The 57671-nt window shown below is 66.9% G+C and carries 52 protein-coding genes, 1 pseudogene and 1 riboswitch (1 of these 54 running past the window's edge); of the genes and pseudogenes, 19 read left to right on the forward strand and 34 right to left on the reverse strand.

The window, feature by feature from the left end:
* The 5 genes from OXH60_06100 to OXH60_06120 form a co-directional block, all read right to left on the reverse strand.
* Window positions 1-585 (reverse strand): (d)CMP kinase (locus OXH60_06100; protein ID MDE0711689.1); only part of this gene is annotated, 585 nt, incomplete at its 3' end.
* Complete coding sequence (gene aroA, locus OXH60_06105; protein ID MDE0711690.1) at window positions 582-1946, reverse strand: 3-phosphoshikimate 1-carboxyvinyltransferase; 1365 nt, start codon at window positions 1944-1946, stop codon at window positions 582-584. The genes aroA and OXH60_06100, both read right to left, overlap by 4 nt.
* Before the next feature lie 226 nt (window positions 1947-2172).
* Window positions 2173-3396, reverse strand: a complete 1224-nt coding sequence (locus OXH60_06110; protein MDE0711691.1) for an ATP-binding protein — start codon at window positions 3394-3396, stop codon at window positions 2173-2175.
* A 199-nt stretch (window positions 3397-3595) separates the two neighbouring features.
* Entirely contained in the window at window positions 3596-4873 is a 1278-nt protein-coding gene (locus tag OXH60_06115; GenBank protein ID MDE0711692.1) for a hypothetical protein, read from the reverse strand.
* Window positions 4870-6051, reverse strand: coding sequence for a hypothetical protein (locus OXH60_06120; GenBank protein MDE0711693.1), 1182 nt, complete (start codon window positions 6049-6051; stop codon window positions 4870-4872). The genes OXH60_06115 and OXH60_06120 overlap by 4 nt, the downstream gene beginning before the upstream one ends.
* Window positions 6052-6135: 84 nt before the next feature.
* Here OXH60_06120 and OXH60_06125 point away from each other — a divergent pair, with 84 nt between their 5' ends.
* From OXH60_06125 to guaD, 6 genes are all read left to right on the forward strand, one after another.
* Window positions 6136-6975, forward strand: a complete 840-nt coding sequence (locus OXH60_06125) for a phytanoyl-CoA dioxygenase family protein (GenBank protein MDE0711694.1) — start codon at window positions 6136-6138, stop codon at window positions 6973-6975.
* Between the two features lie 8 nt (window positions 6976-6983).
* Window positions 6984-8075, forward strand: a complete 1092-nt coding sequence (locus OXH60_06130; protein MDE0711695.1) for a TRAP transporter substrate-binding protein — start codon at window positions 6984-6986, stop codon at window positions 8073-8075.
* Window positions 8072-9106, forward strand: a complete 1035-nt coding sequence (locus OXH60_06135; protein MDE0711696.1) for a TRAP transporter substrate-binding protein — start codon at window positions 8072-8074, stop codon at window positions 9104-9106. Before OXH60_06130 ends, OXH60_06135 begins: the two co-directional genes overlap by 4 nt.
* A 20-nt stretch (window positions 9107-9126) precedes the next feature.
* The gene (locus OXH60_06140) at window positions 9127-9615 is read left to right on the forward strand and encodes a TRAP transporter small permease (GenBank protein ID MDE0711697.1); all 489 of its coding nucleotides are present in this window, start codon (window positions 9127-9129) and stop codon (window positions 9613-9615) included.
* 12 nt (window positions 9616-9627) lie between these two features.
* Window positions 9628-10947 carry a TRAP transporter large permease subunit gene (locus OXH60_06145; protein ID MDE0711698.1) on the forward strand — a complete coding sequence of 440 codons (1320 nt, stop codon included), beginning with the start codon at window positions 9628-9630 and terminating at the stop codon, window positions 10945-10947.
* Between the two features lie 117 nt (window positions 10948-11064).
* Window positions 11065-12429, forward strand: a complete 1365-nt coding sequence (gene guaD / locus OXH60_06150) for a guanine deaminase (protein MDE0711699.1) — start codon at window positions 11065-11067, stop codon at window positions 12427-12429.
* A gap of 177 nt (window positions 12430-12606) precedes the next feature.
* On the opposite strand, the gene OXH60_06155 is transcribed toward guaD, so the two are convergent.
* Window positions 12607-13263: a peroxiredoxin gene (locus tag OXH60_06155; protein MDE0711700.1), complete on the reverse strand. Its 657-nt coding sequence runs from the start codon at window positions 13261-13263 to the stop codon at window positions 12607-12609.
* A 403-nt stretch (window positions 13264-13666) separates the two neighbouring features.
* Here OXH60_06155 and cobU point away from each other — a divergent pair, with 403 nt between their 5' ends.
* On the forward strand, window positions 13667-14176 hold the full coding sequence (cobU, locus tag OXH60_06160) for a bifunctional adenosylcobinamide kinase/adenosylcobinamide-phosphate guanylyltransferase (GenBank protein MDE0711701.1): 510 nt from the start codon (window positions 13667-13669) through the stop codon (window positions 14174-14176).
* Here cobU and OXH60_06165 read toward each other — a convergent pair.
* From OXH60_06165 to OXH60_06220, 12 genes are all read right to left on the reverse strand, one after another.
* Window positions 14166-15158 (reverse strand): pyridoxal phosphate-dependent class II aminotransferase, encoded by a 993-nt coding sequence (locus OXH60_06165; protein ID MDE0711702.1) that lies wholly within the window; start codon window positions 15156-15158, stop codon window positions 14166-14168. The two genes, cobU and OXH60_06165, sit on opposite strands and share 11 nt — an antisense overlap.
* A complete protein-coding gene (gene cbiB, locus OXH60_06170) occupies window positions 15155-16105 on the reverse strand; it encodes an adenosylcobinamide-phosphate synthase CbiB (GenBank protein MDE0711703.1) in 951 nt (316 codons plus the stop codon). Before cbiB ends, OXH60_06165 begins: the two co-directional genes overlap by 4 nt.
* A gap of 4 nt (window positions 16106-16109) precedes the next feature.
* Window positions 16110-17570, reverse strand: coding sequence for a cobyric acid synthase (locus tag OXH60_06175; GenBank protein ID MDE0711704.1), 1461 nt, complete (start codon window positions 17568-17570; stop codon window positions 16110-16112).
* A gap of 14 nt (window positions 17571-17584) precedes the next feature.
* Window positions 17585-18346 carry an ABC transporter ATP-binding protein gene (locus tag OXH60_06180; GenBank protein MDE0711705.1) on the reverse strand — a complete coding sequence of 254 codons (762 nt, stop codon included), beginning with the start codon at window positions 18344-18346 and terminating at the stop codon, window positions 17585-17587.
* Window positions 18339-19328 (reverse strand): iron ABC transporter permease, encoded by a 990-nt coding sequence (locus OXH60_06185; GenBank protein MDE0711706.1) that lies wholly within the window; start codon window positions 19326-19328, stop codon window positions 18339-18341. Before OXH60_06185 ends, OXH60_06180 begins: the two co-directional genes overlap by 8 nt.
* Complete coding sequence (locus tag OXH60_06190) at window positions 19325-20155, reverse strand: ABC transporter substrate-binding protein (GenBank protein MDE0711707.1); 831 nt, start codon at window positions 20153-20155, stop codon at window positions 19325-19327. The genes OXH60_06185 and OXH60_06190 overlap by 4 nt, the downstream gene beginning before the upstream one ends.
* Window positions 20156-20164: 9 nt before the next feature.
* A complete protein-coding gene (locus tag OXH60_06195) occupies window positions 20165-22039 on the reverse strand; it encodes a TonB-dependent receptor (protein ID MDE0711708.1) in 1875 nt (624 codons plus the stop codon).
* A gap of 159 nt (window positions 22040-22198) precedes the next feature.
* A riboswitch (cobalamin riboswitch) is annotated at window positions 22199-22389 on the reverse strand.
* 40 nt (window positions 22390-22429) lie between these two features.
* On the reverse strand, window positions 22430-23032 hold the full coding sequence (gene cobO / locus OXH60_06200; GenBank protein MDE0711709.1) for a cob(I)yrinic acid a,c-diamide adenosyltransferase: 603 nt from the start codon (window positions 23030-23032) through the stop codon (window positions 22430-22432).
* Window positions 23033-23044: 12 nt separating this feature from the next.
* Window positions 23045-23560, reverse strand: a complete 516-nt coding sequence (locus OXH60_06205) for an alpha-ribazole phosphatase family protein (GenBank protein ID MDE0711710.1) — start codon at window positions 23558-23560, stop codon at window positions 23045-23047.
* Window positions 23560-24312 carry an adenosylcobinamide-GDP ribazoletransferase gene (gene cobS / locus OXH60_06210; protein ID MDE0711711.1) on the reverse strand — a complete coding sequence of 251 codons (753 nt, stop codon included), beginning with the start codon at window positions 24310-24312 and terminating at the stop codon, window positions 23560-23562. Before cobS ends, OXH60_06205 begins: the two co-directional genes overlap by 1 nt.
* Window positions 24302-25420 carry a nicotinate-nucleotide--dimethylbenzimidazole phosphoribosyltransferase gene (gene cobT / locus OXH60_06215; protein ID MDE0711712.1) on the reverse strand — a complete coding sequence of 373 codons (1119 nt, stop codon included), beginning with the start codon at window positions 25418-25420 and terminating at the stop codon, window positions 24302-24304. Before cobT ends, cobS begins: the two co-directional genes overlap by 11 nt.
* Before the next feature lie 349 nt (window positions 25421-25769).
* The gene (locus tag OXH60_06220) at window positions 25770-26666 is read right to left on the reverse strand and encodes a TauD/TfdA family dioxygenase (protein MDE0711713.1); all 897 of its coding nucleotides are present in this window, start codon (window positions 26664-26666) and stop codon (window positions 25770-25772) included.
* A gap of 168 nt (window positions 26667-26834) precedes the next feature.
* On the opposite strand from OXH60_06220, the gene OXH60_06225 reads away from it, so the two are divergent.
* The gene (locus OXH60_06225) at window positions 26835-30323 is read left to right on the forward strand and encodes an AAA family ATPase (GenBank protein ID MDE0711714.1); all 3489 of its coding nucleotides are present in this window, start codon (window positions 26835-26837) and stop codon (window positions 30321-30323) included.
* Between the two features lie 156 nt (window positions 30324-30479).
* Here OXH60_06225 and OXH60_06230 read toward each other — a convergent pair whose 3' ends face one another.
* Window positions 30480-30776 carry a hypothetical protein gene (locus OXH60_06230; protein ID MDE0711715.1) on the reverse strand — a complete coding sequence of 99 codons (297 nt, stop codon included), beginning with the start codon at window positions 30774-30776 and terminating at the stop codon, window positions 30480-30482.
* Between the two features lie 268 nt (window positions 30777-31044).
* Window positions 31045-32487 (reverse strand): 1-acyl-sn-glycerol-3-phosphate acyltransferase, encoded by a 1443-nt coding sequence (locus tag OXH60_06235; GenBank protein ID MDE0711716.1) that lies wholly within the window; start codon window positions 32485-32487, stop codon window positions 31045-31047.
* A gap of 320 nt (window positions 32488-32807) precedes the next feature.
* Between OXH60_06235 and OXH60_06240 the strand changes: the two genes are divergently transcribed.
* Both OXH60_06240 and OXH60_06245 read left to right on the forward strand, forming a co-directional pair.
* Window positions 32808-33269 carry a GNAT family N-acetyltransferase gene (locus OXH60_06240; protein ID MDE0711717.1) on the forward strand — a complete coding sequence of 154 codons (462 nt, stop codon included), beginning with the start codon at window positions 32808-32810 and terminating at the stop codon, window positions 33267-33269.
* A 223-nt stretch (window positions 33270-33492) separates the two neighbouring features.
* On the forward strand, window positions 33493-35169 hold the full coding sequence (locus OXH60_06245; protein MDE0711718.1) for a long-chain fatty acid--CoA ligase: 1677 nt from the start codon (window positions 33493-33495) through the stop codon (window positions 35167-35169).
* Between the two features lie 82 nt (window positions 35170-35251).
* Here the strand turns inward: OXH60_06245 and OXH60_06250 are convergent, their stop codons facing one another.
* The 3 genes from OXH60_06250 to OXH60_06260 are packed head-to-tail and all read right to left on the reverse strand — an operon-like array spanning window position 35252 to window position 38099.
* Window positions 35252-36466 carry a CoA transferase gene (locus tag OXH60_06250; protein ID MDE0711719.1) on the reverse strand — a complete coding sequence of 405 codons (1215 nt, stop codon included), beginning with the start codon at window positions 36464-36466 and terminating at the stop codon, window positions 35252-35254.
* Entirely contained in the window at window positions 36463-37122 is a 660-nt protein-coding gene (locus tag OXH60_06255) for a glutathione S-transferase family protein (GenBank protein ID MDE0711720.1), read from the reverse strand. The genes OXH60_06250 and OXH60_06255 overlap by 4 nt, the downstream gene beginning before the upstream one ends.
* A complete protein-coding gene (locus OXH60_06260) occupies window positions 37119-38099 on the reverse strand; it encodes a 2-dehydropantoate 2-reductase (protein MDE0711721.1) in 981 nt (326 codons plus the stop codon). Before OXH60_06260 ends, OXH60_06255 begins: the two co-directional genes overlap by 4 nt.
* Before the next feature lie 97 nt (window positions 38100-38196).
* Here OXH60_06260 and OXH60_06265 point away from each other — a divergent pair, with 97 nt between their 5' ends.
* From OXH60_06265 to lexA, 4 genes are all read left to right on the forward strand, one after another.
* Complete coding sequence (locus OXH60_06265; protein ID MDE0711722.1) at window positions 38197-39021, forward strand: glutathione S-transferase family protein; 825 nt, start codon at window positions 38197-38199, stop codon at window positions 39019-39021.
* Window positions 39018-39728: an SDR family NAD(P)-dependent oxidoreductase gene (locus OXH60_06270; GenBank protein MDE0711723.1), complete on the forward strand. Its 711-nt coding sequence runs from the start codon at window positions 39018-39020 to the stop codon at window positions 39726-39728. The genes OXH60_06265 and OXH60_06270 overlap by 4 nt, the downstream gene beginning before the upstream one ends.
* A gap of 74 nt (window positions 39729-39802) precedes the next feature.
* Window positions 39803-40435 carry an endonuclease III gene (nth, locus tag OXH60_06275; GenBank protein ID MDE0711724.1) on the forward strand — a complete coding sequence of 211 codons (633 nt, stop codon included), beginning with the start codon at window positions 39803-39805 and terminating at the stop codon, window positions 40433-40435.
* Between the two features lie 235 nt (window positions 40436-40670).
* Window positions 40671-41285 (forward strand): transcriptional repressor LexA, encoded by a 615-nt coding sequence (lexA, locus tag OXH60_06280; GenBank protein ID MDE0711725.1) that lies wholly within the window; start codon window positions 40671-40673, stop codon window positions 41283-41285.
* Window positions 41286-41478: 193 nt separating this feature from the next.
* Here the strand turns inward: lexA and OXH60_06285 are convergent, their stop codons facing one another.
* From OXH60_06285 to OXH60_06295, 3 genes are all read right to left on the reverse strand, one after another.
* Complete coding sequence (locus tag OXH60_06285) at window positions 41479-42177, reverse strand: metallophosphoesterase (protein MDE0711726.1); 699 nt, start codon at window positions 42175-42177, stop codon at window positions 41479-41481.
* A gap of 160 nt (window positions 42178-42337) precedes the next feature.
* Complete coding sequence (locus OXH60_06290; protein ID MDE0711727.1) at window positions 42338-43033, reverse strand: EI24 domain-containing protein; 696 nt, start codon at window positions 43031-43033, stop codon at window positions 42338-42340.
* On the reverse strand, window positions 43030-44475 hold the full coding sequence (locus OXH60_06295) for an amidase family protein (GenBank protein ID MDE0711728.1): 1446 nt from the start codon (window positions 44473-44475) through the stop codon (window positions 43030-43032). Before OXH60_06295 ends, OXH60_06290 begins: the two co-directional genes overlap by 4 nt.
* 167 nt (window positions 44476-44642) lie before the next feature.
* On the opposite strand from OXH60_06295, the gene OXH60_06300 reads away from it, so the two are divergent.
* Window positions 44643-45065: a hypothetical protein gene (locus OXH60_06300; protein MDE0711729.1), complete on the forward strand. Its 423-nt coding sequence runs from the start codon at window positions 44643-44645 to the stop codon at window positions 45063-45065.
* A gap of 29 nt (window positions 45066-45094) precedes the next feature.
* Entirely contained in the window at window positions 45095-46099 is a 1005-nt protein-coding gene (locus tag OXH60_06305; GenBank protein ID MDE0711730.1) for an adenosine kinase, read from the forward strand.
* 202 nt (window positions 46100-46301) lie between these two features.
* Here OXH60_06305 and OXH60_06310 read toward each other — a convergent pair whose 3' ends face one another.
* Together OXH60_06310 and OXH60_06315 are read right to left on the reverse strand one after the other, a co-directional pair.
* Window positions 46302-46541 (reverse strand): hypothetical protein, encoded by a 240-nt coding sequence (locus OXH60_06310; protein ID MDE0711731.1) that lies wholly within the window; start codon window positions 46539-46541, stop codon window positions 46302-46304.
* A gap of 58 nt (window positions 46542-46599) precedes the next feature.
* Window positions 46600-47463 carry an MBL fold metallo-hydrolase gene (locus OXH60_06315; protein ID MDE0711732.1) on the reverse strand — a complete coding sequence of 288 codons (864 nt, stop codon included), beginning with the start codon at window positions 47461-47463 and terminating at the stop codon, window positions 46600-46602.
* Between the two features lie 154 nt (window positions 47464-47617).
* On the opposite strand from OXH60_06315, the gene OXH60_06320 reads away from it, so the two are divergent.
* The 3 genes and pseudogenes from OXH60_06320 to OXH60_06330 all read left to right on the forward strand — a co-directional run bounded on the left by OXH60_06320 (window position 47618) and on the right by OXH60_06330 (window position 52210).
* Complete coding sequence (locus tag OXH60_06320) at window positions 47618-50503, forward strand: molybdopterin oxidoreductase family protein (GenBank protein MDE0711733.1); 2886 nt, start codon at window positions 47618-47620, stop codon at window positions 50501-50503.
* Window positions 50500-51141 (forward strand): annotated as a pseudogene (locus OXH60_06325) (4Fe-4S dicluster domain-containing protein). The gene OXH60_06320 and the pseudogene OXH60_06325 overlap by 4 nt, the downstream one beginning before the upstream one ends.
* Before the next feature lie 121 nt (window positions 51142-51262).
* Window positions 51263-52210, forward strand: a complete 948-nt coding sequence (locus OXH60_06330) for a dimethyl sulfoxide reductase anchor subunit (GenBank protein ID MDE0711734.1) — start codon at window positions 51263-51265, stop codon at window positions 52208-52210.
* 110 nt (window positions 52211-52320) lie between these two features.
* Here OXH60_06330 and OXH60_06335 read toward each other — a convergent pair whose 3' ends face one another.
* The 6 genes from OXH60_06335 to OXH60_06360 form a co-directional block, all read right to left on the reverse strand.
* Window positions 52321-53205 (reverse strand): DUF1989 domain-containing protein, encoded by an 885-nt coding sequence (locus tag OXH60_06335; protein MDE0711735.1) that lies wholly within the window; start codon window positions 53203-53205, stop codon window positions 52321-52323.
* A gap of 228 nt (window positions 53206-53433) precedes the next feature.
* Window positions 53434-54222: an ABC transporter ATP-binding protein gene (locus OXH60_06340; protein ID MDE0711736.1), complete on the reverse strand. Its 789-nt coding sequence runs from the start codon at window positions 54220-54222 to the stop codon at window positions 53434-53436.
* The gene (locus tag OXH60_06345) at window positions 54219-55064 is read right to left on the reverse strand and encodes an ABC transporter ATP-binding protein (GenBank protein ID MDE0711737.1); all 846 of its coding nucleotides are present in this window, start codon (window positions 55062-55064) and stop codon (window positions 54219-54221) included. The genes OXH60_06340 and OXH60_06345 overlap by 4 nt, the downstream gene beginning before the upstream one ends.
* Window positions 55065-55067: 3 nt before the next feature.
* Window positions 55068-55967, reverse strand: coding sequence for an ABC transporter permease (locus OXH60_06350; GenBank protein MDE0711738.1), 900 nt, complete (start codon window positions 55965-55967; stop codon window positions 55068-55070).
* Window positions 55964-57016 carry an ABC transporter permease gene (locus OXH60_06355; GenBank protein MDE0711739.1) on the reverse strand — a complete coding sequence of 351 codons (1053 nt, stop codon included), beginning with the start codon at window positions 57014-57016 and terminating at the stop codon, window positions 55964-55966. Before OXH60_06355 ends, OXH60_06350 begins: the two co-directional genes overlap by 4 nt.
* Before the next feature lie 29 nt (window positions 57017-57045).
* Window positions 57046-57671, reverse strand: partial view of an ABC transporter substrate-binding protein gene (locus OXH60_06360; protein MDE0711740.1) — the final stretch only. It continues 964 nt past the right edge of the window; only the last 626 of its 1590 coding nucleotides appear in the window; the start codon falls outside the window, past its right edge; the stop codon is at window positions 57046-57048.

Genomic DNA, 57671 nt, shown 5'->3' on the forward strand with positions numbered 1-57671 from the left:
GGCGTCAAGTTCTGTGGTATCGATCACATGCGCGTCGGTAGCGGCCGCAAGCGGTGCTGCCGCGCGAGACCGGTCGCGCTGGTCACGCTCTCGCATGTCCTGCTCAACACGGGCTTGTATAAACGGCTCTCCACGGGCCCGCAACTCCTTGACGCGCCGAGCTAACCGGACTTCGGCCGATCCGGCCAGAAAAATCTTCACGTCGGCGTCGGGCAGTACCACGGTTCCGATGTCCCGTCCGTCGAGCACGGCACCGTCCGCCCCGCCGGGCGGACGACGCGCAAAGTTCCGCTGGCGCTCCAGCAGCGAGCCCCGCACGCCCGGGTGCACGGCCACCATCGAGGCGACCCGGCCCACGCGTTCACTCCGCAGATCAGGCTCGGTCAGGTCCTGCATCGTGACGGCCTGCGCCGCCTCCTCGGCGCCGACCGGATCGGAGCCGTCGCCGCCAGTTGCGATCAGGCGGGCGGCGACGGCCCGGTACAGGAGCCCGCTGTCGAGATGGGCCAGGTTGAACCGTTCCGCCAGTCCCCGGGCCAGCGTGCCGGTGCCGACTGCCGCCGGCCCGTCAACCGCGATGATCACGGTGCAGCCGTCCCGGTGTCGATCGCGGCGCCAAGGCGACGCATGGCCGCGCTGAAACCCGGCCAGCTGGTACGGATCGTGCCCGCCCCACCCACTTCGATGGGTTCTGCGCAGGCCGTTCCCAGGATCAGGAACGCCATGGCAATCCGGTGATCCAGCGCAGACTCGATCCGCACGCCGCCGCGGGGACGCGGCGTGCCCTCGATCAGCAGGTCGTCATCCTCGACCCGCGCGGCAACCCCTGCAGCAACAAGGCCGGAACGAAGCGCCTCGAGCCGGTCGCTTTCCTTGACCCGGAGCTCGCCGACACCGCGGAACCGGCTTACGCCGTCAGCACAGGCGGCGGCCATCGCCAGCGCGGGGTACTCGTCAATGGTTCGAGGCGCGTATTCGGGCCCGAGATCCACTGCCCGCAAACCACCGGCGCGGCCGCGCACGCGGAGGTTGGCCATCGGTTCGGCTCCAGCGCCGGCAACGGGCTCCTCGTCGATGTCGGCCCCCATCGCACGGAGCGCATCCAGAACGCCGGTCCGGGTCGGATTGGTGCCGACTCTCTCGAGTTCCACCTCCGAGCCGTCGGCAAGCAGCGCGGCCACAATCGGAAAGGCCGCCGACGACACGTCTCCGGGCACGGCGATCGCCGTCGGGCGCAGCGGCGCGTTGCCCTCCACCGACACGGCCAGGCCGCCATCAACCGCGGCCGTAGACACGGCGGCGCCGAACCCGCGCAGCATGCGCTCGCCGTGATCCCGGCTTGGGCGGGGTTCCACCACAGTGGTGGTACCGCTCGCATGCAACCCGGCGAGCAGCACGCACGTCTTCACCTGCGCGGACGGCACCGCGCTGCTCCAATCGAGCGGCAGCAGTTCGTCGGTCCCGGTGATGGTCATCGGCAGCCTGCCGTCCCGGGAAGTGACGAACTCGGCACCCATGGCCACGAGCGGGCCGATCACCCGCTGCATGGGCCGGCTCCGCAGCGAGGCATCGCCGGAAAGCACAGCGGGGAAGGTGTGCCCGGCAAGGACACCAGCCAGTAGGCGGGCGGCCGTGCCGCTGTTGCCGCAATCGAGAACGCCGTCGGGCGGCGCCAGTCCGTGGATCCCACGTCCGTGAATCCGGTAGGCACCCGGAGCGGTTCGCCGGATCTCCACACCCAGGGCGCGGAGGCACGCCTGCGTGGCCAGCACATCGTCCGATTCGAGGCAGCCGTCGGCGTGCGACTCGCCGACCGCAAGGGCCGAGATCAGGAAGGCGCGGTGGGAAATGGACTTGTCGCCGGGTACACGCAAGCGACCGGACAGGACGCCGCCGGGGCGACCGACGGCGGTCTCGGCCGAAGGTGAGTCAGAAACGGGCTGCATCATTCCGAGTCACCGGCCGCGCAGGCCTGGACCACACGAGCGGGCGGCCCGGCGCCGCGCAGAGGACCTGCACTCGACGACGCCGGCCTTCGCGAAGCCTCCAGGCAGTCAGGCCCTGGGGATCGCGAGACGACGTCGCGACCGCATCCGGACGGGCCTGCGGTCGGTCGACGCGGGCATCGTTCCAATTGGCGTCGCCCGCTCTCGCGGGAACGGGCCACGGTCATCATAGGTCTGCGAACGGGTGGGCGGTCACGCCCGGCCCCAACGGCAACTGCACGTCGCCCGGATGAACCACGTAGCCGGCCATGGCCTGATCGCCAAAATCCCCTCGCATCGTCCGTATCGAGGCCGCCATGCCGGGCCGCGGGGTGGCGGAGAGCTTGACCTCGATGGGCACCAGCTTCCCCGCACCTAACACGACGAAATCGACCTCGGTTCCCGCCGAGGTTCGCCAAAAGAATACTTGCGGTGCCATCCCCCTGTGAGTCAACGCCTTCACGATCTCCGACAGTACCGCTGTCTCCATGATCGCGCCCCCCATTGGACCGGACGCGGCGTGTCCAGCATCCCGGAGGCCCGCAAGATGGCAGAGCGTTCCGGTGTCCATGAAATAGACCTTCGCTGTCTTGACGAGTCGTTTCCCGACATTGGCATGGTACGGGCGAAGCACAAACACCTGGTAGGTCGCCTCCAGCACGGAAATCCAAGCCTTGATCGTGTTGACGGCCAGACCCAGATCGCGCGCGATGCCGGTGAGATTCAGCAATTGACCGCTTCGGGCCGCCAGGACTTGCAGGAAGCTACGGAATCCCGTGAGGTCGCCAATCTGCCGAAGCGCACGAACGTCCCGCTCCAGATAAGTCTGGATGTAGCTCCCGTGCCACAGCGCGACATCGCGCTCCGGCTGGGCGCAGAGCTCGGGAAACCCTCCTCTCAGGAACGCCCTCCAGAGCTCGTCGTAAGCAAAACGTCTAGCCGGAGTCGGCGGATGCTGTGCTTCCCACGGCAGAAGGAGGTTCGGTCGTCCTTCCGCCTCGCGTCGGGAAAGCGGCAGCAAGCACAGCATGGCGATGCGGCCTGCCAGCGACTCATTGATGTCCTCCGCCAATGACAGGTTCTGCGAGCCCGTCAGCAGGTACCGCCCGGCATGCTGTCGATCCGCATCGATCTTCTCCTTTATGTAGGGGAACAGACTTGGCGCGTATTGCGCCTCGTCGAAGATGACAGGGGGTCTGAACATTTCCAGAAACGCACGGGGATCGGCTGTGGCCGCTGCGCGAACGTCTGGCGGCTCCAAGGAGACGTACCGGTGCGACTCGCCGAACAGCCGTTGCAAGAGCGTTGTCTTGCCAGACTGCCGCGGACCAGTGACGGCGACAGCAGGAAACTCGGCAGCGGCTCTCTTCAGGACCGGCTCGATAGTACGGGTGATATATGATTCGGCCACAATGAAGTCGACATCATGCAATTTGAATGCACGATATCGATCTTATAGGCCTCCTATCGGCCTCGCAACACGGTCGCGCTCCTTCGGCACGGAATTTCGGCCGCCACCGACGCGTGCGGGTCAGTCCACGTTGGGTTCGAGGAGTCCACCCGCATAGATGGCTGGCACCGACTCGATCGTGCCCGCTCCGGATAGCGCCCTACAGCGAAGCCAGGAACGCCAGCAGTGCCGCCCGGTCGGCAGCCTCGAGCCCGCGGAACCGGTCGCGGGCGGGAGCCGCCTCCCCCCCATGCCAGAGGATGGCTTCAACGAACCCGCGTGCCCGCCCGTCATGCAGGAGCCGCCGATGGCCGTTGACCGCGAATATCCGACCGGCTCCCCACAAGGGCGCGGTGCGCCACTCGCGATTGCCCAGACTGCCGTCGACCCTTCGGTCTGCCAGCCCGGGCCCAAGATCGTGCAGGAGCAAATCCGTATAGGGACGAATGATGCGGACGGGCGTCCCCTCGAGTTCCCATTCAGCAGCGTGACAGGCTGTACACCCGATGGCATCGAAGACCTTGCTGCCGGCGTCTGCAGCAGGTGAGACACGCGGTGCCGGCGGCGCCAGATTCCTGACATACGACACGAGGGCCCGGAACGCCTTGTCTGCGATCTCGATCCCGCCGCCGGACCGAGCGAAACACGCGGTGTGTCCGTTGGCACAGTTCGCCGATGGCCGGAGCGCATTGGTCACCCCCATGTCCTCGTGCAGGGCCCGCGCGACCTGCGCCTCGATACCGGGCAGTTCCGCCCGCCAGCCGAGTCGCCCGTTGCCGTCTCCACCGCGTCGCCCGGAAATGCCGTCGCCATCCCGATCGTCGGGATCGGCCAACGCCGCCAGCGCCGCGTCCGGGATGCGTTCAAGCAGACCGGTGCCCGCGACGTGCGGGGCCACCCTCGGCGAGAGTTCCACATGCGGCGCGGGCGGGCCGAGCGCCGGCTTCCGGATGGCGACACGGGCCGAGGGCAGAGGCCACGCCACGCCGTCGAGCTCGACGTGAACCACCGGATTCGGCAGGAACACCGCCCGCCCTTCGGGCTCCACGCCCGGCACGGCCTTGTCGTTGAGCTGCCTACCGTACTGCGATCCGGGACCGAGGCGGATCACCATGGTGGTCAATGGCCCCGCGTCGCTCTCCGGCGGGCGCCCCCGGCCGTTCCGGACATGGCAGCCCGAGCAAGACGTGCGATTGAACACGGGCCCGAGCCCGCCGCTCCCATCCGCGCGCGCGCCCGAGAGCCGGATGGTCCGAAACTGCGCCCGGCCAAGCGCAAAACGGGCCAGTTCCTCGCCCTCGAGGCCAGGCAGCGGCCTCGAGAAGCTGTCCAGCGACGTGTCAGGTTCGGCAGCCGCAACGGCGCCGGCCAGGAGACCGGCGCCAGCAATCGAGAGGGCGAGTCGCGCCGCGGAGCCCGCGGCACGCGATCCGATCACGGCCAGACGAGGAGGTCCGTGCGGTTGCGCTCAATGAAGTCCCAGTCGTACTCCACGCCGAGGCCGGGGCCCTTGGGAACCGGCACACAGCCATCCGCCGGCAGGTCCTCCTGCTGGTCCGAGTACCCGGCGTCGTAGACGGGCGGCACGCAGTTCGCCATTCCCGGGCCGATCAGCGCCATCTCGTAGAAATGCGTGTTGCGTGCCGTGGCGGATACCGCCCGGTGGGCCGGCCCGCAGGCGTGCACTTGGACGTCAAGCCCGAAGGCCTCGGCGACGTGCACGATCTTCATTGCCCCGGTAATGCCGAGATCGTACTCGGGGTCCACGTGGATCATGTCGCACCCGCCCCCGATCAGGAACTCGGCCTTCTCCTCGACGCTCCGGATGTGCTCGCTCACCAGCACCGGCGTCTGCAGGCGCTCCCGCAGCCTGCGATGGCCAGTGATCGAGACCCCGCTGTCGCGGTAGGGATCCTCGTACCAGAAGCACCCGACCTCATCGCACACGCGTCCCACCGCCAGGGCATCCATCCACGTGCGGAGTTCGCACGCCGCGTCCAGCATGAGCGGCATGTCATCGCCGATCCGTGCCCGTACCTGCCTGAGGTTCTCTGATTCACGCGCGACGTCGCCGTCGTTCCAGCCGTGAATCTTGAAGCCGTGGAAGCCGCGTTCCTGACAGGCGGCGGCGTAGTCGGCAAACGCGGCCGGCGTGTCCAGACCGCCGGGCGTCGACTGCCCGTGATAGGTGCTCGCATACGTCGGCAGCCGCTCGCGAAACGCACCCAGCATCGCTGCCACCGACATGCCGTGCTGCCGCCCGGCCAGATCCCAGAGGGCAATGTCGAGCGGGCCCTGTCCCATGTGGTCATAAGCGCGCAACTCGCGCTTCATATCGTCGTGCAGGGCTTCCCGGTGGGCGGGATCGCGCCCGATCAGCATCGGCGCCAGCATCTCCGCCTGCCCCAGCGCAGCGCGGGTGCCCACCCAGTGCGTCACGTACGATCCGACGGCACCGTCATCAGTGCAGATGCGGACGGCAAAGCGGGTTGGCGTCAGCGTGGCGCCCTGCTCAAAGACGACGTTGCCGACACCGGGGCCGCGGGCCTTCCCGACGCCCAGGTTGGGAAGCGAGAAGTTAAAGACGTGGACTTCAACACGATCGATGGTGCTCATGCAGGTAGTTTATCCCTTCTTGATCCAGGTCCGGTGACCGACCGTGGTAGTCTGCACCGCGAATCTTTCGGAGGAAACACGATCATGGCCGAGACGCTCGGACCAGAAGCCGTCGAGACCTACCAAAGGGATGGCGCGCTCCATCCGGTTCGTGCGATGCCGGCCGATGAGGCGGCGGAGCTCCGGCAGAGGCTGGAAGCGGCCGAGGCAGCGGCTGGCGGGAAGCTGGAGGGCGGACTCAAGTTCAAGCCGCACCTGTTGTACCCGTGGCTGTACGACCTGGTCTGCGACCCCCGCATCACCGGCCCGGTGTCGGAAGTTCTCGGCGATGACGTCCTGTGCTGGGCTTCCAATTTCTTCACCAAGGAGGCGAACGACCCGGCCTACGTCTCCTGGCACCAGGACTCGACCTACTGGGGCCTGTCGGGGCCGGATGTCTGCACGGCGTGGATCGCGCTTAGCCCGAGCACCGTCGCAAGCGGCTGCATGCGCGTGGTGCCGGGCACGCATGCGGAGCAGATCGGCCATACCGACACCCACGCGGAGGGCAACATGCTTTCGCGCGGGCAGGTGGTCCAGGCGGAAGTCGACGACGACGCTGCCGTCGATGTCCTGCTGGAACCGGGCGAAATGTCGCTGCATCACGTCCGGCTGATCCACGGGTCACGGGCCAACACTTCCAACGACCGGCGGATCGGCTACGCGATCCGCTATGCCGCGCCCCACCTCCACCAGCTCTACAGCGACGAGGACTCGGCGACGCTGGTACGCGGACAGGACCGCTACCAGCACTTTGCCCCGGAGCCTCGTCCGGCAAGCGACTTGGATCCGGCGGCGCTCGACCGGCATCGCCACCTGCTCGAGGTGCACACGAAGATCCTCTACCGGGGTACCCACGGCAGCCTCGGGACCATCCCGGGCTGAACGCCGTCATGGACCGTTCCCGCCGTTATCTCATTGCCGGCGCAGTGGCGGTCGGCGCCGGCATCCTGATCGGCGCCCTGCTCCTCCGGAGCCCGCCATCTGAAGAAGAACTGGCCCAGGCACCCGAGCCGGAACCGTCGCAAGCCGATATCGCCATCCGGTGGAAGGTGCAGTCGATCTGGCAGGCCGGGACCATCAACCAGGAGGTGTTCGTCCGCTTCTGTGATCGCGTCACCGCCATGAGCGGCGGTCGCCTGATCATCGAACCCTTGTCGGTCGGGGCGGTGGTTGCCTACCACGAGACCCTGGACGCCGTCAGTGCGGGAATTCTCGACGGACAGAACGGCGGCACCGGGTACTTCTCCGGCAAGGATGCAGCGTTCGCGCTGCTCGCCGACCTGAACGGCGCCTACGAAAGCCCGCGCCAGATCCTCATGTGGCTCGAGTACGGCGGTGGCATGGAACTCGCCCGCGAACTGTTTGCTCAATACGGCCTCTACTACGTCGGGGGCGTGCCGTGGGCGGCGGAGTCGATCCCGGCCAAGGCACCGATCCGCACCATCGAGGACTTCCAAGGCGTCAAGATCCGGGCTCCGGAAGGCATGAGCCAGGAGATCTTCGCCTCCATCGGGGCCGCGCCGGTCAACCTGCCCGGGGCCGAGGTCTACACGGCGCTGGAACGCGGCGTTGTGGATGCCGCCGATTGGGGATCGATCGGCATGAACGACGAACTCGGATTCCACCAGATCGCCCCGTACCCCTTGTATCCGGGGTTCCATTCGCTGCCGATAACTGACGTGGCGGTGCGGCAGGATCGCTGGGACGAACTACCGGACGACCTGCAGCGGATCGTCACGCTGGCCGTGCGGACGTTCGCGCTCGACATGGTCGAAACGATCGCCATGCAGGATGCGGAAGTCATTCGGGACGCCGAGGCCAAGGGGATCGAGCTGATCCGCTGGTCCGACGCCGATCGCCGGACGTTCCGGGAAGCGGCCCGGAAGGTCTGGGCGGAGTACGGAGCCCGCAGCGAGATGGCCGGTCGGATCTACGAATCCCACCTCGCCTTCCTCAGGCAGATTGGACTGCTGGACCAATGATGCGTGCCCGCCACCGAGTCGCCTCCCTGCTGCTGGCGGGCGTTCTCGCCCTCGGCGCGGGTGCCGCGCCCGCCCATGCGCAGACCGAGCGGTGGAAAATGCAGGCGGCCACCCAGGCCGGCGAGATCGCATTCCAGATCATGAAGGAGTTCACCGACAGCATCGGTCCGCTTACCGGCGGCCGGCTGCAGGTTGAACTGCTGCCGGTCGGCTCGGTGGTGCAGTACAGCGAGACGCTCGATGCCGTCGGCACCGGCATCCTCGACGGTCAGGTCACGGCGCCCGTCTACTTTTCCGGGAAGAACCCGGCCTTCGCGCTGCTCGGCGACCTGATTGCCGCCTACAACCACACGGAGGAGATGTTCCTGTTCCTGCGGCGCGGCGGTGGCGACGGCCTCCTGCGCGACCTCTACGCCGAGTACGGCGTGCACTATATCGGCGGCGCCGCGACGGGCAAGGAAGCCCTCGTTTCCACGATCCCGCTCCGTGGCGTGGACGACCTGGATGGCATCAAGATCCGGGCTCCGGAAGGCATGGCCCAGGACATCTTCAGCGTGGTGGGTGCGGCCCCGGTCAACCTACCCGCGGCCGAAGTGTTCACGGCGATCGAACGCGGCGTCGTGGACGCCGCCGACTGGGCGACGTTCTCGATGAACCACCAGCTCGGCTTTCACCGGATCGCGCAGTACCCCGTATACCCGGGCATCCATTCCCTGCCGGTGATCGACGTTGCCGTGAATCAGGAACGCTGGGATGCGCTGGCGCCCGACGTCCAGGCCATCCTGGAAGCGGCCGTCTGGGATTTCAGCCGCGACATCACGTACCGGCTTGAGCTCCGCGACCTGGCAGACGTGGCTGCGGCCAAGGCGGACGGCGTCGAGATCATCGACTGGCCAATGGAGGAACGGTCCCGCCTGCGTGAAATCGCGACCGGGATCTGGGCGGACTGGAGCACCCGCAGCCCCGAAGCCGAAGCCGCCTACACCGCCCAGATCGCGTTCCTGCGGGAACTCGGTCTGCTCGCCAAGTAGCCGCCGGGCACCACCCCGAGATGAAGTCTGGTAACACGGCCGTGGAGAGAACCTGCCGCCGGGCAGGAGAAATCTTCAGCTACCTCTTCTTCGCGTGCATGGTGATCATCGCGTTTGAGGTGGTTGCCCGGTACGGCTTCGGGGCTCCGACCGTGTGGGCACACGACGTCATCACGATTCTGGCGGCGGTCGGTTTCGTGATGAGCGGCTTCTACACGATGGAGCGCCGGGCCCACATCCGGGTCACGCTGATCTACGACCGTCTCCCGCCGGCCGTCCGCCGGGGAATCGACATCCTCAACGGGGTCATCGTGCTGACCTTCGTCGGGCTGCTCGGTGCACAGACCGCCGTCGATGCGTGGGGCTCGATCCTGATCATGGAGACGGCGGGAACAGCCTCGCGCCTGCCGCTGCCGCCGATCGTGAAGTCGTCGCTAGCAATCGCGTGCGCCGCCATGTTCGTGCTGGGCGCCGTGCATCTCGCCCGCGCCATCCGCGCGCGCGACTGACCTCCCTACTCTATGGAAATTGAACTCGCCACCATCGTCCTCGTCGGGTCGATGGCGGTGCTGCTGGTACTGGGGCTGCCGCTGGCCTTTGTCACGGGCTTCGTGGCACTGGCTTTCGCCTTGGGCTATTTCGGGCTGCCCGGCCTCTATCTTATCGAGAGCCGGATTTTCAGCTTCGTCCGCGAATTCGTCCTCGTCGCCGTTCCGATGTTCATCCTGATGGCATCCGTGCTGGAGCGATCCGGCGTCGCCCGGGACCTGTATAGGGCCATGCATATCTGGGCCGGCGGACTTCGCGGCGGCCTTGCCATCCAGACCATGGCGGTCGCCATCTTGATGGCCGCCATGACCGGCATCATCGGCGGCGAGATCATCCTCCTTGGGCTCGTCGCGCTGCCGCAGATGCTGCGCCTGCACTACGACCGCAGCCTCGCGATCGGGACCATCTGCGCCGGCGGTTCGCTCGGCACCATGATCCCGCCGAGCATCGTCCTGATCATCTACGGACTCACCGCGGGCGTGGACATCGGTGAGTTGTTCATCGCGACGATCGTCCCCGGCCTCCTGCTGGCGACCCTCTACGTGTCGTACATCATGGTCCGCTGCCACCTGAACCCGGCCCTGGGACCGCCAGCGCCGATCGAAGAGCGGGACTTGCCGCGCGAGGAGAAGCTGCGGCTGCTGCGCGGGCTCGTGCTCCCGATCGGCGTGGGCGCCGGGGTGCTGGGCTCGATTTATCTCGGCATCGCCTCCGTGAGCGAAGCCGCGGGGATGGGCGCCCTTGGCGCCATCGCTTCGGCATGGGTGCGGCGCGAGCTCTCCTGGGCAATGCTTCGCGACGCGCTCTACCAGACCATGAACACGTGCGGCACGCTGCTCTGGATCACCTTCGGGGCCACCGCGCTCATCGGGACCTACAACCTGATCGGCGGCAACACGTTCGTCGAAGACCTGATCACCGGCCTCCCGCTTCCGCCGCTCGGCATCGTCGTCGTGATGATGGGCATCCTGCTGGTGCTCGGCCTGTTCATGGACTGGATCGGGATTTGCCTGCTGACCATGCCGATCTTCGTGCCGGTCGTCTCCTCGCTGGGCTACAGCCCGGTCTGGTTCGGGATCCTCTTCTGCATGAACATGCAGACGAGCTACCTGACACCGCCGTTCGGACCGGCCGCCTTCTATCTCAAGAGCGTGGCGCCCGAAAACATCAAGCTCGGACACATCTATCAGGCGATGTGGCCGTTCATCGCCTTGCAGGTCGTTGGCTTGGCCATCGTGTTGTTCTGGCCAGAACTGGCGCTCTGGCTGCCCCGAACCATTCGGGGAGAATGACCGTTCCGGATGTTGCGGGATCCATGATGTGCACCCAACCGAGAATTTCGCCGGCACCCTGATCCATCCGTTTTCGACACGGATGAGTCAAGCCCGGGTGTCGTCCCAAGACCGCTGATGGAAGGTAATTCGGGCGTTTCTCCCGGGGCACGGGTGATCCTCGGGAGCGTGGTCAGTTTTCGCGACGATCCTTCCCGCGCAGGAAACCGGCGGGCCGTCAGGTACTACCGGCGCGGCGCGGTCGCTATCGGCGAGTGCGGGCGTGTCGCCTGGCGCGGCCACGCCGCGCGGCTGCCGCGCGCGTACCTGGGCCTGCCGGTGGACGACTACGAAGGCGCGCTGGTGTTACCGGGGTTCATCGACGCCCACATCCATTTTCCCCAGCACCGGATGCTGGCCGCACCGGGCGGCGACCTGCTGGACTGGCTGGAGCGCTTCACCTTCCCGGAAGAATCCCGATACGCATCGAAGGCACACGCCCGGGCCGCCGCCGACGCATTCCTTGACCGGCTGGCCCAGCACGGGACGACGGCGGCGGTCGTGTTCTCCAGCGTGCACCGGACTGCCACCGAAGCGCTTTTCGCCGCAGGCGATCGCCGCCGGCATTTCATCGTCTGCGGCAAGTCCATGATGGACCGCAACGCGCCCGCCAGCCTGCGCGACGACCCGGCGTCGGGTGCCCGTGACACCGAGGCGCTGATCGAGCGCTGGCACGGCAGAGCCCGGTCCCGATACGCCATCACCGTGCGGTTTGCCGTCACTTCGACCGAAGAGCAGCTCCGGGTGGCCGGTGCCCTCGCCGCCAAGTATCCCGACTGCTACGTGCAGGGCCACCTCGCCGAGAGCAGCGAAGAGACGACGCTCGTCAAGCAGCTGTTCCCCTGGGCCAGCGACCACACCGACATCTACGACCGCTTCGGCCTGCTCGGGCCTCGCAGCCTGTACGCGCACGGCATCCACCTCTCGGAGCGCGAATGTTCGCGGCTTGCCGCCACCGGAACCACGATCGTGCACTGTCCGACGTCGAACACCTTTCTCGGCTCGGGGCTCTTCGACGCGGCACGCCTCGGCCGCCGGGACCGTCCCGTCCCCATCGCCATCGCCACCGACGTCGCTGGCGGCACCAGTTATTCGATGCTCCAAACGCTTGCAGAGGCCTACAAGATCGCCAAGCTGCGCGGCCACGTGTTCACCGCCCACGAACTCTTCCATCTGGCGACGCGCGGGAACGCGGAGCGCCTCGGGCTGGCGGACGAGATCGGGACGCTCGATCCGGGATGCTGGGCGGACATCGTCGTCCTGAACCCCTCGGCAACCCCCGTCCTGGAAGCGCGGCGGGTGCTGTCCAGGAATCTCGAGGACACGCTGTTCACCCTGATGCTGTTAGGCGATGACCGGGCCGTACGAGCGACGTATCTCGCTGGGCGCCAGGTATGGGGAACGGTGCCGGCGACCCGGCACGGGCCCCGCTTGGGTCGGTGATTCAGCGCGATCAGACTGTCAGTGCGCTCGGGATTGCGGTATCGAGCCGGTAGGTGGAACTCTGCCCAGCCGCTGCTTGAACCAACGCCCGCGCATCCCTCAACAAAATCAGGTCGAAGAGGCACATCCGAACGCGGTACGCGAGCCCGGATGTGCCTCTCCTTCAACCTCGAAGGATCAGTTCGGCTGCGGCACGATCCGCAGGTACGGCTTCGGTGCCTTCCATTCAGGGAACTGCTTGCGTGCCTCGTCGTCCGGGACGGCCGGCACGATGATGACGTCCTCTCCATTCTGCCAATTGACCGGAGTGGCGACCTTGTAGTTGGCCGTCAGCTGCAGCGAATCGATGACCCGAAGGATCTCGTCGAAATTGCGACCGGTGCTCATCGGGTAGGACAGCATCAGCTTGATCAGCTTGTCGGGGCCAACCACGAAAACCGTTCGCACGGTCGCGTTGTCCATCGGGGTCCGCCCCTCGGAACCACCGGCGGTGTCAGCCGGAAGCATCCCGTACAGCTTCGAAACCGCGAGGTCCGTATCCCCGATCATCGGGTAGTTCGGAGCGTGGCCGGTCACGTCGGCAATGTCCTTGGACCATTCCTGGTGACGGTCAGACGGGTCCACGCTGAGACCGATGATCTTGCAGTTCCGTTTTTCGAATTCCGGCTGCAGGCCCGCCATGTATCCGAGTTCCGTGGTACAGACCGGGGTGAAGTCCTTGGGGTGCGAAAACAGGACGCACCATGAATCGCCTATCCAGTCGTGGAAGCTGATTTTTCCGACCGTCGTCTCCGCGACAAAGTCGGGAGCCACGTCACCGATACGAAGAGACATGCAAGAACTCCGGATCTAAAGGGTTACAGCCCGACGCGCCTTAAGTAGGGCTCAACCGCGTTGGGATGATCAGGTGAAGATGGTGGTGGGGCGTCAGGCACCAGAATGCAGACTGAACCGGATGACCCACCCCTCTGTGCAAATTATAGGAACGCGACATTCGAGCGCAACTAAACCAGAATTCCAATAGCACCCAATTCTGTCCCCCAACTCTACAACAAAGAAAATCTGCTACATTGACTACAAGTTGTATCAATCTACTTTCGCAAGTAAAACCGACGTTACGTTGGCTCCAGGGCGTTTAACTGGATTCTATCAAATATACTTCGGCCCAATAGTATTGACGGTCGGATTGTACCCGACGGCAGATCCGACCTCACATGGACTGCTATAGGGGAGGATGATGGGCAGGACCCTTGTCATCGGCGGCGCACGGTCAGGCAAGAGCGCGTACGCAAAGGCTCTTGCCGAGAGTGTCGCCAAACATCGGGTGTTCATCGCCACAGCTGAACCCATCGATCTGGAAATGGAAGAGCGGATCGCCCGTCACCGGGCGGATCGCGACCGAACCTGGTCGACCGTGGAAGAGCCCGTGGAACTCATCGACGCCATCGCCGCCCACGCATCGTCTGATCGATCCGTGCTGGTTGACTGTCTGACGCTCTGGCTGTCGAACCTCCTGCACCGCGGGCGCGATGCCGAAAGGGCAGCCGGAGGCCTGGTCGCGGGGCTGGCATCGCTGCAGGGGCACGTGATCCTGGTATCCAACGAGGTCGGGCTCGGACTTGTGCCGGACAATCCGGCAGGACGGGCCTTTCGCGATGCCCAGGGCCGGTTGAACCAGGACGTGGCAGCGGTTTGTGACCGCGTGTACTTGGTGACGGCAGGCCTACCCCTTCTGCTCAAAGGGTGAAGGCGCGCACGAGGCGATCTTCGGCCTCAGGGTCGGGCGGCAGCCCGATCCGAAGGTGATGCTCCGTCCAGGGAAAGCGGCGGACGTAGATCCCGCGGCGCGCGAGCCGCGACCAAGTCTTCGTCGCTGACGGTGTTTCAATGACGCGATAGAGAGACGTTCCGCACGCGCTCGCGAAACCCGCGTCCGCGAGAATCCGGTCGAGGCGCCGGCAGGCTCCGCCAAGGAGTTGACGGGTATCCGTCTGCCAGCCCAGATCACCGTAGGCCAGCCTCCCGATGCGTAGCGCCAGGCTGGAGACCGGCCAGGCACCCAGGCGTTCGACCATTGCCGTCAGGATCTGTGACGGAGCGATTAGGGCGCCGAGGCGGGCACCGGGCAGGCCGAAGAACTTGCCGGCGGAGCGGAAGACGATAAGCCCGTCGCTTCCCCCCCGGGAGGCCAAACTCGCCTGTGGGTTGAGGTCAGCGTACGCCTCATCCACGATTAGCCAGCCCTTGCGCGTGGCGAGCCGAGAGCGGAGGCGTTCCAGTGTTTCCGGCGTGTATAGCTTGCCGTCAGCGTAGCCCGGATTGCAAAGCACCAGTACGTCGACTTCGCTCGAAACGTCCAGAGGACTATCGACCGCCGTCACCTGGCAGCCGGCGGCCTTCCAGACATCCGCATGGGCGCCATAGGCCGGCGACAGCATCGCCACGTGTCTCGGTGCGATTACCGTGGGCAGCAGGCGGATCAGCAGCTCGCTGCCGGGTCCGACCAGGACGGCCTCCTCCGGGGCGCCGAACGTCAGTGCCATCGCGGATCGGCAGGCGGCGTAGGCAGCGGCCGTCGGCAACCGGCGAAGATCCGAAACGTCCAGATCAACGGTCGGGTAGGCCCAAGGATTGACGCCGGTCGACAGGTCGATCCACGGCTCCGGCGCGGAAGGAAAAACCTTCCGCATCAGGTCGACCGCGCCTCCGTGCAGGAATTCTTGGATCACCAGGCGGCCCCTGCGACAACCGCCGCGAGCAACAGCACCGCGCCAAAGGCCAAGGTCCTTCGATAGATGGTCAGCCCGCGCCGAACGTCCTGCGTGGACGGATCCGGAGCCCCCGGGTTGAGCCACGGTTCGTCGCTCAACCGGCCAGCATAGGTGCGGGGCCCGGACAGGCGAACGCCCAGCGCTCCCGCCAAAGCCGCTTCGGGCCAGCCGGCGTTCGGCGACCGGTGCCGTCGAGCATCCCGGATCATCACCCTCCAGGCCTCGGGGCTTGCTGCCGCCAACACGATCAATGTCCCCGTCAACCTCGCCGGAACCAGATTGACAACGTCGTCGACCCGAGCAGCGAAGCCGCCGTAGGCCGCAAACCGCTCGTTCCGGTGGCCGATCATTGAATCCAGCGTGTTGATCGCCTTGTAGCCAATGAGGCCCGGAAGTCCGAACAGCGCTCCCCAGAAGATCGGCGCAACCACTCCATCGGATGTGTTTTCCGCGAGGCTTTCCAACGTTGCCCGTGCGATCTCGGGCTGGTCCATGATTGTCGATTCCCGTCCGACGAGCATGGAAACCTCGGCCCTAGCGGCGGTCAGGTTGCCGACGCCGAGTGGTCGTGCAACCGCCACCGCGTGATCGTGCAGACTTCGGGAAGCAATGAACGCGGAACCGACCAGCGCCTCGAGCGCAAAGCCGATCCCATTGTCGGGCAGCGCCCGCGAGATCACGATGGCAATGCCTGCCGCGGCCGTAGTCACGCCCAAGGTGGAGAAGCAACCCAGCATGCAGCGCACAGCGTCCGGGAGGCCGGGCCTGTTGAGCCGCGCCTCCATCACATCGATCAACGCACCGATCCACACCACGGGATGACGAAACAATCGAAACAGCGGGCCTGGCCAGCCAAGCATCAACTCGATAGCCCAGGCGACCAGCATGAGCGTGCCCGCGGTCACGGCTTCACGGTGACCAGCCGGGTGGCGCCGCGCACCCGAGCAGGGCATCGCAATCCACTGCGGCCTCGACCTGATCCGCGAGCCTGTCGATCGCCTGCTCCACGATCACGTGGTGCCGAAGCGCAGCGCCGGCCATGCCTCCGGCGCGCCTTATCCAGGCCCGCCGAAATCGGTCACTGGCGAAGACACCATGGAGGTACGTGCCCTCGATACGCTCGTCCGGGCTCCGGGCTCCGTCGGTCCGATCACCCAGCCTGAAGAGCGGTCTCTCTGTGTCGGGACCAACGGTTCTGCCGAGGTGAATTTCGTAGCCGGCCACCTCTTCGCCGCTGATCGCGCATTCACCAACCACGGGAACGACGCGTTTCTTCGAGGTCATCACCGTGTCGACGTTCAGCAGCCCCAGTCCCGCCGCCTCGCCGGGCACGCCATCGGCACCGCCCGCATCCACGACCCGCCGACCCAGCATCTGGTAGCCGCCACAGAACCCGAACACTCGCCCGCCGGCGCGCGCGTGCGCAAGGATGTCGTGATCCCAGCCCTGACTCCGCAGGAACGCCAGGTCGCTCAAGGTCGCCTTGGTGCCAAACAGGATCACGACGTCCGCGTCTTGTGGAATCGGGCGCGCGGGCGGTATCCAGTCAAGGGACACCCCGGGTTCGATTTCAAGCGGCCCAGCGTCGTCGAAGTTGGCCAGCCGCGGCAGGATCGGGGCTGCAGCCTTCAGGCCTCCCCGGTCCACCCGTCGCGGGCGCTCCAGTACCACCGCATCCTCGGCCGGCAATTGTGCCGTCTCCGGGATCCAGGGAATGACGCCAAAGCAAGGCCAGCCGGTGTGCCCTGTCACGACCGCGATCCCTGCATCGAACAGGCGCGGATCGCCGCGGAACTTGTTCACGAGGAAACCGCTGATCACCGCAGCATCCGTGGGATCCAGCACTGCCCGCGTGCCCACCAGGCTGGCGATCACCCCGCCTTTGTCGACATCGCCGACGAGACAGACCGGCACTCCGGCGCGCCGGGCGAACCCCATGTTGGCGATATCGCGATCCCGCAGATTGACCTCGGCCGGACTGCCCGCGCCTTCGATCAGCACCAGGTCGTGCGCAGCGACCAGCCGCTCGAAGCTCTCCATGACCGGCCCCAGCCAGTGATCGCTCCGGGCCAGGTAGTTGACCGCACCCAAGGAGCCCGCGACCTCGCCATGGACGATGACCTGCGCCTCGGTGTCGGCCTGCGGTTTGAGGAGCACCGGATTGAGATCCACATGGGCCGCGAGGCCAGCCGCCTGTGCCTGCATCGCTTGGGCCCGGCCGATCTCGCCGCCCCCCGCGCAGGCCGCTGCATTGTTTGACATGTTTTGCGGCTTGAATGGGGCCACGCTCAGCCCGCGGCGTCTGGCAATGCGGCACAGCGCGGCGGTTACGACGGATTTCCCGACATCCGACCCCGTGCCCTGCAGCATCAGGGCGCGCGCCGTCACGCTGCCCCCTCGAGGGCAACACTGAGCCCGTCGACGCACGCACGCACGCCGTAGATCGCCGCCAGGCGCTCCGCCGAAAGGGTTTCTTGGGGCGTGCCGCGCGCGACGATGCGCCCGTCCTTCATCCACAGCAGGCGGTTTGCGTACCGCACGGCCAGTGCGACATCGTGCAGCACGATCAGCGCCCCGCCCCCGCGGTCCACAAAGGCCTTGGTGATGTCCATCACCCGGAACTGGTGGAACGGGTCGAGACCGCCTACGGGCTCGTCGGCGACCAGCAGCGGGGCTTCGGCAGCAAAGGCGCGCGCGCAATGAAGCCGGGCAAGTTCACCGCCCGACAACGTATCGCTGCGCCGGTTCGCGAGGTGCGCGAGATCGCAGGCCTCGAGGGCTCGTTCCACCGCCTCGCGGTCAGCCGCCCGAAGGGCTCCGATCGAGGCCCCATGCGAAAATCGCCCCAATGCCACGATATCGCGAACCACGTTGGGCCACGCGATCGAGCGTGCCTGCGGGAGGTACGATACGAGGCGTGCGCGGGTCGCGGGACTCAGCTGTTCGCTGTCCTGGCCGCCAAGGGTCGCCTCGCCGCCACTCCGCTTCTGGATCCCGAGACTGGCCCGCAGGAGGCTTGTCTTGCCGGCACCGTTGGGGCCGAGCAGCGCAACCAGCTCCCGTTGCCGCAAGCGAAAACTCGCCCCGTCGACCAGTGTCGCCGTGCCCGCCGTCAGCGTCAGGCCAGCCGCAACGAGTTCACTCACGGACGCCTCTGCGGACCACGATCCAGACAAAGACCGGGGCGCCGACCAGCGCCGCCACGACGCCCAGCCGCAGTTCCTGCTCCGACGGAATGAGCCGGACCCCGATGTCGGCCAGCACCAGCAGCAGACCGGCCAGCAGCGCCGACGGGGCCAGCGAGCGCGCCGGATCGTGTGCCACCAGCGGCCGCACGATGTGTGGCGCCACGATTCCCACGAATCCGATCACCCCGGCCAGCGCAACCGACGCGCCGGTGCTGAGCCCCGCTCCCAGGACCGTCGCCGCTCTCTGCCGGAGAAGGTTCAGGCCGATACCTGCCGCTGCTTCCTCGCCCAGCGTGAGCGCCGCGAGGCCGCGGCGCGAGCCGTACAGAATGATCAGACCGAGTAAGAGGAACGGCGCGGCCAGCGCGATGTCGTCCACGCTGCGGTTGGCGACCGAGCCCAGCATCCAGTTGATCATGTCGGACAGCGCGTACGGGTGCGGCGCGAGGTTCATCAGGAGGCTCATGGCAGCGCCGGTAAAGCTCGCGATGCCGATGCCGATCAGGATGAGCGTGACGATGGACCGGGTAAACACGGCCGCGACCGCGATCAGGGCGGTGGCCGCCAATGCGCCGGCGATGGCGGCCACCGGAAGCGCCCAGGCGGACAGCGACGCAAGGCCGTAGTAGAGGAAGAACGTCGCCGTCAGGGATGCCGTCGCCGAGACCCCCAGCACTCCCGGTTCGGCGAGAGGGTTCCTGAACAGGCCCTGCAGGGCGGCCCCGCTGGCGCCCAGTGCCGCACCCGCGAGAAAGGCGGCCAGCGCTCTCGGGAGGCGGATCTCCCACACCACCAATCGATCACCGGCATCCCCGCCGCCGAGCAAGGCGACAAGCACCCGCTCGGCCGACATCGGGGTCGAGCCGAGCCCGCAGGCGGCAGCCAAGGCCAGCAACGTTGCGACCGCGAAACCGACGAGGGGCAAGGCGGGCGGAGTCATCGCGGCCCGGGCCGTGCAAGCGCTTCAACGGCATCCAGCACGAACCAACCACCGCACGCTATCCATGCGCCTTCAAGGAACACGACGTCTTGACCGCCGAGCTGCCGCCGTGCGACCGGGTGGCGTGCCGAACTCCATGCACCGGTGAAACCGGTCATCGCGTCGAAGAAGCCCGCCGCCACCAGATCGGGCTGCGCGTAGGCCAGCCGTTCGAGCGGAATCGGATGCCAGCCCCACGCCTGCTGAAAGTTCCTGAGCCCCGCCGCGGCGAGGATGTCGTGGATGAGCGTCCCCGGCCCTGCCGTAACCCCGGCGGGCGTCATGTAAAGCGCCCGGGCGCCGCCCGGGGCTGCCGCAATTGCCGCCAGCCGGGCCTCCATGTCTGCCGCCAGCTCTGCGCCCCGGCCGGGAACGCCCAGGCCTTCAGCAACTCGCTCGATGTTGCCCACGACGTCGTTCAGATCCGATGCCCATTCCACCTGCAGGACGGGCACGCCGGCACGCGCAAAAAACGCGGCTGCCGATGGCCCTCCCCCGTAGCTGCGCACGACCAGGTCCGGCTTCAGGACCAGCACGTCCTCCGCCACCGGCCGGGCGACCGGAAGCCCGGCCGCGGCATCACGCATATACGAGAAGGCCCGCCTGGCGTCGGGGGACACGGCGAGGATGCGGTCCCTGTCTGCCAACTTGAGAACGAACTGGTCAGCACAGTAGTCGAGGCTGACAACGCGGGCCGGAGCACCCGCCGGCTCGGAATTCCGTGTCGCCGGACATGCATCGCCAGCGGCGAGGCAGAAAGCCGCGAAAACGGTGAGCCGCCCCAGCATCGGTCGAACTCAGTACTGCAGCCGCATCCCCAGCCAGCCGGAAAGGCCCGGCGTCCCGTATCCGGCAATCTGCTGGTAGTCCGCGTCGAACAGGTTCTCGGCGCGACCGAACAGCTGCACGCGTTCGCTCAGCTGATAGCTGCCGACCACGTCGACCCGAGTCCAGGCCTTAAGGCCTGGACCATCACTGAGGTTGTCGCGTTCCCGGCCGTTGTACCGCACGAGTACCGTGCCCGTGAATCTGCCCGCAGGCCGGATCCGAAAGGTCAGGTCGCCGGAGTGCCGGGGGAGGCGCTGCAATCTCTCCCCGGTGCCGCTCCTCGCGTCGATGTAGGCGTAGTTCACCGTTACCGCCAGCCAGTTGCTGGCGCGGTAGCTGCCGAAGACCTCAATCCCCTTGGATCGCACGTCGGCCAGGTTCTCGAACAGGCAGTTACCCAAGTTGTAGTCGATCAGTCCCTTGGTCCGCTGATCGAAATAGGCGGCGCCGGCATCCATGCGGCCGTTCGGCGCCTGCCATTCGGCGCCAATGTCAAATGCTTCCGAGGTAGACGCCCGCAGGGCGGGCGCGGGCTGGGACCCGGCGTCTTCGTCTCCCCCACAGAAATGACGGTACGGCTGCGCGATCTGGTCGAGCGTCGGCGCCTTGAAGCCTTCACCCCAACTGGCTCTCAGCCGGACTGAATCCGCAAGGCGCCATGAACCAGCCAACCGGGCGGTGGTTTCCGAACCGAACTGCGCGTGATCGTCCTTGCGCACCCCCCCGGTCAGCAGCCCGGTCCCACCCAGCCGGGCTTCATACAACACGAAGTAACCGTCGAGAGACCCTTGCTCGCCGTCGGCCATGGTCTCCTCGCGTTCGGCACCGAACGCAAGCACGTTCTCGGCATCGAATGCATACGTACCCTGATACCGGTAGCTTCTGCGATCGCCGTCGGCCGTGAAGCTGCTGGCACCGTCGGAGAAGTTTTCTCTCTCGATCTCGGAGTAGCCGGCAAAGAACATGTTCTCCAGCCGCTCGCCGACCGTGGGCATTCTGAGTCGAACATTGGCGGCCAACTCGGTCGTCTTGCTGAGCAGATCCGCATCCCCGAAGACCCACTCGCCGTGCTCGTTCCTCGCGCGACCGTCGAATTCGGCCTCCGCGTCGGTCCGGAACACGCTCGCGTCCAGGCGCATGTCGGCCGGGAGCATGACTCCGCCACGGCCCGAAAACACCAGCGACCGGTAGCCGTCGTCCTCGACGTTGCCGTCGGCAGCGTCAGCCTTGGAAATCCCCGCGGAACGGGTCCGGGTCATGCCGATCCGGAAGTCACCCCGTTCGTGCACGTGCCCGAAGGACGCGCCGCCACGGAACGTGTCGAACGACCCGTAGCCAGCGAAGGCGCTCCCGCCCGATGGCCGCCGTTGGCGCTTCGTAATCACCGATACCACGCCGCCCACCGCGTCGGTGCCCCAAAACGTTGATTGCGGGCCTTTCAGGATTTCGATGCGCTCGATGTTCGCCGTGTCCAGGCGCCCAAAATTGAAGCCGCCCCCGGGGGAGGACGGATCGTTCACCGGCGTTCCGTCGATCAGGACGAGCGTCTGATCGCTCTCGGCTCCCCGGATCCGCACGCTGGCTTCGCCGCCAAAACCGCCATTGGAATTGATCGTGACGCCGGGCGCCGCCGCAATGGCGTCAAGCGCAAAGTCGAAACCGAGTTCCTCGATGTCCCTTCTCGTGATGACCGTGAGGCTGGAGCCGACTTCTGCGGCCGTTTGGCCCAGCTTCGACCCCTCGACCACGATACGGTCGAGCCGAGTCTCCTCAGCATCCGCCAGCGCCAGCACGGGCGCGAGGATGGTGGCAACCGCCACTGCGAAAATTTTTGGGTTGCACATGTGCCTGATCCCGTCACACCTCTCCGTCCGGAGAAGAGGTATGCCTCGTAACGACGTGCGGCCCGCCAGCAGCGGCGCGGACGGCCGCGCAACTGAATGCCGTTACAGGGGAAAGGCGACTACCTGCGCTTTCCCGCCCGCTGAGGCTGATCCCGGCCCCCGGACGAACGACGCGATGGCAGGTCTCCTGGCTTGCCGATCCTCGCTCCTGGCCGCCTTCCCAGGGATTGCTCCCCAGTGGCACGATTGGCCGTCAGCTCCCGGCTCACAGTTACGGGCACAGCGCCGGATTTGCACCGGCTTCCCTCTTAGGCCCCGCTGAGCGAAGCACCATCTGCGACCGTTATCGTTGTGCGGGCATTGTCTTGTCAACCCGGACGCGGCCGGATTTCAGAAATCGATGCCCCGCTGCGCCTTGATTCCAGCGGCAAACGGATGCTTGACTTCCCGCATTTCGCTGACGAGGTCGGCGTACTCACAAATCTCCGAACTGGCGTCCCGCCCGGTCAGGATGACGCTGGTCCGGTCAGAGCGGGCGACCAGCCCGTCCAACACCGTGCGGCTGCTTAGGTACTCGTAGCGCAATGCGATGTTGATCTCGTCCAGGACGACCAGGTCGTAGCCGCCGCCCGTCAACATGGCGAGAGCGCGGGCAAACGCCGCTTCGGCTGCGGCCACGTCACGGTCGCGGTCCTGGGTGTCCCACGTGAAGCCTTCGCCCATGGTGTACCAGTCGACCTGATCCGGGAACTTCGCGAAAAACCTCCGCTCCCCGGTCGTCCAATTGCCCTTGATGAACTGGACGACGCCGACCTTCCTTTCCCAGCCCAGCGCGCGAGCGATCACACCGAACGCTGAGCTCGACTTGCCCTTGCCCTTGCCTGTAAAGACCAAGACCAGCCCACGGCCGGGGTTCCGCGCCGCGGCAGACTTGCGCCGCTGCTTCGCCTGCAACGCTTTCATTCGCGCGACATGGGCCTCGTTGGTTTCCATGGCTCCCGCTCGCTATCCGTACTCGGGGACGGCGATCAGTTCTCCGAAGGCGACCGGTGTCCGGAAGCTCTCCATCGTGTCGCCGTCGGCGAGCGCGACCTTGATCACGCCGGAATGCGTGACGATCAGGGTCTGCGTCCCGGAGCCGGCATAGCTGGACAGCGCCTCCCGGGTCCGATCGCGCAGCTCCGCCACACTCTCGCCGCCATGGGGGCGCGCATGGAGGAAATCGAGCATCCAAGCACGAACTTCCCGACGGGGGATGTCGCTCCATCGCAGGCCTTCCCAACGGCCGAAGTCCATTTCCTGGAACCGGGCGTCGACGGTGAGCTGCAGTCCACGCGCTGCAGCGATATGCGAGGCGAGACGGCGGCACCGTCGCAGCGGACTCGTCACGATCTGCTCGATCGGCGGCAGCGAAACCAATATCGCGGTGGCCTCAGCGCAGAAACTGGCCGCAACGTCGAGATCGGTGCGGCCGTAGCAGACACCGTCAGCCACCTCCGGTCGCGTGTGTCGAACGAGCATCAGGCCCAAGCGACCAACCCCAGGTAGACGCCGACCTCGCTGACCTGCTGCACGGCGCCCAGCGTATCCCCCGTGTGCCCTCCCAGCGTCGGCCGAACCAGCGCCAGTACGAACAGATGGCCGATGGCCAGGCCGGCCACGGCCCCAAGCGCCGCGCCGATCGCAAGCCAGCCGCCGAGTCCCGCAACTACGACGAGTCCCGTGCCGCCGGCAACCAGAAGTCCCGGTGCCGACACCCTTTGCGCCGCAGGTCCCGGGGTATTCCCGACATACCGGCTCGTGGCAATGACGAGCACCGCGGACAGCCGCGACAATCCATGGGCTGCCACCAGCGCGACACAGGCCGTCTCGACGTCAAGCTGCGAGAGAGCCGAAAGCTTCAGGGCCAAGACGAGGATCAGGGCCAGCACACCGTAGGCCCCCAGCCGACTGTCCTTCATGATCGCCAGGGCTTGCTCGCGCGGGTGGGTCCGTCCGATCCCGTCAAAGGTGTCGGCGAGGCCGTCTTCATGGAGCCCTCCCGTCACCAGCAGGCCCGCGACGACGGCCAATAGGACGCTCGGCACACCCGGCCACACCAACGCGGCAACCCAGTACACGGCTGCCGACAGGCCGCCGATCAGGACTCCGACCAACGGGTAGTAGCGAACTGCAGCCGCTTCGCGCTGCGGCGAGTAGCTGTCGCCGACAGGTACTGGCAGTCGTGTCAGGAACTGGACGGCAAGTCCGAAGGTCGCGAGCTCAGCGCGCATGCGGGCCGCTCACGCCGGCGTCACCAAAACTGGCCATTTCCCGCATCATGGTTGCGGCTGCCCTGACTATGGGCCAGGCCAGCAGCGCACCCGTGCCCTCGCCGAGACGCATGCCCAGATCCAGCAGGGGCTCGCCGTCGAGCGCATCCAGCACAACCTGGTGGCCCCCTTCTGCTGACCGGTGAGCGTAGATGAAGGCTCCCTCGGAACCCGGTTCAAGCTCTCGAGCGCAGAGTGCCGCCACGGTTGCGATGAAGCCGTCGACAATCACCAGCTTGCCGGATCGAGCCGCGCCAAGCATCGCGCCGGTCATCATGGCAATTTCGAAGCCGCCGTACTCGGTCAGCGCGCGCTCTGCACCCAGGTGAGTCTCGGTCCGCTCCGCGGCAGTCGCCAATGCTTGCCGCTTGCGCATGACGCCAGCCTCGTCCAGTCCCGTGCCGGGGCCCACGAGATCGTCGACGGCGATTCCCAGCGTCTTGGCCGCCACCAGACTCGCGGACGAGGTATTGCCGATTCCCATCTCGCCGAAACAGGCGACCTCGTGGGTGCCTTCCGCCCCGAGAGCTCGCCCGGTCTCCAGCCCGGAGCCGAGGCTCTCGGCGGACATGGCCGCTTCCTCCAAGGCGTTCGCCGTCCCGCACCCCAGACGCCTGGAGACCAGGGCTGGATGCCTGATCGGAACCCCGGCCACGCCGGCATCGACGATCACGAGTTCAGCACCCAGCGCGGTTGCGAATGCATTGGCAGCCGCTCCGCCAGCCAGAAAATTGAGGACCATCTGGCGGGTCACGGCTTGGGGGTAGGCGGAGACGCCAGCCTTCGCCAGGCCGTGGTCTGCGGCAAAGAGCGTAAGCCTGCAATGCTCCGCGCGCGGTTTCAGCGAATGCTGGAATCGGGCGATTCGTTCAGCCAGCGCCTCGATCTTCCCAAGGGCGCCCAAGGGCTTCGTCTTGGCATCGATCGCGGCTTGAACGGCTTCCCTGAAGCGATCTTGCTCGCTGTTCGGCCGGTCATCGCTTAGCTCTGCACGATTGCCGGGCTCGTATCCCGGCACGTCATGCGCCATGTCAGCCCGCTCTGTCGCTTCCTCCGGAAACCGGAGCATAGCTTCATGCCGCGCCGTTCAGGTTGCGCCGCCGGGTCATCCGCCTCTACGACACCAGTTGGCATCCGATCCGCCGGGCGCGGTCCTGCGCGGCGAATCGCCGGTCGAGGAAGGTGGCGCCTGCACGCGGCACGGAAGCACCCCCGGCAGCCCGGCGGGTGAGAAAGCGACCACAGTCACCGGACCTTGGCGAGGAGGCCCGCTCTGGGCGCTCCGAGAACCTGCTGTAGCCGGTTTCGGCACTCGATCGGAGGCCCGTGGGGATCAGAGCCCAGACCCCGTCGATGGCATTCAGCTCGCCTGATACCGCGCCCGCATGGCCGGACGATCCCGGCGCATCGCGGTCGGATCAGTTGGGCTCGTCGATCGAGGCGGCGTCGCCCGCCACGGTACTCCTGTGCATGACCCGGATGTACTCGCCTTCCGGCCATTCCTTGCCGCGGTGCATGACCCGGCGGTTGTCCCAGAGGACCACGTCGCCCTCGGTCCAGGTGTGCGAGTAGACCCGCTCGGGCAGGACGCACCAGTCGATCAGCTCGTCGAGCAACTCCCGACTGCGCTCCTCTTCCCAGCCTTCGATGTACGCCGCATGCGACCCCACGTAGAAATTGCGGCGCCCCGTCGCCGGATGGCGGCGAATGAGGCGCTGCCGCGACCCCGGCAGCGTCGACTTCTCGGACTCGTTGAAGATGTCGCCGGTGTTCCGCATGCGCGAGTAGATGATGCTGTGCGCGCAGATCTCGTCCACGAGATCTTCCTTGTCGATGCCGTGTTTGCCGCCCGTCCAGGTGTCATACCCGGCCCGGGAGTCCGCAAACTCCGTACCGCCGCCTTCTCCAGGAAGAATGCGCGCGGACAGGATGGAAAACTTGGCCGGCACGGTCTTGAAGGAACTGTCGGAATGCCATGACCGGTTGCCGCGGTCGTAGACGACTTTCCTGCTGTCGGCCGCGTGGCACTGCCCGCTGGCGTCCATGTTCCCGAGATGGGCAATCTCGGGCGAGAAACCGTGCGCAACACTGTCTTCCAGAATCGTGGTCTCGAGCGGGCCGAGGCGACGGCTGAACGCCAGCTGCGTGGAATCGTCCATGATCTGGTCGGGAACCACCAGCACCGCATACCGGTTCGCGGCAGCCTCGAACTCCGCAAAGGTGTCGTCATCCATGGAGCCGAGATCGACGCCGGTAACCCGCGCGCCAAACTCGATCGAAGAAAGAAGGGGCTGAACCTGCATGGCGCGGAGCATCGTCCAACGCCGTGAGCGGGTCAACTGACGCCTGCCGGTGACATTTCCGCCAATCTGGCGCGGCAACGCTGACCCGCCATATGGTCAAAATACGGCCCAGGACCACAAGATGATGTGTTGATGCGGCCGCAGTGGTATATTTGCGGCAGTCTCCACGGAGTGCCTCCGGTGCGATTGACGCGCGTCGCCCTGACCGGGTTCAAGTCCTTCGTCGAAGAGACGACGTTCGAAATCGGCCCCGGCATGACCGGTGTCGTGGGCCCGAACGGCTGCGGCAAGTCCAACCTGGTCGAGGCCCTTCGCTGGGCGATGGGGGAACATGCCCCCCGCAGCGTGCGCGCGGCCGAAATGGACGACGTCATCTTCGACGGCACCGCGGCCCGTCCCGCCCGGAACCTCGCCGAAATCCGGATCGTCATTGACAACGAGGACCGGAGCGCCCCACCCGCCTTCAACGACTCGGACACGATCGAGATCTGCCGCCGCATTCGGCGGGGCCAGGGCTCCTCCTTTTTCGTCAACCAGCGCGAAGTACGCGCCCGGGACGTTCAACTGCTGTTTGCCGACAGCGCGCTCGGCGCCCGCTCGCATGCAATCGTGGCGCAGGGGCATGTCGACGCGATCATTCACGCCAAGCCGGCGGAGCGCCGGCGGCTGCTGGAAGAGGCCGCGGGAATCGTGGGCGTGCATTCCCGGCGGCATGAGGCCGAACTGCGACTCCGCTCCACCGAGGAAAACCTCACCCGTGTGGACGACCTGCTGGGCGCCCAGCAGGGGCGGCTCGCCGTGCTTCGGCGACAGGCCCGCCAGGCCGCGCGGTACCGCTCGGTTTCCGATCGGTTGCGAACCGCTGACGCCAGACTCTCCCTCCATCGCTGGCGGGCAGCGCAGGAAGAGGGCGAGGCGGCGCGTTCGGAGCTCGATGGCGCCAGACGGGACGTCACGGCGGCCGCAGCCGCGGCCGCCGAGGAGAGTTCGCGGCAAGCTTCCCTGCAGGACGAATTGCCGCAGCTGCGGGAGGCGGAATCGAAGGCAGGCGCCGCTGTCCAGCGAATTGCGCACGAGCGGGCTCTCCTCAACCGCGAACTCGACGACGTTGCCGGTCGTCGCCGGCAACTCGAGACGGAGCGCGGCCAAACGCGAAACGACCTGACACGCGAACAGGAGAACCTGAACGACATTGCCCGCGAACAGGCGACGCTTAGGGATGAGCAGGAAACGATCGAGGCCGAGCACCGGGGCCAGGCCGAGACCCGCGCGGATCTTGAAGCGAGCCTGGCCGCGGCCAGGACGGTCCTGGAGACCGCGCAAGCGGCGCAGGCCGAGGCGGACCGGGCCCTAACGCGGGCCGAAGCGCAGGCGGCAGCCTTGGCCCAGGACGTCGACGAAAAGGCTGGCGCACTCGACCGGTTGGACAGCCGAATCGCTGCGACCGACGCGGCGCTCCAGGATCTGGCGGCAAGGGACCAGACGCCACTTGGCGACCCGGATGCGCTCGAGGCCGATGTTCGTGCCGTCGACGCGCGGGCAGACGCCGCGGAGGCCGCGGAAGCCACGGCGCGAAGCCGTCTTGCCGAAACCGAGAAGGCGGGCGAGACCGCTGCCGAATCCCTGGCGGCGGCAAGGGCCGAGCTGGTCGCAGCCGATCGCCGCCTCGATCCGCTCCGTGCCGAACGTGACACCCTCGCCATCCAGCTCGAAGCGAGCGGCAAGCGCACGCTGGCCCGGTTGGTGAAGATTCAGCCCGGTTTCGAACGTGCCGCCGCCGCCGCACTCGGTGATGACCTGGAGGCCGACCCCGCTGGGGGCCCGGTGACCTGGCATGATCTGGGGGAACTCGCCGCCAGCGCCCTGCCGGCCGGAAGCGTGCCGCTATCCGAATACGTCAGCGGCCCGGCGGCGCTGCAGCGACGGCTCGCCTTCACCGGTGTCGTGGACGACGACGCGGGCAATGCCCTTCAAGGGGAACTCGTTCCCGGTCAGCGGCTGGTTGACCGCACCGGCGCCCTCTGGCGGTGGGACGGGTACACGCACTCCTCCGGCGAGACGACTCCGGTGTCCCGCCGGTTCCAGCAGAAGAACCGGTTCGACCAGCTGGCCCGCGCCATCGACGCCGCCGAGCAGCAACGCGCGGAGGCGCAGGCCCGCGCGAGCGCCGCCGAAGAGCATGCCCGGGTCGCCGATGCCGGGACGGCCGAGGCCCGGGCGGCCCTGAACCACGCCGTCGAGACCCGGCAGGCGGCGGAACTGGAACGCAAGGCCGCGCGCGACCGCCATGCCGCCGCACTCGCCGCCAGCGTCGAGGTCCGAGCCAAGCATGCGTCGCTCGGCGAAGCGCGCGATCGCCTGACCGAAGAACGCGCCCTGCACCAGCAATCGCTCGACGACGCCCGCGCGGCAGCCGGCGGCTACTCCGAGGCAGCGCCTCTGGCTCGGGCCGCGGCAGAACGACAACAGGAAACTGAGACCGCACTCACGGATTTCAATCGGGCCCTGGAGTCGCACACACGCATGCAGGAGGCGGAAACCCATCGGCACCAGCGCCTCGAGACCGTGCGCCAGCAGTGGCAGAACTGGGAGCGCAGGAGGACGGCGACCGAGCAGCACTTGGTGGAGCTTCGTCGACGTCTCGACGAACTTGATGGACAGCTCGCAGCGCTGGAGCGGAAACCGCAGGAACTCGAGCAGCAGCTGGAAGGGCTTGTCGATCACCTCGCGGAGGCAGAGAGCCGGCAACAGGCCGCGGCGGATGCGCGCGTCTCACGCGAATCGGCTCTCCGAGAGGCCAACCAGGCCGTTGCGGACGCCAACGACCGACAGGCCGAGGCCCGGGAGACGATGGCCCGGGCGGAGGGCGCCTGCAAGCAGGTAGAGGAACGCCTGACCGGCGAACGCGAACGGATCCGAGAGCGCCTGGGCGCCTCGCCCGATCAGCTTTCCGAACTCGCCGGTCTAAAGGAAGGTGAAACGCTTGCGCCCCGCGATCAGCTCGAACGCACGCTGGAGCGGCTCCACCGCGAGCGCGACAACGTGGGTTCGGTCAATCTGCGCGCCGAGGCGGAGGCCGACGAGGCTGCGGCAGAAATCGACAAGCTTTCCGAGAGCCGCTCAGAGCTGGTCCAGGCCGTGGAGAAGCTGCGAAGCGCGATCAACCGCCTGAACCGCGAAGCCAGGCAGCGTTTGCGAAACACGTTCGGCACGGTTGACCAGCACTTTCAATCCGTGTTCAAGACCCTGTTCCAGGGCGGCGAGGCGCGTCTCGAACTCGTCGATTCGGAAGATCCGCTGGAGGCGGGGCTGGAGATCGTGGCCAGCCCGCCCGGCAAGCAGCTCCAGAAGATCTCCCTGCTGTCGGGCGGGGAGAAGGCGTTGGCTGCCCTTTCCCTGATCTTCGCCATGTTCCTGACACGGCCCGCTCCTCTCTGCGTCCTGGACGAAGTCGACGCCGCGCTGGACGACAGCAACGTCGAGCGATTCTGCGCGTTGCTCACCGAGATCGCGAAGGCTTCGAACACCCGGCTGCTGGTGGTCACGCACCACCCGTTCACCATGACCCAGATGGATCGCCTGTACGGGGTGACCATGCAGGAGCCCGGCGTCTCGACGATGGTGTCAGTGGATCTCGCGCATGCGGAAGGACTGCGCGAGGCCAGCTGAGTTCGACGACCCCACCGGCGTCGGCCGGCCACACGTCGCATCGGATCTGCTTGCAGGACAAGGGCGCTGCGCCCTTGCGCCCGGCCCCAGGTGGAATTTCCGGGGACGATTCCCGGCGGCAGCGCCGCCCGCGGGCTGCCTGGTCGTCCTGGCAGCTCAGTCGCCGGACGGGAGCAGGACCTTGGCAATGGCCGCCCACTCTTCGTCCAGCGGCGCCGAGCAGACGGGCTTGTCGGCGCGGCGGTACCAGTAAGCCGCATTGGAAAGATCGCCCTCGATCCGATGCAGATGGGCGTGAATCCACGCCCCGTCGCCGCCCAGCCCCGACTGCACCAATCGGTGCGCTGCGTCCCATTCGTCGTTGGCAATCCACCACAGTGCCTCGAGAGATCGTGACAGACTGGCGGGAGGCGCCGCCTCGCGGAGCGTTTCGCGGAATTCGTCCAAGGTCATCTGCCATCTCCCCATGGGGCCAGCATAGGTTTGCGAGCAGCGCGCCACCGCTAGGGCGAACGCTTGTGCCGACAACCGGGGAACTCCGGCGACGGGCGGTCTCGAACGAATGGCCCACCGCCCTTGTCGCACCTCCGACCGGAACCGGGCGCCGGCATCCGGGGCAGCCGGTGACTGCAGCGGCAACCGACCACCGCCCGTGCACGGGTGTACACCCGACAACCGGTTCCGACGCTCTGCCCTTGCCGGCGACGGGCAGAGCGCGCGGTCAGGTGCCGACCGCCTCCCCCCGACTGCCGGAAGAAAAATGCTCGATGGAATTGGCGTAGAAGGCAAGCACATCCAGGGCGTCGTCGCTCGCCCGGTAGAGCCCGTCCGACGTCGTCACCAGATGCCGGAGCGTGAGCATGCGCAGGCCGACCGTGACCGCATAGTCGCGGTCGGCGCGCGGGATGTGAACGTACGCCTCACGATGCTCCAGATCCTCGATCAGGCGATGCGCATGCGCCTTGATTTCCAGTTCGCTCATCGCCTTGGCCGGATTCCGCACAAACACCGTCGCCACGGCGGCAACCGGTGTCACGGGAATGCAACGAGCGACAGCTTCCAGCAATCGCGCTCCCAGCACCTGGAGCGCCGCCTCCCTGGCGTCCGCATCGCCGGATCGAAAGTCGACTCCGTGATCGCGGACATAGGAACGCATGGACAGCGGCTGCCCGAAGCTCAGGCACGCGTAGCCAAATCGATACCAACGCCCGCTCAGCATGAGCCAGACATTGTGCGCGATCCACGTCACGACCGTGCTGAAGATGAATCCCCGGCTCCGTCGGACAGCGTTGGGATCAAGCGTGCGGACCAACGAACGATCCTCGAGGACGCGGTCGTAGTTGATACCGACAGGCACGAAGACCAGGTCGCGGTCGCCATCCGGGTCGAACTCCGACACCATGTATTTGATCAGCCCGAGCTTCGGCGTACGGAGGCGCCCGTCGCGGGTCAGTCCTCCTTCCGGAAATACCGCCTGCGCCATCCCGCCGGCGGTTGCGAACTGAACGTACCGGGCGAGAACCTTCCGGTAGAGACTGTTCCCCGAGCCCCGCCGGACGAAGTACGCCCCCAGCGTCCGAATCAGCGTCTGTAGCGGCCAGATCCGCGCCCATTCGCCAACGGCGTAGCTCAGCGCCGACCGGTTGACCACCATGTAGGCGAGGATCAGGTAATCCATGTTGCTGCGGTGGTTGATGACGAACACGATGCTGGAATTGTGATCGATCGTGGCCAGCGCCCGTTCGTTGGTGGACCCGAGCCGCACCCGGTACAGCAGCCGAATGAGCCGCCGGGCCAGGTAGTGGCCGATGCGGAAGTACGCATAGGCATTGAACGACGGCACGATTTCCCGGGCGTACCGGGCCGCCTCTGCCATCAGCACGTCTCTCGGGGTTCCTGTGGCGGACGACTGCCGGTCGACGGCTTCCAGCACTTCGGGGTCGTAGGTCAGGCGATCGATGAGGACCTGGCGCTTGGTTCTCGCGAAGCGGGGAATCTCAAACTGCAGCCGCTCATTGAGGTCTTCGATCACGCGATTGAGGCGACGGCGTACAAACCAGCGAACGCTTGGTACCAGCATGCGGTCAATGATCGACCAGACCGCGAGTGCTGCCCCCGCGACGACCAGCCAAAGCGGGAGCGTCACGGCGTCATCGGCAATCATTCGGCGCCCGGGATCCGGCGGGCCTGTTCGAACGCATCCGGTTCTCCGGCGGGTTCCTCCGGCCAGCATGCCATAACGAATTGGCGAAGACCTGATCCTGTCCGCCCGGCCAGCCGCGCTCACACGGCGCGAGTTTCCTCACGCCTACCGCGCTCCCGTTGCACCTCCGGCTCCCCGACAAGGCCGCAGGTCGGATGTCGCGAGTGCCTGGTGTGGGTGCGGTCGGCACATGGAAACGTCCGTCCACCCCTCCGGTGTATGGCCGGGTCATGGCCGGTACAGTCGTCGGATCACGGCCGCCACGCGAGGTGCTTTCGGTGATGGAAATTCGTCGCGGCGGGCTGGAGGATCCGCTGGTACAGGACCTCCTTCGGACCCACCTTCGTCAGGCTCGCTCCGAAACCGCGCCCGGCAGCGCCCACGCGCTGGATCTTCGGGACCTGCATGCGCCGGACATCGACTTCTGGTCGGTGTGGCGTGAGGACGAGCTGCTTGCGATCGGCGCGATGAAGCGGTTGTCCGGCGACCACTTCGAGATCAAGTCGATGCACACGGCGATCGCCAGCCGGCGCACCGGCGTCGGCAGCGCCATGCTGCTGCATATCATCGAGGCCGCACGTCAACGCGGCGCGCGGCGGCTCAGCCTCGAAACCGGCTCGTGGTCATACTTTGAGCCTGCGCGCGCGCTCTACCGGAAACACGGGTTCGTCGAGTGCGAGCCCTTCGCCGCATACGTTCCCGACCGGAACAGCGTCTTCATGACTCTCGCGTTGGAATCCTGATACGGGACCTCCGCACCCCGACCGACGACGACGCCGGACGGTGCCCCCGGATCGCGATTGCACGGCTGGCCGCCGGCTTGCTGGTGGCCAACTCCTCAGACCTGGCCTGAACGCCCGCGGGGCATGCGGCGTCGCAACCGCGCAGCGCGGGCTCCCGCACTCGCTACTCCCGGCATATTGCGGGTAGTCTCTGCTCCACCGCGCTCACGTTGGAATTCCGCCCGTGACAGACCTACACCCTTGGCTCAACGCCTACCCTGATCACGTGTCCTGGGAAGCAGATTTGTCAGGACGCCCCGTCTCCGCGCTGCTCGACGATTCCGTGGCCAGATTTCCCACCCACGAATGCATGGATTTCCTGGGCAAGACCTACACGTATGCCGAACTCGGTGAACTGGTCGAACGGGCCGCCGCCGGGTTCCGGGCGCTGGGCGTGGAGAAGGGCGTGAAGGTCGGCCTGTTCCTTCCGAACTGCCCACAGTTCGTCATCGCCTATTTCGGCGTCCTACGCACGGGCGGAACCGTTGTGAACTACAGCCCCCTGTATGCCGAGGAGGACCTGGTTCGGCAGATCGAGGACTCCGGGACCACCATCATGGTGACGCTGAGCCTCAAGGCCCTGTACCCGAAGATGGCGGCGGCGATGAAGAAGAGCGGCGTCCGGAAGCTCGTCGTCGGTGACCTGCAGGATGTCCTGCCGTTCCCGAAGAATCTCCTGTTCCCCCTGTTCAAACGCTCCGAGATCGCCGACGTCGCCGATGACGACACGCATGTCACCTTCCGCGAGCTGGTTGCGCCGCGGGCTCCGTGCCCACCCGTCGACATTCAGCCCGATCAGGACATCGCCGTCCTCCAGTACACCGGCGGCACCACCGGCGTCTCGAAAGGCGCCATGCTGACGCACGCAAACATCTACACCAACATCCAGCAGGCCCTGCTCTGGAACCAGGAGGTCCAGCCCGGCCAGGAGCGTATGATGGGCGTGCTCCCCTTCTTCCATGTGTTCGCCATGACGGTCGTCATGGGGCTGACACTGGCCGTGGGCGGCTCGATCGTCATGCACCCACGGTTCGAACTCGAGGCCGTCCTCAAGGACATCGTGAAGAAGAAGCCGACCCTGTTCCCCGGCGTGCCGACGATGTACATGGCCATCATCAACCATCCGAAAATCGGGCGCTTCGATCTCACCTCCATCAAGACCTGCATGGCAGGCGGCGCGCCGTTGCCGATGGAAGTCAAGCAGCGCTTCGAGAAACTCTCCGGCTGCTCGCTGGTCGAGGGCTACGGCCTCACGGAATGCTCGCCGATGGCCACCGCGAATCCGATCGGCGCGCCGGGCAAGGAAGGGTCGGTCGGGATGCCGCTGCCGGCCACCACCATCACGATCGTCGACAAGGAGGATCCGCAGACGCTGCTGCCGCTGGGCGAACCCGGGGAGATCTGCATTTCCGGCCCGCAGGTCATGATGGGCTACTGGGGGCGCGAAGAGGCCACCGCCGAGACCATCGTCGAGGGCCGGCTCCGCACCGGAGACGTCGGCTATCTCGATGAAGAAGGCTATCTGTTCATCATCGACCGGATGAAGGACCTGGTCCTGGTGAGCGGGTTCAACGTGTTCCCGCGCAACGTGGAGGAAGGGATCTACCGCCACCCGGCGGTGGACGAGGTCACAGTGATCGGCGTGCCCGACGACTACACCGGCGAAGCCGTCAAGGCATTCATCAAGCTCAAGGACGGAAGCAGCCTCGACGCCGACGAACTCCGGGCGTTCCTCAAGGACAAGGTCGGCCGGCACGAGATGCCGAAACACATCGAGTTCCGTGACGAGCTGCCGAAGACCATGATCGGGAAGCTCTCCAAGAAGGAACTGGTCGCCGAGGAGGCGGCCCGGCGCGCATGACCGTCGACGGGGAGCTGACCGCCACGTGACCACGCCTGCCGAGTGCTGGTTTCCGCCGGGGCAGACTCGCGCCTGACGTCGATCAGCTCTCCACCGACTCCGGGTCCGGCGGGCGCGACACCAGCACGCCGTCGTCGGCCAACTTCCGCACCTCGTCCGTTCCGTAACCCAACTCGGCGAGAATGTCGGCGTTGTCGGCACCGAGAAACGGGGCCATGCGACGGATGGTTGCGGGAGTCTCCTCGAAGCGGGCGGCCGGTCTCGGCTGACGCACGGGGCCCAGGACCGGGTCCTCGTGCACTTCGATGATCCGGTTCTGCTCGACCTGATCGTTCTCGAGCACGTCCATCCGACTCAAGATCGGCGCGCACGGGACCTGGCGCGCCTGCAGCCGCTCGATCAGCTCACCCGAGGCATGCTTGGCGATCTCCTCGGCCGTGATTTCGCGGCGTTCCGCCGCATTCCGGAAACGGGCGCCCGGCGTGCGGAAGCGTTCATCCCCGACCAGATCGGGACGCCCAAGCGCGTCGCACATGCCGATCCATTCGGCGTCGGTCACGGCCCCGGCCGTGATGTACCCGTCCTGCGTCCGATAGATCAGGTCGAGCCCCATCTGCCCGCGGGCCGGGTCACCCTCCCGTCCCACGTAGTTGAGCGCGGACATGCTCTCGGGCCAGAGATACGCCACCATGGTGTCGAGCATCGAGAGCCGCACATGCTGCGCGCGACCGGTGCGTTCGCGCGCAAGCAGGGCGGCGGTAATCGCCTGCGCCGCGGTGACGGCCGTGGTCTTGTCCGGCACGATCGTGCGCACCATCCGGGGCGTCCCGGTCTTGCGATCGGATTGAATCTCGGCAAGACCGCACAACGCCTGAATCACCGGGTCGTACACCCGCTGTTTCGAATAGGGCCCGCTTTCACCGAAGCCGCTGATCGAAACGTAGACGATGTCCGGCTGGATCGCCCGCACCGTTTCCTCGCCCAGTCCCATCCGCTCGATGGCGCCGGGACGGAAGTTCTGGACGAGGACGTCGGCCGTGCCCACCAGTTTTCGGACCACGGCGAGACCTTCCGGCGCCTTGAGGTCGACAGCGAGCGATCGCTTGCTCCTGTTGCAGGACAGGAACGACGACGCCATGCCCCGGTTGTCGATGCCGACACGGCGCATCAGTTCGCCGCCTGGCGGCTCGATCTTGATGACGTCGGCGCCCTGATCCGCGAGCATCATCGTGGCCACCGGGCCCGAGACCATGGCCGTCAGGTCAAGAACGCGAAATCCGTCGAGGGGTCCCGTCATGCTGTCTTCCCGTTGTCAAACCGTTCTGGAAAATTGAGTCGAAGCGCCGTCCGGTAGGCCGGCCGGCGGGCCGTGAAGTCCCGATAGGCAACCAGCCGACCAGGCAGGTCGATGTCGTAGGCGATCGCCCAGTCGACGATAGTGGTCATCAGGACGTCGGCGATACTGAAGTCCTCCAGCAGGTAGCCGCCTCCGGCAGGAACCCGCTCGGCAACCGCGCCGACCTGCGTCGAGAAGTACTCGACTGCCGATTCGCACGCCTCGGGCGCTTCTCCGTAGATCTCGGGCAGATAACGGTGCCGGCGCAAGAGGTAGAGGGAGTGCGCATCGAGCTCCATGCTGGCGAACGACACCCATTCGTCGAGGCGGGCCTGGGCGCGCGGTTCCCCAGGAACGAAGAACCCGGCCGGCACCGGAAACGCCCGGGTGAGGTAGGCCACGATGGCACCGCTTTCCGACAGCACGAAGTCATCGTGCTGCAGGGTCGGGATCTTCCGCTTGGGGTTGACGTGACCGTACTCCTCGGTCCGAGTCTCGCCGGTCCGGGAGCGAATCGGCCGAACGGTGCACGGGATGCCCAGTTCAGCAATCGTCCAGTGGACCCGGAATGTCCGCGTGGACCCAATCCCCCAAACGGTAACTGCGTGATCGGTCACGCGTCGTCCGCATCCTCGAAACTGGCTTCCCACGCCTCATAGTCGAGATCGGGCTCGTGCACGGCCCGCATTTGCGCGAGCTCACGGCCCCGCAGCAGCGCTACCAGTGATTCGTTGTACGGCACCGAAATCCCCAGCGCCTTGGCTTCCCGCACCAACGCGCCATTCAGCGTGTCGATCTCCGTCTGACGCCCCATTCGAACATGCTGCAGCATCGACGGACGGTTCATCCGACGACCGCCTGCGCAGACTCGCTTGATCAGTTCCGGGTCCGGAAGCGTGATGCCCTTCGCGTCCAGAACGGCCATGACTTCCTCGACGACGCGAACGCGATACTCCATGACGTCCGGGATGTCGACAAACTCGCCCGACCGAAGGCCGGTGACGGCGGCCACCGCATTCGACGAGCAATTCACGACGAACTTCTGCCAGATCTCGGCCATGATGTCGGGTGCCGGTTTCGAGGGGAAACCCGCGGCATCCAGGGTCGCCAGGAACGCATCCACACGCTGACTCGAACCGCCCTTGACCTCGCCGACCGAAGTTGGCCCGAGATGGGTTAGCGACACGTGTCCGGGGCCGATCGTTGCCGCGCTGCACATGCTCGAGCCGCCAACCACACGCTCCTCGCCGACGACCTCCTGGAGGATCTCGACGTTGCCGATCCCGTTCTGGGAGGTGACGACAAAACCGCCCGGCGACAGGATGTCGGCAATGGTGCGGGCCGCATCGCCGGTACCGTTCGTGTCCGTAAACATCAGTACGACATCGGCCGAGTGCCCTGCGCTCGGCTCGGTGGCGGCCTCTAGGCGCAAGCGATGCACACCGTGCGCACCGTCGACCTGCAGGCCATCGCGATTGATGGCGTCGACGTGATCCTGCCACGTGTCGATCAGCCTCACCCGGTTCCCGGCGGCCGCGAGCAGTCCACCGTAGGAGCCGCCCATGGCGCCCGCCCCCACTACTGTGATGTCCATGTTTCCCTCCCTGCGAGATTTCCGGGGCCGATCTTAGTCGGGTGGCCGCCGCTGCGTTTTGGATCGGCGGGAGCCGTCCGCGGCGGGCGTGTATGGTGTGCCGTTCTGCCTGACGGAAGCCCGCTCCGAACGGGCCGCGAATCCTGTGCCCAAGTTCCGCATCTTCTCCTATCTGCCCAACCCCAGGGTCTGGAAAGCCACGATTGCCGGGCGCATCGGTGGCGTGGACATTGAAGTGGTCGGCGACCGGCCCAAGGCGCTGGCCGATTGGCTCTGGGACTTCGACGCCAGGCCGCTGGCCGAAGCGGAGCGCGACCCTGACAGTCCGCACGCACGCACAGCTCGGCGCGGCTTCGGCGCCACGCTCTACAAGACCGATGCGTTCCTCGACGCGCATCCTTTCGGCACCGTGCCGGCGGCGTTCGACTCCACCGGCTCGGTTGGCATCTTCGAATCCAACAGCATCCTCCGTGCCGTGGCCCGGGCGGGCGATGCCGATCTGTACGGGGCCAACGATCTCGAGGCCTCGCGGATCGACAGCTTTCTCGACCAGAGCCTGGTGTTCGCCCGGGAAGCGCAGGTCTATCTCCTTGCCCTCCAGGCCCGTGATGTCAGCTCGGAGCTATCGGCGCGGATGCGCGATGCATACGACTTCTATCTGGCCGGCATCGACGCGGCTACGACTCAAGCCCCCGCCGGCCTGGTGGGCGGCAGACTGTCGGTTGCCGACATCGCGTTCGTCTGCGATCTCGCCCAGTTCCGGCGGGAGCGCCGCTTCCATGACTGGCTCACCGAGCAGGGTCTCCGGCCCATTGTCCAGCCGGACGCCTATCCGAACGCGCTCGCCCACTTCCGCCGCCTCCTCGCCGAGCCGGACATCGCAGCAGATCTCGCCGACTACGAAAATGGAGGTGGTTCATGACCCGTCCTGTCTGTCTTGTCACCGGTGTTGGCCCTGAACATGGCACCGGGGCGGAGATCGCCCGACGCTTCGCCGACGGCGGCTACAACGTTGCCATGCTGGCCCGCGATGCCGAGCGGCTTGCTCGCCTCGAAGGCGCCTACGAGAACGCGACAGCGTTTCCGTGCGACGTCGGCGATCTGGAGGCGCTGACCGACACGATCGGCCGGGTCCGAACCGATCTGGGTGCGCCGAGCGTCTTCGTGCACAACGCGCCCCGCGCGACCCGCGGCCCGATCCTCGAACAGAACCCGGCTGATCTCGAGGCCAACTTCCGGGTCAACACCACGGCGCTCTTTGTGCTGGCACGCGAACTGATCCCGGCCATGCTCGAAGCCGGCAACGGCGCGATCATGGTCACCGGCAATACCTCCGCCACGCGGGGCAAAGCGCACTGGGGCTTCTTCGCCTCAACCAAGGCGGCGCAGCGCATCCTGTCGGAATCCCTAGCCCGCGAGTTTGGTCCGCAGGGCATCCACGTCGCGTATTTCATCATCGACGCCATGATCGACACCCCGCGCACGCGGCCGTTGTTCGCGCCGGACAAGCCGGACGAGTTCTTCGCCAAGCCGACTGCGATTGCCGAAGAGATCTACCGGGTGGCGCACCAGGACCGCTCGGCCTGGTCATTCCAGGTGGAAATGCGCCCCTACTGCGAACAGTGGTGACCGGCTTGCCGATCGGGGTCGGATCAGCGTGACCTGAGGACCAAGCAGTGACGGCCTCACGGGCGACGCGGCCCATGCCGCTCAAGGACGTGGCCGAGGCGTTTGAACGGTTCGCCCGCGCCAATCCGTCGCCGCGCAGCGATCTCGAGTACACCAACACGTACACCCTGCTGGTGGCAGTGGTGCTCTCGGCGCAGGCGACCGACGCCGGCGTCAACCGGGCCACCGGGCCGCTCTTCCGGTCGGTCGACAATCCCGCCGCAATGGTTGCGCTTGGCGAGGAACGGCTGCGCGAGGCCATCCGGACCATCGGGCTTTACCGCAACAAGGCGAAGAACGTCATCGCGTTGTCCAGGCGCCTGATCGATGAGTTCGGCAGCGAAGTGCCGGCTGACCGCGAACAGCTCGAAAGCCTGCCTGGAGTCGGCCGCAAGACCGCGAATGTCGTCCTCAACGTGGCCTTCGGAGAGCCCACGATGGCCGTCGACACGCACATCTTCCGGGTCTCCAACCGAACGGGGCTGGCGCCCGGGCGAGATCCACTGGCGGTGGAAAAAGCACTGCTCAGGCGAATCCCGGAGGCGTACCAGCTGCACGCCCACCACTGGCTGATCCTGCATGGACGCTACACGTGCGTTGCCAGGAAGCCGAAATGCGCCCAGTGCCCGATACCGGACCTCTGCCGGTTCCCCGAGCGCACCGCCTGACGTCTCGTCTCACGGGCGGGAGGACGCGCCCGCCGTGCGCGGACTCCCGAGCTCGATGGGGACGATGGCGCGCGGCCCGCATTGGCCTTGCGGCGATCGGCGGCCAAGCCGAGCAAGGATCGCTGCCAATACCTACCCGCCGGTCCAGACGCATGGCCACCTGCCGGCGGGGGCTCGGCAAAATGGCGAGCCCCGGTATGGTAGAAACGGCCCGGACACACGCGCGACAAGCCCGATGCCTGATCTCACCCGCCGCGAAGCGAAGCTCCTGGAAGCATTCGAACAGCATGTCGAGCGGACGGGTGTCGTTCCCACGCGTACAGAACTCCGAATCGCCATGGGCTGGGAGTCCCTGGGCACGGTCCAATATTTCCTGAACCGCCTGACCAGCAAGGGAGCGATCGAGATCGTTCACGGCGAATCCCGGGGGGTTGGCCTGGCGCGTCCGGTAACCGGGACTGACGACATTCCGATTATCGGCCAGATGGTCTCCGACGCCGACCCGCTCGCCGAGGAGAACATCGAGGACACCGTCTCCGCATCGACCGCGGCCGCCCTGTTCCGAACGCGGACGGACTTCTTACTGCGGGTCCAGGACGATTCCATGGCGGGCGCAGGGATTCGTGCCGGCGACCTGGTCGCCGCCCAAAAGGCCTCGGACGCCCGGCATGGCAGCATGGTCGTGGCCTCCGTGGCCGGGAAAGCCTCCGTCCGCCGACTGCTCCGAGACAATGGGCACGCGGCACTGGTGTCCGATAACCCTGACTTTCAGCGTATTTCGTTTGGCGACGGCAAAATCGAAATCAAGGGAATCGTCGTCGGGTCCGTGCGACACCGGGCCTCGACCTGACGGCTCGGATCAGGCCGCGCTGGCGCCGGCTTGACCCGAAGTGGGACGCCCGGACCGGTGGCGGAACCCACGGCCGTCAGCAGCCGGGAAGGTGGGCACCGTGATCAGACGGCTGCGCGACCGGCCAGCGGTGCGCCGGGCGCGACAACCACCATCCGGAGCCCGACCGCATCCTGCATCCCTGAATGCGAACTCAGGCGTCGGCACCGCCTGGATGAAACTCCAGCAGGGTCAGGCGCGCCGGCGGGAAACGGTCCGCGTAGCAAGCGCCGGTATCGATCCAAGTCACCTTCCCGCGCGTCCTCGGCTGCCCGATCACGGTGTGGCCGCAATACACATGCCGGATCCGCTCGCCGACCTCCGGCACCGGCGCGTCCTCCCGGACATGGGTGCGCGACCACAGCACTTCCGCCATCGCGTCGCGATCACCCCGGTTCAGCGCATCGAGAAGGCCGTCCCAGGTGCATCCACGCGGCAGGTCAGCATGCACGATGCCGACTGGCCCACGGGCAGTCTCGACCTCCATCGCGAAAGGGAGGGCGAGGCAGGCCTCGACAAAGGCATCCCGCCGCGCGGCCGGGACGTCCACCCACCATGTCCCGCCGTTTACGGCCCAGAGCGACCAACGCGTCGGATCCTCGTGGCAGTCCAACAGCAGTTGCTCGTGGTTCCCACGGCAGGCATGAAACCAGGGGAGGTTCCACCACTCCAGCGCGTCCGCGGATGCCGGACCACGGTCCACGATGTCGCCCACCGAGAACAGCCGGTCGCTGGCGACGTCGAACTGAACGTCGCCGAGCTTTGCTTCCAGCTCCGGAAACGTCCCGTGAATGTCGCCCACGACGAAGTCGCGGCCCGCCTCGTTCCGGGCGAACTTTTGGACCGGGGTCACGATCAGGGATCCGCCCTACGCCGTTGACTGCATGAGTGTACGGTAAAGCCGATGTGCCGGCGGCGCGGCCATCGGGTGGCGCGCCGGGTGGCCGGCGCCATTCCCCAGCCGGTCCGCCTCCGGGCCGGGACACGCACCGAGGCGTCAGCGCCGACGGCACTCACGTGCCGTGCCGGGACAGGCCGCGTTCCACCACGTGTACCATCAAGGCAGTTCCGAAACTCGGCGCGAACAACGCCGAGAACGGAACCGTGAACGCACCCGCGATGAGCAATCCCGCCCCCCACATTTCCAGAAACCGGGACCGGCGAAGGGCCGCGGCCAGGTCCAGCGAACAGCGGCGCCCCGCTACCGCGTCGAAGTACTCGCGTCCCAACAGGTAACCGAGGATCACGATCCACAGCGGGAACCAGACCGGCGTCCCGGCGAACAACAACCAGAGCGGAAACACCATCACGACGGTCACCATCACCGTCACGCCGATCAGCCGCAACCCCGACCCGATGCCGGCCCACACACCCATGTCCCGCGCCACCACGTGCGGATAGTGGGCCTGCTCTACGACAGCAGCGATCCTGTCAGTGAACAAGCCGGCAAACGTCGTGACGAGAGCAGGAAAGAGGAGCGCCGTGATCAACAACGCGAGCGCGGCACCGACGCCGAAGACGAAGTAGTCGACCAGCAGGTCGTCGAGCCAGCCGATTCCTGTGGAGAACGGCAGCAGCCAGTAAGCGAGCGCCGACCAGAACGCGGCCACGGCGGCCGCGGCCACGAGCGCAGTGGCCAAGACCCAGACGAGTACTTGCCGCCGGAAGAGATCCCGGACCGCCGCGACGACTGCACCCCCGAACGTCACCCGGTCGCAGGATCCCTAGGCACGCCGTCGGCAATCCCCGCTAGCTCCTCGAATCGGTGCGCCCAGTACAGGAGCCGTCCCTCGTGGCGGGCGGGCGCGATCACCTGAAGACCCACCGGCAAGCCCGTCTCCGTGTAGCCGCAGGGCACCGACAGCGCCGGGCAGTCCGTGAGCGAAATCGTGGCCGCCGTCATCAGCCAGCCCACGTAGTTGTCGAACTCGACCCCCGCGACCGAGCGCGGCCACGGAACATCCGCCGAGAACGGCGGAACCATCGCAACCGGCGCGAGCAATAGGTCGTGATCAACGAAGAAGTCCTGTACTTCGGCCAGCATCCGGCCGCGCGCCAGCGCCGCCCTACCCGCGTCTGCGCGATCCAGGGCAAGGCCCCGCTCGATGTTCCAGCGCAGATCCGTCTTCAGCGAATCGCCGTGTGCTGCGTAGAGCGCGCCCTTATCGGTGGCGAGCAGATCAGCACGGAGCGTCTGGAAGATGTCCTCGGCCTGCCGAAGATCCAGCTTGGCAGGCACCACCTCCGCACCGAGTTCGGCGAACCGCCCGGCTGCGCGCTCGGTGATGGCCGCCACCTCCGGATCGCACGGCAGGTAACCGAATCCGGCGGTCCAGGCTACCCGCCGAAGCCGTGGCCGAGCCGGCCAGGCCTCCGGATCAAGGGCCGCCGTGTACGTCGCCGGTCCGCCCGCCGGATCCGGGGTACGCGGCCGCGACAGCGGGTCACGAGGATCGAACCCCGCCATCGTGTCGAGGAACAGGGCGAGGTCGGCAATGTCGCGCGCCATGGGCCCGCTGATCATCAGGGAATCCCAGGCGAGTTCGCGCGGCCCGTGCGCGACCGTCCCCGAACTGCAGCGCAGCCCGGTAACGGAGCAGAACGACGCCGGGTTCCGAAGACTGCCGCCGAGATCAGACCCGGTTGCCAGCCAGGCCGAACCCGCCGCCAACGCTGCGGCCGCACCGCCGGACGAACCGCCGACCGTCTTGGAAGGGTCCCAAGGATTGCGGGTGACGCCGAACACCGTGTTGAACGTCTGTGAGCCGGCGCCAAACTCCGGCGTGTTCGTTTTCCCCAGGATGATCCCGCCCATGCGCTCGATGCGCTCGACCACAATGTCGGAGCACTCGGGGACGTGGTCTGCATACACGGGCGACCCGTACGTGGTGCGGACGCCTTCCACGTCCGTGAGGTCCTTGATCAGGATCGGCAAACCGTGCAGATATCCCGGATCGTCCCGCCGGTCAGTCGGCAGGCAGCTGGCGCGCCGGCGCGCCCGATCCTCGCACAGCGTGGGCACCGCGTTGATCACCGGTTCGGTCTCCCGAATGCGCTCGAGCGCGGCGTCAATCGCGGCGTCCGGAGTCACTTCACCGTTCCTGAGCGCCGCGACGACCGCGCGCGCGCTCATGCGAGCGAGTTCGTGCATGGTGTGTCTGTCCTCGTCCTTCCGCCGAAGATCCATCCGCCCGGTCCGGGGCCAGGATATTTCGACGGCATGCTAGCCGGGTGCAAGTGGAAGCGTCCCCCGACCCGATCCGACTTTGCAAGCGTCCGTCGTTGTGGCAATACTCGTTACCACGCTCGGAGGGTGACATGGAATCACCGCGTCTGCAGGCATTCTTGATCTGTGACGACGCCCTCCGCGACAAGACAAGCGGTAAGATTCAGATTACCGGCGTATTCGACCACATTGCCGTCAAGGAGCTGCCCGCGGTGCACCGCCACGCCACGGTCTACGTCCGCTTGGTACTGCCGCAGCAGATGCAGGGGGTCGAGATGGGCCTTGCCATCGTGACCCCTTCCGGCAAACGCGCCACCACGGAGACGCACAGCTATAACGCCTCGCCGGGCGGGGTCGTGGAAAGCACATCCAATCTCTCCGAGATTCAGCTCCCGGAGACCGGCACCTACCGGTTCGAACTGCTAGTGAACGGCGAAACGCTGGCCGAATACGGCCTCGACGTGGTCCGGAACACTGCCATTGATGCAGTCCCGGTCGGCGCGACAATTCACTGACGACCGCTTCGGGAGCCGTCGCCCGCTCTATGGCCGCACCGGCCGCAACCCGGGATGTGGTCGCAATCGGCAACGCGATCATGGATCTGGTTGCCGACGTCGACGACGACTTCGTTGCGCAGCACGGTTTCGAACGCGGGCGCATGGTTCTCGGAAGCCAGCCGGACGCCCTGGCCGTTACCGCCAAGCTTCTGGCCGCCCGCCAGGTTGCGGGCGGCTCGGCCGCCAACACGGCGGTCGGCGTGGCGGCGCTTGGCGGCGCCGCCGCCTTCCTCGGAAGATGCGCTGACGACCCCATGGGGCGCGCGTTCCGGGACAGTCTGGAGGCAGCGGGGGTCGCGCACCCGATTGATTTTGGGCCGCCCGACCCACCAACCGGTCGATCGATCATTCTGGTGTCTCCTGACCACGAGCGCTCCATGATGACGTATCCGGGAGCGGCCGCGACCCTCGCCAGGGACCATCTGACTCCCGCGCACGTGACCGGTGGCGCCACGCTGTTCATCGAGGCTTACTTGTTCTATGCCGAGTGCACGGCGCAGGCGGCGCTGGCCGCGGCGGAATGGGGCGGCATGCACGGGAGCACGGTCGCGTTGTCGCTGTCCGACCCCAACTGCGTTGAACACAACCGGGAACAGCTGCTGAACCTGATCCGCTCCCGAGTCGACCTGCTGTTCGCCAACGAGGAAGAGGTCACGAGTCTCTATCGCATGCGCGACTTTCGTGAGGCTGCGGCCGCAGCCGCCGCGGACGTGCAGATCGCCTTCCTTACGCGCGGCGCCGCCGGCGCCATCGTCGCACACGACGGCCGCATCGATGTCGTGCCGGCTGCCGGCGTGCCCGGCGGCATCGAGGATCTCACCGGGGCCGGGGACCTGTTTGCGGCAGGAACCCTATTCGGACTTCAGCGCGGGCTGGAGCCGCCTCAGGCTGCGCGGGTCGGCGCCGTATGCGCAGCGGAAGTCATCAGCCATCACGGCGCACGTCCGGAAGCCGACCTGCAGAAATTCGTGGCTGAAGCGGGCTTGCTGTAAGCGAGACAAGGATCAGATCGCGCACTCCGGGCGCGTTCCGAGTCCCCTTACCGGCGGGTATGCGTCCCTTCCAGGCGTGCGTGTCGATGCCGGACGGTGCTCGAACTGGGGCCGCGGCGCTGGGCGACCAGGATTCCGCTATTGCGTTCCCGAATCCAGAAGGGTCGCGTCCCCGTGAAAGGCACTCACCAGTACGTTGACCTCACGGCCCTGCATCCATCATGTCTTCAAGGGCCGCATTGTCGGTCACATCCACTCCGGGCTGTACGCCCCGACCGCGAAATACCGGGATCGGCGGCGGATCGGATGGCGCGTGGGCCGGCCCGGCGAGGAATGCGCCAAGTGCCTGCTCGACGGTTGCCTTCAAGGTCGTTCGCCTAGCGGCAGCATGCGCCTTGGCTGCCCGCGAAAGTTCGTCGTTGATATCCAAAGTCATGCGCATGCGTAAATACATAGTTACCAATATGTTTCTTATGTAACCCGCCCCTTTCGGAAGCCGGTCACAACAGGTTGATCGGTAACTTCAGATAAGCGGTTCCGTTGCGCTCCGGCGGCGGCATGCGGCCGCCACGAATATTGACCTGCACGGCGGGCACCATCAGCCTCGGCACGGGAAGCCCGGCGTCCCTTTCCTGGCGAGTCGCCATAAACGTCTCGCGGCTGATCCCGTCGCGGCAATGGATATTGCTCCGACGCTGTTCCGCCACTGTGGACTCCCACGCAATCGCGCGCTGTCCCCCGGCCCCGTAGTCATGACACATGAACAACCGCGTTTCCGGCGGAAGCGCGAGTATCCGGCGCAGCGAGTCGTAGAGCTTCCTGACGGAGGCACCCGGGAAGTCGGCGCGTGCCGTGCCCGAGTCGGGCATGAACAACGTGTCGCCAACGAACGCCGCATCGCCGAAGACGTAGCAGGAACATGCTGGCGTGTGACCCGGGGTCGAGAGCACGCGCCCGGCGATGCTGCCGATCGAAATGGTCTCACCGTCAGCAAGCAAGCGGTCGAACTGCGTGCCGTCTGCGGCCACCTCGCGCTCGACGTTGAACAGCGCACCGAAGGTCCTCTGCACCTCGATCACGCCAGCGCCGATCCCGGTGCGTCCGCCGACCTTTCCCTGGAGGTAGTGCGCCGCAGAAAGATGGTCGGCATGGACATGGGTCTCGAGAATCCACTCGACGCTCAGGCCTTCGGTCTCCACAGCGGCAACCAGCTTGTCGGCTGAACCTGTCGTCGTCCGTCCCGCCTCCGGGTCGAAATCCAGAACCGAATCGACGATAGCGGCACGTTTCGTCTCCGGGTCGGAGACGACGTAGGAGATCGAATTGGTCGTGGGATCAAGAAACCCATCGACCTTAGCTCTCATCGAACCTGCCCGCTGAACGGTTTCGCCCGTCGCAAACTCTACAACAACCCCGGCACGCCTGGTCCCGGGTATTGCTGCTGCTCCGATTTGACCGCACTTCATCAACCCCCTATTCGTTCTGACCACTCACGCGCCGCGCAGACGGGAGTCCCGATTGCCAGCGAACCGCGACCGCGAGCGCGTCGACACCGCGCCGAAGATAAGCGACGAGGTCAAGGAAACCACCTGCTACATGTGCGCCTGCCGGTGCGGAGTGCGGGTGCATCTGCAGGACGGGCATATCCGCTATCTGGAGGGGAACCCGCGGCATCCGGTGAACCGCGGCGTCCTCTGCGCCAAGGGTTCGGCGGGCATCATGCAGCACAATTCGCCGGCCCGCCTGCGGAAACCGCTGCGGCGTGTCGGCCCGCGCGGCGAGGGCCGGTTCGAGGAAATCGAGTGGGAAGACGCGCTCGCGCTGGCAGTCGAATGGCTGGATACCATCCGCCGCTCCGATCCCAAGAAGCTCGCCTTCTTCACCGGACGGGATCAGAGTCAGGCGCTCACCGGCTGGTGGGCCAGCCAGTTCGGCACACCGAACCACGCCGCGCACGGGGGCTTCTGCTCGGTCAACATGGCGGCAGCCGGGATCTACACGATCGGCGGATCGTTCTGGGAGTTCGGCGAGCCCGATTGGGAACGCACTCGCCTGCTGCTCATGTTCGGGGTCGCCGAGGACCACGACTCCAATCCGATCAAGATCGGGCTCTCCAAGCTCAAGGCAAAAGGCGCGAAGTTCGTCTCCGTCAACCCGGTACGAACCGGCTACTCGGCGATCGCTGACGAATGGATCGGCATCCGCCCCGGTACCGACGGGCTGTTCGTACTCGCCCTCGTGCACGAGCTGCTGCGCGCCGGCCGCATCGATACCGAATTCCTGATCCGCTACACCAACGCGCCGTGGCTGGTGATCCGGGACGAAGGCGGTCCGGAGGACGGGCTGATCGCGCGCGACGGCGACGGCGCCCCGCTGTGCTGGGACCTGCGGGCCGAGGGGCTGTCATCGGCGCTCGCGCCCGACATCTCGCCGGCGTTGTCCGGCAGCTACCGCCTCCCCGACGGCCGCTCGGGAACGCCCGCGTTCGAACTCCTCGTGCGCCGCTACCAGCACGCCGAATTCGCGCCCGACGCCGTGGCCGACACGACCGGCGTGCCAGCCGCAACGATTCGGCGGATTGCCGCGGAGCTCACCGTCGCCGCGTTCGAGGAGACGGTGACGATCGAGCAGCCGTGGACGGACTGGGCCGGACGTCGGCACGAGCGGATGACCGGACGGCCGGTCGCCATGCATGCGATGCGCGGCATTTCCGCCCACTCCAACGGCTTCCATACCTGCCGGGCGATCCATCTCCTGCAGATGCTGCTGGGGACGGTCGATGTGCCGGGCGGCTTCCGCTACAAGCCGCCGTTTCCCAAACCCGCGCCGCCGGCGCTCAAGCCTGCGGGGAAACCCGGCGACATCGCGCCCGGTGCGCCGATGCCGGGACCGCCCCTGGGCTTCCCGTCCGGGCCCACCGACCTGCTGGTGAACGCGGACGGCAGTCCGGTCCGGATCGACAAGGCGTTCTCCTGGGAGGCGCCGCTCGCTGCCCACGGGATGCTGCACATGGTTCCCGCCAATGCCTGGAGCGGCGACCCCTATCCGATCGACACGCTGTTCATCTACATGGCGAACATGAGCTGGAACTCGGCGATGAACACCGCCGAAACCATGCACATGCTGACCGATCGGGACGAGGCCGGCCACTATCGCATTCCGCACATCATCTGCGCCGATGCCTACGCCTCCGAGATGGTGGCCTATTCCGACCTGGTGCTGCCGGACACCACCTATCTCGAGCGCTGGGACTGCATCTCGCTGCTCGACCGGCCAATCTCGAGCGCCGACGGCGCGGCTGACGCGATCCGCCACCCGGTGGTGCAGCCCGACCGGGACGTTCGACCCTTCCAGGACGTGCTGATCGACATCGGCACCCGGCTCGGCCTGCCGGGGCTGCTTCGGGACGACGGGTCGCCACGCTATCCCGGCGGCTACCCGGACTATCTGGTCAACCATCAGCGAGTGCCCGGTATCGGCAGCCTCGCCGGCTGGCGGGGCGTCGACGGCACCATGGAAGGCACCGGCGAGCCGAATCCGGAACAGCTGGAACGCTACGTGGAGGCCGGCAGCTTCTGGCAACAGCCGCTGGCGCCCGAAATGCGCTTCTTCAAACACGCCAACCGCGACTACCTGAACCACGCGGTCGCGATGGGCTGGATCGGTTCGCCGGACCAGATCCTCCTGCAGCTCTACTCGGAGCCCATGCAGCGCTTCCGCCTGGCCGCCCGGGGACACGGACAGGTTCTCCCGCCCGCCGAGCTGCGCGAGCGGATCGACCGCTATTTCGATCCGCTGCCGATCTGGTACCAGCCGTTCCACGAAGCCGCGACCGATGGCGACGCCTACCCGCTGCACGCACTGACTCAGCGACCGATGGCGATGTACCACTCCTGGGGGTCCATGAACGCCTGGCTCAGGCAAATCCATCCCTCGAACAGGCTCTACATCGGGCGGCGGCGAGCCGAATCGCTCGGGATCGAGGACGACAGCTGGGTCGATATCGTGAGCCCGCACGGGCGGGTCCGCGCGCGGGTCAAGCTGATGGAGGGAGTGAACGAGGACACGGTCTGGACCTGGAATGCGATCGGCAAGCGCGCCGGCACCTGGGCGCTTGCCGACGATGCCCCCGAAACCCGCGAGGGTTTCCTGCTCAACCACCTGATCCCCGAACGGCTGCCGCCGCTACCGAACGGCCACCGCCACGCCAATGCCGACCCGGTGACCGGGCAGGCGGCCTGGTACGACCTGCGCGTCCGGATTGAACCGGCCACGGATGGCGCGACTGCGAGCGCGCCCCGGTTCGATCCCCTGCCCCGGCCGCCGGGACTGGCGGCGCCGTCTTCCGTCCTGCGGTTCGGTGCCGGGTTTCGGCCCCGCCGCCCGGACGGTGCCGCACGATGACCTCGCTCCCCCGAGATCCGGGACCGAAGAAGCTCGGTCTGGTCATCGACCTCGATACCTGCGTCGGCTGCCATGCCTGCGCCGTCAGCTGCAAGGAGTGGAACACGGGCGGCGTCGCCGCCCCGCTCACGGACCTGGACCCCTACGGCGCCGATCCGGTCGGCGTCTGGTTCAATCGGGTCCACGCCTACGAGGCTGGCGATGGCATGGGGGGGCGGACGGTGCACTTTCCCCGCTCGTGCCTGCACTGCGACGAGCCCGCCTGTGTGACCGTCTGCCCGACCGGCGCCTCCTACAAGCGGGAGGAAGACGGGATCGTCCTGGTCGACGAGGACCTCTGCATCGGCTGCAAGCTGTGCTCCTGGGCCTGTCCATACGGGGCTCGGGAGTATGACCGCGACGCGGGCGTCATGAAGAAGTGCACGCTTTGCATCGATCGCATCTACAACGACAACCTGCCTGAGCCCGAGCGGGTGCCGGCGTGCGTGGCGGCATGCCCCACGTCGGCGCGCCATTTCGGCGACCTCGGCGATCCCGACTCTCCCATCTCGCGCCTGGTGGCCGAGCGCGGCGGCCGCGACCTGATGCCGGAACTGGGGTATCGGCCGGTCAACAAGTACCTGCCGCCGCGGCCGACGCACGGCGACACGGATGCCACCGAAGGCGGCGCGGGCCCGTTGCCGCCCGAGCCGGAATCCGACGATGGCGGCCGTTTCCTCCGCTGGCTCGACGCGACGCTGTCCCGCTAGGACGAAGCCCGTGCAACCCGCCTATTCGGTCATCTTCTTCACGTCGGCATCGGGGATGGGCTACGGCCTCCTGATCCTGCTGGGCGTCCTGACTCCGGCAGAGATGAGTCCGACCGACCGCGCATTTGGCCTGGTCTCCCTGGGCATTGCCCTCGGCGCCGTCACCTTCGGGCTCGTCTCGTCGATGTGGCACCTTGGCCACCCGGAGCGCGTGCTCCTCGCCTACACGCAATGGCGGTCGAGCTGGCTCTCCCGCGAGGGCGCGCTGGCGACCATGACCTACGTGCCGGCCGGGTTGTTCGCGATCGGTTGGGTAGGCTTCGGCGAGGTTGCCGGCTTCTGGGGTGTCTGCGGGCTCATGGCCGCCGCCCTGGCCGGCCTCACGGTCTATTCCACGGGCATGATCTACGCGTCGCTGCGGCCGATTGCTGCCTGGTGCAACCGGTGGGTCGTTCCGGTCTACCTCTCGCTCGCCCTCTTCACCGGCGCGCTTTGGCTCAATGCAACCCGCCTGCTCTTCGGCCAACCGGGCGCCGATGCCTCTCTGGTGGTGGTGGTGACGCTGCTGCTGTCGGTCTACCTCAAGTGGGCGTACTGGCGCTTTCTGGATGGCGCACGGGCCGATTCAACGCCCGAAACCGCAACCGGGCTGGGCTCGATCGGCAAGGTGCGCCTGCTGGATCCGCCGCGGACCCAGACGACCTACGTGACTCAGGAGATGGGCTACCGGGTCGCCCGCAGGCACGCGGCGAAGCTCAGGCGCTACGCGTCCGTGCTCCTGTTCGCACTGCCGTTCATGCTCACCCTGGCGACGGCGGCGACCAGCTCCTGGGTCGCGGCAGGCGCCGCCGTCGCCGCCGCTCTCTCGGGGTCGGTGGGGGTGGTCATCGAACGCTGGCTGTTCTTCGCGGAGGCAAAGCACGTCGTGACCCTCTATCACGGAGCCGAAGCTGCGTGAGGCGGTCCTGCGCGATGGAACCCCGGTGCACGGGGCGCTGAACCAGCCGGCCCCCGGGTCAGGCAGCCGCGCCGCCGCCATCCGATGACCGACGGCGAAACACCGGTCCGCTAGCCGGCATCCCGGTGCTGGTCGGTGACGCCGTGGCCGCTGTCGTACCCGCTGGGTTGAGCCGGCCGCCAGCCCGCTAGGTGGTCGTCCTGCGGCCGGAAGATCTCTACGCCCAGCGGATGGCAGATGGCGCGGCCACTCGAATGACCAACGCCGCAATCACCGCCGGGGCAGGTGGATAGCGCGGCCAACAGGTCGATCTCCGCGAACAGCTCGATGTAGTCGCCGACCCGCGCGGGGCTTGCCTTCATGAAGTACTGCTTGGTGTCGCGCCGGAAGCCGGTACACATGAACACGTTGACCACGTCGTGCACGTGCATCTCTGCCTCGCCCAGCGAGAGGCCCCGCGCCGCGGCCAGCGCTCGAGTCAGGTTCGAATGACAGCAGTAGTGGTAGTCCGCGCGCGTCAGGAGATGGTTCGTGTAGGGATCGCAGCGCGTCCCGATGACGTCATGGACGCCTGCTCCGAACTCGTCGATCCCGTACCAGTCAAGGGTATCGCGGGTAATTGTGGCCATCGGCCGCAGCCACGGCAGGTTGCTCCACAGGCGATCGCCGGTGCTGACGTGCGTGGCGTGGAGTGCCCGCGTCTTCCCGCTGTAGAAGCGTTCCGACAGGTCATCCGCGTTCCACAGGTTCAAGTCGCCCACCTGCGGGCCGTCCACGGCGATGATGCGGAAAAGGTGGCCGGCCGGCACGCGGAACGAGCGCGCGTCTCGAGGCGGCACGGTCAGCGCGTGCACCAGGGTCATGCCGCTGCGGACCGTCTCGTAGAACGTCCGGTCGTAGGGCGGCAGGCGGTCCAGCGGGTAGACCGTCACGGGCCTTACGGCGCGCCGCGCAGCTGCATCCGCCGGCTCGGGATGTTGCGCGGGATGCATCATCGCTTGTTCCTTCCAGCGGGGCGTTCACGCGTGCAGCCCGACCCTGAGAACCACCGATTCTCGGTGTCACAGTCGGTCCGCGACCGTGCCTCCCGCCTGCATGCCTGAAGCCATCGAACGTGTGCCGGCGGCCCGGACGGTCGGCGTCGGGGTCAGAGGATGCCTTGCCGGTCTCCAGTATGTGCGATCGCGCGTTCCGGTGCCGATGCCAGACCTGCATTCCCCGTTTCAGAATTCCGACGCGGCGGCCCGGTCGTAGCCCCGAGCGGCCCGGAGCAATTGCCGCGAATACGGGTGCTGCGGCGCCGCGGTCCGGAGCGCCGCCACATCGAGCGTCTCGACGACCTCGCCGGCGCGCATCACGACCAGCGCCTCGGCCATGTGGCTCACCACTGCGAGGTCGTGGCTCACCAGCACGAAGGTCAGCGCACGCTCACGTCGAAGCCGCTGCAGCAAGTTCAGGATCTCCGCCTGCACCGAAACGTCCAGGGCAGAGGTCGGCTCGTCCAGCAACACGACGTCCGGTTCGATGATCAATGCGCGGGCGATGGCGATGCGCTGCCGCTGGCCGCCAGAGAGCTGGTGCGGGTAACGGAATCGGAACGAGCCATCGAGTCCCACCGCGGTGAGCGCCTCGCCGATCCGGCTGTTGATCGAATCCAGGCCGTGGACCCGGGCGGGCTCGCCGAGGATCCGGTCAACGGTATGGCGCGGGTGGAGCGAGCCGTACGGATCCTGGAACACCATCTGCATCCGTCGACGAAGCGCGCGCGGGCGCACGGGCCTCAGCGATTCGCCGTGCATTCGCATCCGCCCGCGGACCTGCGCAGTGGGCGGCAGCACCCCGGCCAGCGCCCGCAGGACGGTGGTCTTGCCCGAACCGGATTCACCGACCAGCCCGAAGCTGCCGCCGGCCCTAACCGAGAAACCGGCGTCCCGCACCGCGCGGAACGCCCGCCTTCCCCGGCCGAACGCAACCTGCAGACCGGTGACCTCGATCGACACCGCCGGGTTCATCGGGCCCAGGCCGGATCACGGTGCAGGGTGGGCAGCTCGGCGCCATCGCCGTCCACCCGCGGCTGACAGGCGAGGAGGCCCCGCGTGTACGGATGCCGCGCCGCATGCAGCTCGGCGGCTCCGAGGGTTTCCACGACCCGGCCCGCATACATCACAAGAACCCGGTCGCAGAACGAAGCGACCAGGTTCAGGTCGTGGCTGATGAAGATCAGCGCGGCCCCCCGGCGCGCGAGCATGTCGTCGAGGAGCGCCAGCACCTGCAGCTGGACCGTGACATCGAGGGCCGAGGTCGGCTCGTCGGCGATGATGAGGTCGGGCTCGGGCACCATCATCATCGCAATCATGACCCGCTGGCCCATGCCGCCCGAAATCTCGTGCGGCCAGGCATCGAACACGTACCGCGGCTCCCGAATCCGCACCGCCTCCAGCATCGCGAGCGCCCGGTCATGCGCTTCGCGCCGGGATACCCCGGCGTGCACGCGAAAGGCCTCGACAATCTGCTCGCCGACCGTCATGACCGGGTTCAGCGAGAACTTGGGATCCTGCAGGATCATCGAGATCCGCCTGCCACGGAGCGCGCGCCGCTCCGCTTCGCCTGCGCGCAGGAGGTCCACGCCGTCGAAGGAGAGCTGCCGGGCGGACATGCGTCCGTTACGAGCCAAGAGGCCGAGCAGGGCGCGCCCAGTTTGCGATTTTCCCGACCCGGACTCGCCGACGATTCCCAGCTTTTCCCGGCCGAGCGTGAAGTCCACGTCCCGGACCGCGGCCACGGCCCCGCGCGGCGTGTCAAACGTCACGCTCAGTCCGTCGACGATCAGCAGCGGGTCGCGGTGCTCCTCCACCGCCTAGTCCCTGCTCTTCGGGTCCAGCACGTCGCGGAGCCCATCGCCCAGCAAGTTGAATCCGAGGCTGACCACCAGGATCGCTAGGCCGGGAAACGCCGGCACCCACCACTGATCCAGCAGGTACTCGCGCCCGAGAGCAATCATTGCTCCCCACTCAGGGGTCGGCGGCTGCGCCCCGAGGCCGAGAAAGCCCAGACCGGCGGCCGTCAGGATGATCCCCGCCATATCGAGCGTCAGGCGCACGACCACCGAGGAGATGCACATCGGCGCCACGTGGCTCACGATGATCCGCAGGTGCGGGATGCCCTGCGAGCGGGCGGCGAGGATGAAGTCGCTCTGGCGAAGCGTGAGCGCCTCGGCCCGAGCGATCCGGGCGTAGGGCGACCAGCTCGTGAGCGCGATGGCCAGCACCGCGTTCTCGAGCCCGGGTCCAAGGGCGGCCACGAAGGCCAGCGCCAGGATCAGCCGCGGGAACGCGAGAAAGACATCGGTCAGTCGCATCAGGGCGCTGTCGACCCAGCCGCCGACGTAACCCGCCACGACACCGATGGCGAGCCCGACCGGCACGACGATGACCGCGACCAGTCCCACAATGTAGAGCGTGATCCGGGACCCCCACATGACCCGGTCGAAGATGTCGCGGCCGAGCTCGTCGGTGCCGAACCAGTGGGCCAACCCGGGCGCGTGGAGCCGATCGCCGAGGTCAGGCGTGACGCCGGCCGAACCCGTGATCCACGGGGCGAGCAGGGCGCCGGCAACCAGCGTCGCGACGATCGCCAGACCGGCGACGGCGCTTCCGTTCTTGCGGAACACCAGCCAGGCAAGAAAGAAGCGCTGACATTGCGCCTGCCGCCGCGATTGCGGGATGTCGGTCAGGAGCCAGGCGCGAACGGCGCTCATCGCACCCTCGGGTCCACGAGGCCGTAGAGCAGATCGGAACCCATGTTGATCGCGACGAAGCACGTCCCGACGACGATGGTGCCGCCAAGCACCGCATTCATGTCGTTGTTGAAGAGCGAACTGGTGATGTACTGCCCGATACCGGGCCAGGCGAAGACCGTCTCGGTGAGCACGGAGCCCTCGAGCAGGGAAGCGTAGGTGAGACCCACGATCGTGATCAGCTGAACCAGCACGTTCCGAAAGGCGTGGCGCCAGATCACGGCGCTCTCCGGCACTCCCTTGACCCGCGCCGTAAGGATGTACTCCTGCCCCAGTTGCTCCAGCATGAAATGGCGGGTCATGCGGGCGAGATACGCGAACGAATGGATACCGAGAATGGCCGAGGGAAGAATGAGATGCCCGATGGCGTTGCGGAAGATGTCCCATTCACGCGCGAGGGCGGAATCCACCAGGATCAGGCCCGTCACCGGTTCCACCATGCCTTCATAGAAGATGTCGATACGTCCCGGCCCGGCCACCCAGCCCAGCTTTGCGTAGAACACGAAGAGCGCCAGCATGCCCAGCCAGAACACGGGCACGGAATAGCCGAACAGCCCGACGACACGAACCAGGTGGTCGGCCCACCGGCCCTGCCGGACTGCCGCCAGCACGCCCAGCGGCACGCCCGCGAAGACGCCGAGCAGCGTCGCGACGGTGGCGAGTTCCAGCGTGGCGGGAAAGAACCGCAGCAGGTCGTCGAGCACCGGCTGCGCTGTCATGATCGACACCCCGAGGTCGCCCGCGAAGAGCTGGCCGAGGTAGCGCAGGTACTGAACCAGCAACGGCTGGTCCAGGCCGAGTTCCCGGTAGACCGCGTCGTACACGTCCTGGTGGGCGCGATCGCCGACGATTGCCAGCACCGGGTCGGCCGGCATGACCCGGGCAATCACGAACGTCACGGCGGTGAGACCGACGAATGTCAGGACAAGGGACAGCGCCGTGCCGGCGATTCGGCGCGGTACATGTCCGAGAAGTGAGCTCCGGCCCTGCTGCAGCTGGCTTCCGATCATCGCCTCACGCGGCCCTCGAGGGTCCCCGGCTACTTGGTGACGTTCCGGTAGTAGACGTGGTCGAAATTCACGCCCGACATGAAGCCCTCGACGCGCCTGCGTCGCACGACCTGCTCGCTCTGCTGAAACATGATGGCGTACGGCCCCTCGGTCTGCAGGCGCTTCTGGAGTTCCAGGTACATCGCCTCGCGCGCAGCGAGATCCTGCGTGTCGCGTGCCTCGATCGTCCGCTCGTTGATCTCCTCGGACGCCCACGCGTTTCGCCAGGCGAGCACGCCGGCAAGCATCGCTTCCGGCCGGTTGTCAGGGTTGTGCGCGAAGGCGTCCGCGTTGGAATGGGGGTCCATGTAGTCCGGTGACCAGCGCGCGACGATCAGTTCGTGTTTTCGCGCTCGGTACCGGGGCCAAAGCGTCTTGCCGTCCTGCATGACGATCCGCGCATCGATCCCGGCCTCGGCGAAGGTCGCCTGGATCGACTGCGCGATCTGCGGAAACGGCGAGCTGGTGAGCGTGTCGATCCGTACCTCGAACGGCCCGAGCTCCGCCTGGCCCAGCAGGGACCTCGCCTTCTCGATGTCGAGCTCGTACGGCGTGGCCGTGTAGCTGGCCCAGAGGCCGGCCGGCCAGAACGCCTGATGCACCGAGAACTGGCCGG

It is taken from the genome of Rhodospirillales bacterium (assembly GCA_028824295.1).
In the GTDB taxonomy this organism is placed as follows: domain Bacteria; phylum Pseudomonadota; class Alphaproteobacteria; order TMED109; family TMED109; genus VXPW01.

Excerpts from the sequence above, each read along its gene's own strand:
- OXH60_06270 (MDE0711723.1), top strand. The coding sequence starts at position 39,018 with ATGACCCGTCCTGTCTGTCTTGTCACCGGTGTTGGCCCTGAACATGGC.
- OXH60_06125 (MDE0711694.1), top strand. The coding sequence starts at position 6,136 with ATGGCCGAGACGCTCGGACCAGAAGCCGTCGAGACCTACCAAAGGGAT.
- OXH60_06300 (MDE0711729.1), top strand. The coding sequence starts at position 44,643 with ATGGAATCACCGCGTCTGCAGGCATTCTTGATCTGTGACGACGCCCTC.
- OXH60_06230 (MDE0711715.1), bottom strand. The coding sequence starts at position 30,776 with ATGACCTTGGACGAATTCCGCGAAACGCTCCGCGAGGCGGCGCCTCCC.
- OXH60_06295 (MDE0711728.1), bottom strand. The coding sequence starts at position 44,475 with ATGCACGAACTCGCTCGCATGAGCGCGCGCGCGGTCGTCGCGGCGCTC.
- OXH60_06315 (MDE0711732.1), bottom strand. The coding sequence starts at position 47,463 with ATGAGAGCTAAGGTCGATGGGTTTCTTGATCCCACGACCAATTCGATC.
- OXH60_06190 (MDE0711707.1), bottom strand. The coding sequence starts at position 20,155 with ATGCTGGGGCGGCTCACCGTTTTCGCGGCTTTCTGCCTCGCCGCTGGC.
- guaD (MDE0711699.1), top strand. The coding sequence starts at position 11,065 with ATGGAAGGTAATTCGGGCGTTTCTCCCGGGGCACGGGTGATCCTCGGG.
- OXH60_06205 (MDE0711710.1), bottom strand. The coding sequence starts at position 23,560 with ATGCTCGTTCGACACACGCGACCGGAGGTGGCTGACGGTGTCTGCTAC.
- OXH60_06235 (MDE0711716.1), bottom strand. The coding sequence starts at position 32,487 with ATGATTGCCGATGACGCCGTGACGCTCCCGCTTTGGCTGGTCGTCGCG.
- aroA (MDE0711690.1), bottom strand. The coding sequence starts at position 1,946 with ATGCAGCCCGTTTCTGACTCACCTTCGGCCGAGACCGCCGTCGGTCGC.
- lexA (MDE0711725.1), top strand. The coding sequence starts at position 40,671 with ATGCCTGATCTCACCCGCCGCGAAGCGAAGCTCCTGGAAGCATTCGAA.
- OXH60_06140 (MDE0711697.1), top strand. The coding sequence starts at position 9,127 with ATGAAGTCTGGTAACACGGCCGTGGAGAGAACCTGCCGCCGGGCAGGA.
- OXH60_06250 (MDE0711719.1), bottom strand. The coding sequence starts at position 36,466 with ATGACGGGACCCCTCGACGGATTTCGCGTTCTTGACCTGACGGCCATG.
- OXH60_06350 (MDE0711738.1), bottom strand. The coding sequence starts at position 55,967 with ATGAGCGCCGTTCGCGCCTGGCTCCTGACCGACATCCCGCAATCGCGG.
- OXH60_06355 (MDE0711739.1), bottom strand. The coding sequence starts at position 57,016 with ATGATCGGAAGCCAGCTGCAGCAGGGCCGGAGCTCACTTCTCGGACAT.
- OXH60_06340 (MDE0711736.1), bottom strand. The coding sequence starts at position 54,222 with ATGAACCCGGCGGTGTCGATCGAGGTCACCGGTCTGCAGGTTGCGTTC.
- nth (MDE0711724.1), top strand. The coding sequence starts at position 39,803 with ATGCCGCTCAAGGACGTGGCCGAGGCGTTTGAACGGTTCGCCCGCGCC.
- cobO (MDE0711709.1), bottom strand. The coding sequence starts at position 23,032 with ATGGAAACCAACGAGGCCCATGTCGCGCGAATGAAAGCGTTGCAGGCG.
- OXH60_06220 (MDE0711713.1), bottom strand. The coding sequence starts at position 26,666 with ATGCTCCGCGCCATGCAGGTTCAGCCCCTTCTTTCTTCGATCGAGTTT.
- OXH60_06135 (MDE0711696.1), top strand. The coding sequence starts at position 8,072 with ATGATGCGTGCCCGCCACCGAGTCGCCTCCCTGCTGCTGGCGGGCGTT.
- OXH60_06335 (MDE0711735.1), bottom strand. The coding sequence starts at position 53,205 with ATGATGCATCCCGCGCAACATCCCGAGCCGGCGGATGCAGCTGCGCGG.
- OXH60_06305 (MDE0711730.1), top strand. The coding sequence starts at position 45,095 with ATGGCCGCACCGGCCGCAACCCGGGATGTGGTCGCAATCGGCAACGCG.
- OXH60_06155 (MDE0711700.1), bottom strand. The coding sequence starts at position 13,263 with ATGTCTCTTCGTATCGGTGACGTGGCTCCCGACTTTGTCGCGGAGACG.
- OXH60_06185 (MDE0711706.1), bottom strand. The coding sequence starts at position 19,328 with ATGACTCCGCCCGCCTTGCCCCTCGTCGGTTTCGCGGTCGCAACGTTG.
- OXH60_06260 (MDE0711721.1), bottom strand. The coding sequence starts at position 38,099 with ATGGACATCACAGTAGTGGGGGCGGGCGCCATGGGCGGCTCCTACGGT.
- cobT (MDE0711712.1), bottom strand. The coding sequence starts at position 25,420 with ATGCTCCGGTTTCCGGAGGAAGCGACAGAGCGGGCTGACATGGCGCAT.
- cobS (MDE0711711.1), bottom strand. The coding sequence starts at position 24,312 with ATGCGCGCTGAGCTCGCGACCTTCGGACTTGCCGTCCAGTTCCTGACA.
- OXH60_06310 (MDE0711731.1), bottom strand. The coding sequence starts at position 46,541 with ATGCGCATGACTTTGGATATCAACGACGAACTTTCGCGGGCAGCCAAG.
- OXH60_06130 (MDE0711695.1), top strand. The coding sequence starts at position 6,984 with ATGGACCGTTCCCGCCGTTATCTCATTGCCGGCGCAGTGGCGGTCGGC.
- OXH60_06120 (MDE0711693.1), bottom strand. The coding sequence starts at position 6,051 with ATGAGCACCATCGATCGTGTTGAAGTCCACGTCTTTAACTTCTCGCTT.
- OXH60_06240 (MDE0711717.1), top strand. The coding sequence starts at position 32,808 with ATGGAAATTCGTCGCGGCGGGCTGGAGGATCCGCTGGTACAGGACCTC.
- OXH60_06145 (MDE0711698.1), top strand. The coding sequence starts at position 9,628 with ATGGAAATTGAACTCGCCACCATCGTCCTCGTCGGGTCGATGGCGGTG.
- cobU (MDE0711701.1), top strand. The coding sequence starts at position 13,667 with ATGGGCAGGACCCTTGTCATCGGCGGCGCACGGTCAGGCAAGAGCGCG.
- OXH60_06175 (MDE0711704.1), bottom strand. The coding sequence starts at position 17,570 with ATGCTGCAGGGCACGGGGTCGGATGTCGGGAAATCCGTCGTAACCGCC.
- OXH60_06195 (MDE0711708.1), bottom strand. The coding sequence starts at position 22,039 with ATGTGCAACCCAAAAATTTTCGCAGTGGCGGTTGCCACCATCCTCGCG.